Annotated in this window: 43 protein-coding genes, 3 rRNA genes and 4 riboswitches (2 of these 50 only partly in view); of the genes, 7 read left to right on the top strand and 39 right to left on the bottom strand. The window is 45.4% G+C overall.

Going from position 1 to position 57,671, the window contains the following annotated elements:
- The 15 genes from purH to MKY99_RS03275 all read right to left on the bottom strand — a co-directional run.
- Positions 1-169 carry the beginning of a bifunctional phosphoribosylaminoimidazolecarboxamide formyltransferase/IMP cyclohydrolase gene (purH, locus tag MKY99_RS03345; RefSeq protein WP_149647565.1) on the bottom strand. Its footprint begins 1,379 nt before the window's first position, so 169 of the gene's 1,548 nt are visible here — the first part of the coding sequence; it begins with the start codon at positions 167-169; its stop codon lies beyond the left edge, outside the window.
- A 161-nt stretch (positions 170-330) separates the two neighbouring features.
- On the bottom strand, positions 331-948 hold the full coding sequence (gene purN / locus MKY99_RS03340) for a phosphoribosylglycinamide formyltransferase (protein ID WP_076286942.1): 618 nt from the start codon (positions 946-948) through the stop codon (positions 331-333).
- Positions 948-1,988 (bottom strand): phosphoribosylformylglycinamidine cyclo-ligase, encoded by a 1,041-nt coding sequence (gene purM / locus MKY99_RS03335; protein WP_339268656.1) that lies wholly within the window; start codon positions 1,986-1,988, stop codon positions 948-950. Before purM ends, purN begins: the two co-directional genes overlap by 1 nt.
- 379 nt (positions 1,989-2,367) lie before the next feature.
- On the bottom strand, positions 2,368-3,864 hold the full coding sequence (gene purF / locus MKY99_RS03330) for an amidophosphoribosyltransferase (protein ID WP_339268654.1): 1,497 nt from the start codon (positions 3,862-3,864) through the stop codon (positions 2,368-2,370).
- Entirely contained in the window at positions 3,849-6,095 is a 2,247-nt protein-coding gene (gene purL, locus MKY99_RS03325; RefSeq protein WP_339268652.1) for a phosphoribosylformylglycinamidine synthase subunit PurL, read from the bottom strand. Before purL ends, purF begins: the two co-directional genes overlap by 16 nt.
- On the bottom strand, positions 6,073-6,762 hold the full coding sequence (purQ, locus tag MKY99_RS03320) for a phosphoribosylformylglycinamidine synthase subunit PurQ (RefSeq protein WP_042124034.1): 690 nt from the start codon (positions 6,760-6,762) through the stop codon (positions 6,073-6,075). The genes purL and purQ overlap by 23 nt, the downstream gene beginning before the upstream one ends.
- Positions 6,763-6,767: 5 nt before the next feature.
- The gene (purS, locus tag MKY99_RS03315; protein WP_036680912.1) at positions 6,768-7,013 is read right to left on the bottom strand and encodes a phosphoribosylformylglycinamidine synthase subunit PurS; all 246 of its coding nucleotides are present in this window, start codon (positions 7,011-7,013) and stop codon (positions 6,768-6,770) included.
- A 127-nt stretch (positions 7,014-7,140) separates the two neighbouring features.
- The gene (locus tag MKY99_RS03310; RefSeq protein ID WP_339268650.1) at positions 7,141-8,031 is read right to left on the bottom strand and encodes a phosphoribosylaminoimidazolesuccinocarboxamide synthase; all 891 of its coding nucleotides are present in this window, start codon (positions 8,029-8,031) and stop codon (positions 7,141-7,143) included.
- 248 nt (positions 8,032-8,279) lie between these two features.
- A complete protein-coding gene (gene purB, locus MKY99_RS03305) occupies positions 8,280-9,575 on the bottom strand; it encodes an adenylosuccinate lyase (protein ID WP_042124027.1) in 1,296 nt (431 codons plus the stop codon).
- A gap of 5 nt (positions 9,576-9,580) precedes the next feature.
- Positions 9,581-10,759 (bottom strand): 5-(carboxyamino)imidazole ribonucleotide synthase, encoded by a 1,179-nt coding sequence (gene purK, locus MKY99_RS03300; RefSeq protein ID WP_339271478.1) that lies wholly within the window; start codon positions 10,757-10,759, stop codon positions 9,581-9,583.
- Positions 10,760-10,812: 53 nt separating this feature from the next.
- A complete protein-coding gene (gene purE, locus MKY99_RS03295; protein ID WP_042184739.1) occupies positions 10,813-11,298 on the bottom strand; it encodes a 5-(carboxyamino)imidazole ribonucleotide mutase in 486 nt (161 codons plus the stop codon).
- 210 nt (positions 11,299-11,508) lie between these two features.
- Positions 11,509-11,610, bottom strand: a riboswitch (purine riboswitch).
- Positions 11,611-11,985: 375 nt separating this feature from the next.
- The gene (locus MKY99_RS03290; RefSeq protein ID WP_042184737.1) at positions 11,986-12,420 is read right to left on the bottom strand and encodes a universal stress protein; all 435 of its coding nucleotides are present in this window, start codon (positions 12,418-12,420) and stop codon (positions 11,986-11,988) included.
- 40 nt (positions 12,421-12,460) lie between these two features.
- Positions 12,461-12,724 carry a DUF1294 domain-containing protein gene (locus tag MKY99_RS03285; protein ID WP_042193264.1) on the bottom strand — a complete coding sequence of 88 codons (264 nt, stop codon included), beginning with the start codon at positions 12,722-12,724 and terminating at the stop codon, positions 12,461-12,463.
- A gap of 112 nt (positions 12,725-12,836) precedes the next feature.
- Entirely contained in the window at positions 12,837-14,042 is a 1,206-nt protein-coding gene (locus MKY99_RS03280) for an MFS transporter (protein WP_339268647.1), read from the bottom strand.
- A 137-nt stretch (positions 14,043-14,179) separates the two neighbouring features.
- Positions 14,180-16,315, bottom strand: coding sequence for a DNA topoisomerase 3 (locus MKY99_RS03275; protein ID WP_339268645.1), 2,136 nt, complete (start codon positions 16,313-16,315; stop codon positions 14,180-14,182).
- Between the two features lie 127 nt (positions 16,316-16,442).
- On the opposite strand from MKY99_RS03275, the gene tsaA reads away from it, so the two are divergent.
- Together tsaA and MKY99_RS03265 are read left to right on the top strand one after the other, a co-directional pair.
- On the top strand, positions 16,443-16,889 hold the full coding sequence (gene tsaA, locus MKY99_RS03270) for a tRNA (N6-threonylcarbamoyladenosine(37)-N6)-methyltransferase TrmO (RefSeq protein ID WP_339268643.1): 447 nt from the start codon (positions 16,443-16,445) through the stop codon (positions 16,887-16,889).
- A gap of 47 nt (positions 16,890-16,936) precedes the next feature.
- On the top strand, positions 16,937-17,854 hold the full coding sequence (locus tag MKY99_RS03265; protein WP_339268641.1) for an AraC family transcriptional regulator: 918 nt from the start codon (positions 16,937-16,939) through the stop codon (positions 17,852-17,854).
- A 106-nt stretch (positions 17,855-17,960) separates the two neighbouring features.
- On the opposite strand, the gene MKY99_RS03260 is transcribed toward MKY99_RS03265, so the two are convergent.
- From MKY99_RS03260 to MKY99_RS03185, 16 genes are all read right to left on the bottom strand, one after another.
- Positions 17,961-19,151, bottom strand: a complete 1,191-nt coding sequence (locus MKY99_RS03260; RefSeq protein ID WP_339268639.1) for a DUF4179 domain-containing protein — start codon at positions 19,149-19,151, stop codon at positions 17,961-17,963.
- A complete protein-coding gene (locus MKY99_RS03255; RefSeq protein ID WP_076286950.1) occupies positions 19,126-19,713 on the bottom strand; it encodes an RNA polymerase sigma factor in 588 nt (195 codons plus the stop codon). The genes MKY99_RS03260 and MKY99_RS03255 overlap by 26 nt, the downstream gene beginning before the upstream one ends.
- Before the next feature lie 183 nt (positions 19,714-19,896).
- Positions 19,897-20,652: an acyl-ACP thioesterase domain-containing protein gene (locus MKY99_RS03250; RefSeq protein WP_339268637.1), complete on the bottom strand. Its 756-nt coding sequence runs from the start codon at positions 20,650-20,652 to the stop codon at positions 19,897-19,899.
- A 238-nt stretch (positions 20,653-20,890) separates the two neighbouring features.
- A 5S ribosomal RNA gene (rrf, locus tag MKY99_RS03245) occupies positions 20,891-21,007 on the bottom strand.
- Positions 21,008-21,135: 128 nt separating this feature from the next.
- Positions 21,136-24,063, bottom strand: a 23S ribosomal RNA gene (locus tag MKY99_RS03240).
- A 259-nt stretch (positions 24,064-24,322) separates the two neighbouring features.
- Positions 24,323-25,879 (bottom strand): 16S ribosomal RNA (locus MKY99_RS03235).
- Together the 16S, 23S and 5S rRNA genes form the textbook arrangement of a ribosomal RNA operon.
- Positions 25,880-26,250: 371 nt before the next feature.
- The gene (locus MKY99_RS03230) at positions 26,251-27,060 is read right to left on the bottom strand and encodes a transglutaminase-like domain-containing protein (protein WP_081383096.1); all 810 of its coding nucleotides are present in this window, start codon (positions 27,058-27,060) and stop codon (positions 26,251-26,253) included.
- 13 nt (positions 27,061-27,073) lie between these two features.
- A riboswitch (cyclic di-GMP riboswitch) is annotated at positions 27,074-27,154 on the bottom strand.
- 108 nt (positions 27,155-27,262) lie between these two features.
- Positions 27,263-27,343: riboswitch (cyclic di-GMP riboswitch) on the bottom strand.
- Positions 27,344-27,467: 124 nt separating this feature from the next.
- Positions 27,468-28,118: a class D sortase gene (locus MKY99_RS03225; protein WP_339268635.1), complete on the bottom strand. Its 651-nt coding sequence runs from the start codon at positions 28,116-28,118 to the stop codon at positions 27,468-27,470.
- Positions 28,119-28,152: 34 nt separating this feature from the next.
- On the bottom strand, positions 28,153-28,557 hold the full coding sequence (locus MKY99_RS03220) for a GtrA family protein (protein WP_339268633.1): 405 nt from the start codon (positions 28,555-28,557) through the stop codon (positions 28,153-28,155).
- Positions 28,547-29,527, bottom strand: coding sequence for a glycosyltransferase family 2 protein (locus MKY99_RS03215; protein WP_076285851.1), 981 nt, complete (start codon positions 29,525-29,527; stop codon positions 28,547-28,549). Before MKY99_RS03215 ends, MKY99_RS03220 begins: the two co-directional genes overlap by 11 nt.
- 99 nt (positions 29,528-29,626) lie before the next feature.
- Positions 29,627-31,405, bottom strand: coding sequence for a phospholipid carrier-dependent glycosyltransferase (locus MKY99_RS03210; RefSeq protein ID WP_339268630.1), 1,779 nt, complete (start codon positions 31,403-31,405; stop codon positions 29,627-29,629).
- Positions 31,402-33,450: a glycosyltransferase 87 family protein gene (locus MKY99_RS03205; RefSeq protein ID WP_339268628.1), complete on the bottom strand. Its 2,049-nt coding sequence runs from the start codon at positions 33,448-33,450 to the stop codon at positions 31,402-31,404. Before MKY99_RS03205 ends, MKY99_RS03210 begins: the two co-directional genes overlap by 4 nt.
- Positions 33,447-35,426, bottom strand: coding sequence for a hypothetical protein (locus tag MKY99_RS03200; protein WP_339268626.1), 1,980 nt, complete (start codon positions 35,424-35,426; stop codon positions 33,447-33,449). The genes MKY99_RS03205 and MKY99_RS03200 overlap by 4 nt, the downstream gene beginning before the upstream one ends.
- 155 nt (positions 35,427-35,581) lie before the next feature.
- Positions 35,582-36,982, bottom strand: a complete 1,401-nt coding sequence (locus MKY99_RS03195) for an NCS2 family permease (RefSeq protein WP_042184716.1) — start codon at positions 36,980-36,982, stop codon at positions 35,582-35,584.
- A 124-nt stretch (positions 36,983-37,106) separates the two neighbouring features.
- Positions 37,107-37,206: riboswitch (purine riboswitch) on the bottom strand.
- A gap of 187 nt (positions 37,207-37,393) precedes the next feature.
- Positions 37,394-37,858, bottom strand: coding sequence for a hypothetical protein (locus MKY99_RS03190; protein ID WP_339268624.1), 465 nt, complete (start codon positions 37,856-37,858; stop codon positions 37,394-37,396).
- Positions 37,859-38,027: 169 nt separating this feature from the next.
- Positions 38,028-38,762 carry a CPBP family intramembrane glutamic endopeptidase gene (locus MKY99_RS03185; protein WP_339268622.1) on the bottom strand — a complete coding sequence of 245 codons (735 nt, stop codon included), beginning with the start codon at positions 38,760-38,762 and terminating at the stop codon, positions 38,028-38,030.
- 272 nt (positions 38,763-39,034) lie between these two features.
- On the opposite strand from MKY99_RS03185, the gene MKY99_RS03180 reads away from it, so the two are divergent.
- Positions 39,035-39,919 carry an Rgg family transcriptional regulator gene (locus MKY99_RS03180; protein ID WP_339268620.1) on the top strand — a complete coding sequence of 295 codons (885 nt, stop codon included), beginning with the start codon at positions 39,035-39,037 and terminating at the stop codon, positions 39,917-39,919.
- A 199-nt stretch (positions 39,920-40,118) separates the two neighbouring features.
- The gene (locus MKY99_RS03175; RefSeq protein ID WP_339268618.1) at positions 40,119-41,696 is read left to right on the top strand and encodes a carboxylesterase family protein; all 1,578 of its coding nucleotides are present in this window, start codon (positions 40,119-40,121) and stop codon (positions 41,694-41,696) included.
- Positions 41,697-41,799: 103 nt separating this feature from the next.
- Here the strand turns inward: MKY99_RS03175 and MKY99_RS03170 are convergent, their stop codons facing one another.
- The 7 genes from MKY99_RS03170 to MKY99_RS03140 form a co-directional block, all read right to left on the bottom strand.
- On the bottom strand, positions 41,800-42,543 hold the full coding sequence (locus tag MKY99_RS03170) for a GntR family transcriptional regulator (RefSeq protein ID WP_339268616.1): 744 nt from the start codon (positions 42,541-42,543) through the stop codon (positions 41,800-41,802).
- A gap of 128 nt (positions 42,544-42,671) precedes the next feature.
- Positions 42,672-43,850, bottom strand: a complete 1,179-nt coding sequence (gene deoB, locus MKY99_RS03165; protein WP_042184699.1) for a phosphopentomutase — start codon at positions 43,848-43,850, stop codon at positions 42,672-42,674.
- A gap of 129 nt (positions 43,851-43,979) precedes the next feature.
- Complete coding sequence (gene deoD / locus MKY99_RS03160) at positions 43,980-44,696, bottom strand: purine-nucleoside phosphorylase (protein WP_076285859.1); 717 nt, start codon at positions 44,694-44,696, stop codon at positions 43,980-43,982.
- A gap of 240 nt (positions 44,697-44,936) precedes the next feature.
- Entirely contained in the window at positions 44,937-46,475 is a 1,539-nt protein-coding gene (guaA, locus tag MKY99_RS03155; protein WP_339268613.1) for a glutamine-hydrolyzing GMP synthase, read from the bottom strand.
- A gap of 160 nt (positions 46,476-46,635) precedes the next feature.
- Positions 46,636-49,020, bottom strand: coding sequence for a transglutaminaseTgpA domain-containing protein (locus tag MKY99_RS03150; RefSeq protein ID WP_339268611.1), 2,385 nt, complete (start codon positions 49,018-49,020; stop codon positions 46,636-46,638).
- Complete coding sequence (locus MKY99_RS03145) at positions 48,989-50,404, bottom strand: DUF58 domain-containing protein (protein ID WP_339268609.1); 1,416 nt, start codon at positions 50,402-50,404, stop codon at positions 48,989-48,991. Before MKY99_RS03145 ends, MKY99_RS03150 begins: the two co-directional genes overlap by 32 nt.
- Positions 50,405-50,462: 58 nt before the next feature.
- Entirely contained in the window at positions 50,463-51,875 is a 1,413-nt protein-coding gene (locus MKY99_RS03140; RefSeq protein WP_339268608.1) for a polysaccharide deacetylase, read from the bottom strand.
- 107 nt (positions 51,876-51,982) lie between these two features.
- On the opposite strand from MKY99_RS03140, the gene MKY99_RS03135 reads away from it, so the two are divergent.
- The 3 genes from MKY99_RS03135 to MKY99_RS03125 all read left to right on the top strand — a co-directional run bounded on the left by MKY99_RS03135 (position 51,983) and on the right by MKY99_RS03125 (position 54,187).
- Positions 51,983-52,651, top strand: a complete 669-nt coding sequence (locus tag MKY99_RS03135; RefSeq protein ID WP_076285863.1) for a DedA family protein — start codon at positions 51,983-51,985, stop codon at positions 52,649-52,651.
- Between the two features lie 182 nt (positions 52,652-52,833).
- Positions 52,834-53,784: a YafY family protein gene (locus MKY99_RS03130; RefSeq protein WP_042184686.1), complete on the top strand. Its 951-nt coding sequence runs from the start codon at positions 52,834-52,836 to the stop codon at positions 53,782-53,784.
- A gap of 91 nt (positions 53,785-53,875) precedes the next feature.
- Complete coding sequence (locus MKY99_RS03125) at positions 53,876-54,187, top strand: zinc ribbon domain-containing protein (protein ID WP_231573377.1); 312 nt, start codon at positions 53,876-53,878, stop codon at positions 54,185-54,187.
- 81 nt (positions 54,188-54,268) lie between these two features.
- Here the strand turns inward: MKY99_RS03125 and MKY99_RS03120 are convergent, their stop codons facing one another.
- Positions 54,269-57,671: the 3' portion of an acyl-CoA dehydratase activase-related protein gene (locus MKY99_RS03120; RefSeq protein WP_339268606.1), read on the bottom strand. Its footprint extends 881 nt past the window's final position; the window shows 3,403 of its 4,284 coding nt (coding positions 882-4,284); its start codon lies beyond the right edge, outside the window; it ends in the stop codon at positions 54,269-54,271.

Raw genomic sequence — 57,671 nt, 5'->3', positions numbered from 1 at the left:
GGAATCCTGTCACATCGGAAATCCCGATAACTGGAACACCTTCTTTAGCCAAAAGCGTGCTTGTTCCACCTGTAGAGATAATTTCTACGCCTAATGCAGACAACTCGCGGCAAAAATCCACGATACCTTGTTTATCCGATACGCTGACTAGCGCTCTTTTGATACTCACTTTGAATAGTCCTCCTTCAGGTTGTACGTGCGATTTAATATGAAGAAAACCCACAACGCGACACATAACGCCGCTTATGCAATATTTCCCGAGAAATACCCTGAAACATCTCGGTCTGTCACCAAATGTCGATCCAAAACTTCGAATGGCTGCGGTGCAGCTTACTTTTCGCGGATAATCGTCTTTCTTCCACTCAGTTCCACTTTCCCGCTGGCAAAAGCGCCAACCACTTCGGGATACAGCTCATACTCAACCTTATGAATACGTTCTGCCAATGAATCGGCCGTGTCGTTATCCTGCAGGGCTACGCTGCGCTGAGCAATAACAGGCCCGGTATCCATACCTCCATCGACAAAATGCACAGTAACACCCGTCAGCTTCACGCCATAATCCAGCGCTTGTCCGATTGCATCTTTTCCTGCAAAAGCAGGCAGCAGCGATGGATGAATGTTAATAATTCGTCCAGCATACGGCGTTAAAAGCACTGGCGTAATAAGACGCATGTATCCTGCCAGCACAACCAGCCCGATTTCCCGCCGCTGAAGCTCTGCTACAATCTCTGCTTCGTAGAGTTCACGGCTGGCGAAGTCTTTTGGCCGCAGCAAGAGGGCGGGAATGCCCGCATCCTCCGCTCGCTTAGCTACAGGTGCCTCTGGCTTGTCGGATACAAGCAACTCAATATTGCCCTCACCAAGCAAGCCTGCTCTCTGTGCATCGATCAGTGCAGCAAAATTACTGCCTTGCCCAGAAGCAAAAACAGCGATTCGACTCCATTGCATCACACTTCAGCTCCAGTAAAGGTTACTTTGCGTTCCCCTTCTGTCACTTTACCAATGATAAAAGCCTCTTCTCCGCTCGATTTGAGCAGTTCAAGAGCACGTTCTCCATCAGCGCTACTTACTACCAGAACAAGTCCAATTCCCATATTAAAAGTAGTAAACATATCACGGTTGCTTACGTTTCCTTTGTTCTGCATCAATCCGAAGATCGGCAGAATCGGCCACGATCCGTAATTAATCTCCACATCTACACCGTCAGGCAATACGCGCGGGATATTCTCGATGAATCCGCCACCCGTAATATGTGCCATCCCTTTCACCGGAAGCTGCTCCAAGAGCGCCAGCAAAGGCTTCACATAAATCTTAGTTGGTGCAAGAAGTACATCCACAAGCGGAGCTCCAAGCTCCGGAAGCACATCATTCAGGCCATAGCCATCTTCCTCAAGCAAAAGCTTACGCACAAGTGAGAAGCCGTTGCTGTGCACGCCGCTAGAAGCTAAACCAATCACTGTGTCTCCAGCAGCGATGTTAGCGCCTGTTACCAGCTTCGCTTTGTCAGCAACGCCAACTGTGAATCCAGCGATATCATACTCACCCGCTGAATACATGCCCGGCATTTCAGCCGTTTCGCCGCCAATCAGCGCACAACCTGCTTGGTGACAGCCCTCTGCGATTCCTGCTACGATCGCTTCGATTTTCTCCGGTACGACTTTGTCGCAAGCCAGATAATCGAGGAAAAATAGCGGCTCCGCGCCTTGTACTACAATGTCGTTCACGCACATAGCTACAGCATCAATCCCAATCGTGTCATGGCGATCCGCAGCAAATGCGATCTTAAGCTTCGTGCCTACACCATCAGTTCCCGATACGAGCACTGGCTCTTCATATTTATCTTTATTGAGGCCAAACAGCGCTCCGAACCCACCAAGATCCGTCATTACTTCTGGACGGTAAGTACGTTTTACGTGCTTTTTCATGCGTTCTACCGCTTCATTACCAGCCGCAATATCCACTCCGGCGTTTTTATAAGCTTCCGACACTTGGGACACCTCATCTTTTAATAGTTTAGAGCGCGTTTGGGCGCATTCGGGACTAACTTCATTGGTGGTTATTGGAGTTATTACGAGGAATGTTTGGACTTCCGATCGCTGTTATGTTTGGATTTCCTGATTTAAACCGCTCATCGCGGTAGAAATCCAACCATAAAGGCGAACGCTAACGCTTCTACAGTTCCAAACTTCCTCTCCATAACTCCCTCTAACCACCAGGTTTCCCCTACTGCAAGCCGCAGTGCGCGCCTTGCACACGGACCTCAAGACCTCGGTGCATGAGCTGCGCCATGCACCTCCTTAAGCGAAGCGCCGATCTTGGCAAGCCAGTCTCGGCGGTGGCATGCAGACGGAGGGCTAAAACCCTACGTTAGCAGCTGCAGCCGTCTTTTTCTTCCCCGCCAAAATCAACCTGCGTCGGGTAATCATTATCGAAGCAAGAAAGGCATAGCCCGCCTTTGTAATCATCTTTGTTGTGGCCACCAATGGAAGTGATTAAGCCCTCCGGTGACAAGAATGCCAAGGAATCGGCATTAATCTCTTCGCACATTTCCGCAATGGACTTGTACGACGCGATGAGATCGCGGCGGTCTGGGGTATCAATGCCGTAGAAGCAAGGATTCTTGAAGGGTGGCGATGTAATCCGCACGTGAACCTCTACGGCTCCCGCTTCGCGGAGCAGATTGACGATCCGCCGTGAAGTTGTTCCACGCACGATGGAATCATCGATCATGACAACACGTTTGCCATCGACCACACTGCGCACGGCGCTTAACTTCATTTTCACACCTTGCTCACGCAGCTCTTGGCTCGGCTGGATGAAGGTCCGGCCTGTATACTTATTCTTGATGAGCCCAAGCTCATAAGGAATGCCTGTCTGCTCCGCAAATCCAATCGCTGCCGAGATACTAGAATCCGGTACACCAGTTACGAGGTCAGCATCTACGAAAGCTTCTAATGCCATTCGGCTACCCATCCGCTTACGGGCGGTGTGCAGGTTAGCGCCATTCATATCACTGTCTGGGCGAGAGAAGTAAATATACTCCATCGCGCATAGCGCTTTACGTTTTGGCTCGGTAAAACGGTCCTCTAACAGGCCATTTTTATCAAGCACGAGCAGTTCGCCAGGTTCGATATCGCGGACTAACTGTGCTCCGATAACTTCTAAGGCGCAAGATTCGGAAGCAAAAATATAGGCTTCGCCGATCCGTCCCATTACAAGCGGACGCAAACCATGGGAATCCGAAGCGACAATTAATTTGTCATTCGTCATAAGCAGAAAAGCAAATCCGCCAACCAGTTGTTTTAGCGCATCCTTAGCCGCTTCAACAAAATCCTTAGACGAACGCGCAATCAGATGCGCCAGCACTTCTGTATCACTTGTGGTTTGGAAGATCGATCCGCTTTGCTCAAGCTGTTTACGAATCAACGGTTCATTTACTATGTTACCGTTCGTAGCAATCGCCAAATCACCGTCACGATATTTGAATACGAGCGGCTGTGCATTAGTTAAGCGGCTGTCTCCGCTGGTGGAATAACGTACATGCCCGATGGACATGTCTCCAACCAGTGAGGCAATTTTGTCCTTGTCAAATACTTCTTTTACTAACCCCATCCCGCGGTGATAGTTGAAATCACGACCATCTGCTACGCAGATGCCCGCACTTTCTTCCCCACGGTGCTGTAAGGCGTGCAAGCCGTAATAAGACATGGACGCCGCTTCCGGGTGTCCGAAGACCCCGAAAACGCCGCATTCTTCTTTTAATGTGTCAAAAATATCTCCCGAGCCCGTTCCTTCATTGTAAAAGTCACCAGTCCACAGGATAGGAGTCTCCTGCTCTTTCCCGGTCTTTATTTCATAAGACATGGAATAGCATCCTCCCAAACGAATTTCAATTCTGCTACAGCTTCATCTAATACGGATGCACCGTCCAGATTTACGCGCAGTCTGTCTCCACCTACAGTTCCGATGATTTCCACTGGAACGCCGCTTGCAGCAATCGCTGCTTTCAGCTCTTCCGCACGTTCAGGTGCTGCCGTCAGCACGATACGTGATTGGCTCTCACTGAACAAAGCTACATCAGATCTAAGTCCATTAGCAGAAAGTTCAACGTTCGCACCAATACCACCACTGATACAGCTCTCTGCAAGTGCTACAGCAAGACCGCCTTCGGACAAGTCATGTGCTGAACGCACCAGACCGCCGCGAATCGAGGTAAGCACTGCGCTCAGCAGTGTTTTCTCAGTAGCCAAATCCAAAGCTGGAGGGCGGCCTTCGGTTACACCATGAACAGCATATTGAAATTCACTACCACCAAGCTCAGCTTTTGTTACGCCTAGCAGAAGAATGGAATCTCCTTCTTGTTTGAAGCCTTGAGTCGTAATATGATCCGTATCCGTTACTAAACCAACCATGCCGACAACCGGTGTTGGGTAGATGGATCCCGTCGTATTTTCGTTATAAAGACTGACATTCCCGCCGATAACCGGAGTATCCAGCACACGACAAGCTTCAGCCATACCATCAACCGCACGCTCCATTTGCCAGAACACATCAGGTTTCTCAGGGTTTCCGAAGTTTAGGTTATCGGTAATAGCAAGCGGTTCAGCACCCGAACAAACGATGTTACGAGCCGCTTCGCTGACTGCAATCCGTCCACCCACTTCAGGATCAAGATAAACATAACGCCCGTTACAGTCCGTGGTCATCGCAAGTCCTTTACGTGTACCATGAATGGTAACTACAGCCGCATCAGATCCAGGTCGAACAGCCGTACTAGTCCGAACCATGTAATCATATTGGTTGTATACCCAAGCTTTACTTGCTACGGTTGGTGATCCAAGAACAGTACGAAGTGCGCCGCCTAGATCTGTAACTTCCGCGTAACGAAGCGTATCTACCGATTCATTTTCTACATAATAAGCAGGAACCTCAGATGGTTTGTTATACACTGGACACTCATCCACAAGCGCTGTTACAGGCATGTCACCAACAACCTCACCGTGATGGTACAGCTTCAAGCGACCATCATCCGTTACTTTACCGACCTTACAGCAGATTACACCCCAGCGATCAAAAATCTCTTGCGCCTGAGCTTCATCCTTCGGTTCTACTACGAACAACATCCGTTCTTGCGATTCCGAAAGCATCATTTCATAAGGGGTCATGCCTTCTTCACGTTGTGGCACCTGATCAAGATACAGCTCCAGACCGTTGCCCGCTTTACTTGCCATCTCGGCACTAGAGCAGGTAAGTCCAGCCGCACCCATATCCTGAATCCCAATAACGATGCCGCTGTCGATTAACTCTAGACAAGATTCCATAACGAGCTTCTCCATAAATGGATCGCCTACTTGTACAGCTGTACGTTTAGCTTCGGACTCTTCACTTAGTTCAACGGATGCAAAAGTAGCCCCATGAATCCCATCACGTCCAGTAGGAGGACCTACGTAGAAGACTGGGTTCCCTACACCTTTAGCGACACCACGCTGGATTTTATCATGATCAATCAGACCGACACACATTGCGTTAACAAGCGGGTTACCGTCATAGCTATCATCGAACATGATTTCGCCGCCCACTGTTGGAATCCCGATACAGTTACCATAACCAGCAATACCCGACACCACATGCTCGAACAAATATTTCACGCGATCGCTTTCCAGCTTGCCGAAACGCAAGGAATTCAGCAGTGCGATAGGTCTTGAGCCCATAGAAAAAATATCACGAATAATACCACCTACGCCTGTTGCCGCACCTTGAAAAGGTTCTACTGCAGAGGGGTGGTTATGACTTTCGATTTTGAATACAACCGCTTGGTTGTCTCCGATATCTACAATCCCTGCGCCCTCGCCGGGTCCCATCAGGACACGTGGTCCAGTAACCGGGAAACGTTTCAACAATGGCTTAGAGTTCTTGTATGCACAGTGTTCGGACCACATTACGCTGAATACGCCAATTTCAGTATAGTTCGGCAAACGTCCCATAAAAGACTTGATGAGCTCATATTCGCTGTCCGACACACCGAATTGGCTGTAAATTTTCTGCTCTGCGATCTGTTCTGCGGTCGGTTCCTTAACGGATACTTGCTGCGTCATGACGATCCCTCCAAGTCTTCAGTATAGATGTGAACATTCGTTTGCCATCTTCAGATCCGAGCAAGCTGTTAGCTGCACGCTCAGGGTGAGGCATCATGCCGACTACATTACCCTGCACATTACTAACACCCGCAATATCAGCTACAGAGCCGTTAGGATTATCGCTATATGTGAACACAATCTGATTGTTAGCTTTCAGTTCTGCTAAAGTCTCTTCATCACAGTAGTAGTTTCCTTCGCCGTGAGCGATTGGGATGATGATTTCTTCATCCTTAGCATAATCAATAGTAAATGGGGTTTCGTTATTAACAACCTTAAGCACTGTATCATGACAACGGAACTTCATGGACATGTTACGACGCAGCGCGCCTGGCAACAAACCAGCCTCAGTAAGAATTTGGAACCCATTGCAAATGCCTAGCACGAATTTCCCTTGCTCTGCTGCTTTAGCAACTTCAGCCATTACAGGAGCAAATCTTGAAATCGCGCCGCAGCGCAGGTAATCACCATATGAGAATCCGCCTGGAACCAAAATGCAATCATACGCCGACAAATCTGTCGCTGTATGCCACACATAATCGACTGGTTCGCCGAGACTGTCCTCTACCGCCTTGTAGCAATCAATATCACAGTTAGAGCCTGGGAAGACAAGTACAGCAAATTTCATGTCGTTTAGTCCTCCAATTCGTAGCGGTAATCCTCGATCACCGTGTTGGCAAGTAGCTTTTCGCACATTTCCTTGAGACGCACTTCTGCTTCAGCACGGTTATCCGTATCCAAAGTCAGCTCCATATATTTCCCAATACGCAAACTTTCAACTTCTTGAAAACCTACCGAATGAAGTGCTCCTTGCACTGCTACACCTTGTGGATCGAGAACGCTCTTCTTAATGGTGACATATACCGTCGCTTTTAACATATGCTTGTAGTTCCTCCTAAATTTTTATGTGTATATACTTTCTGAAAGCTGAAACTCTACTAAAAGTAACTCTAGCTTTAAAAACATACACTTCATTTATTCCCATGAGTAAACACACAATGTTGAGCTATAAAGACTTGCCAGTAAGACGATGATAAATGTCCAGATAACGGCGCGTTGTTTCTTCAACTACTTCTAGTGGAAGTGGATCAGGTTTGCTATTTTTATCCCAGGAGGATGCAGATAGATACGTACGAACAGGTTCTTTATCCATACTATCAATTTCGATATCAAGAGTGTATTTGTCCTTAGCCCAGAAACGTGAAGCATCCGGCGTAAAAATCTCATCAATCAGAATCACCTTGCCATCCAGCAAGCCGAATTCAAATTTGCAATCTGCAAGAATGATTCCCCGCTCAGCACAATACTCTCTGGCAAAAGAGAACAATTGCAAGCTCTTCTCCTGCAGCTCGAGTGCCAGATCAGCACCGATTAGCTCCTGCATTGTTTCAAAAGGAATATCCTCATCATGACCTACATCGTTTTTAGCCGCAGGGGTAAAGATTGGCTGTGCCAGCAGCGCATTTTTGCGCAAGTTCTTAGGAAGCTCAATACCATTCACTTTGCCAGTTTCTTGATACTGTCTCCAGCCCCCACCGGTGATGCACCCACGCACAACACATTCGATATCGATGCGCTCCGCTTTGCGTACCACCATAACACGGTTTCTGAGAGCTTCCTTGTCCTTAACGATGTCTCCGAGCAGATCCACATCGATATGAACGACATGATTCTCCATTAGCTCTTTAGTCTTTCCGAACCAGAACGCACTCAGACGGTTAAGCACATTGCCCTTTTCAGGTACCGCTGGGTCCAGCACATAGTCAAAAGCAGATATCCGATCCGTGACGACGATCAGTACATTCTCCCCTAAATCGTATAGCTCACGAACCTTCCCTTTATAGAGCAGCGGCGCATTGATGAGTTCCACGGCTGTGGATACGGCCGACGATGTCATGACCTTTCCTCCCTTGAACTAATGATCTTGATTACTGCAACTGGTCTCAAAGGCGTAATTCCGAGGAATGTTTGGACTTCCGATCGCTGTTATGGTTGGATTTCCTGATTTAAACCGCTCTTCGCGGTAGAAATCCAACCATAAAGGCGAACGCTAACGCTTCTACAGTTCCAAACTTCCTCTCCATTACACCATTCGACCAATTTCCTTTATATCTAACTCCTTAGTTCACCACTAACCTATCTTTTTTAGATAAGCTCTAGCTTGCGGAAGATGGTGTCCACATGCTTAAGGTGCCAAGAAGGGTTAAATGCATCTTCAATTTCTTCTGGGGTAAGAACGTTAGTGATCTCAGGTGTAGCTTCCACGATATCGCGGAATTGTTTTTGCTCTTCCCACGCTTGCATAGCACGCGGTTGAACGGTATCGTACGCTTGCTCACGGCTAAGGCCTTTATCGATCAGTTTAGTCAAGATACGACCGGAGAAAGGAACACCGAACGTACGGTTCATGTTACGCTTCATGTTCTCTGGGAATACAGTCAGGTTCTTCACGATGTTACCGAAACGGTTCAGCATGTAGTTGAGCAACATTGTCGCATCCGGAAGGATGATACGTTCCACAGAGGAGTGCGAAATATCGCGTTCATGCCAGAGTGGCACGTTCTCGTAAGCTGTAACCATATGTCCGCGAATGACGCGGGACAGACCGGAAATGTTCTCGCAGCCGATCGGATTACGTTTGTGAGGCATAGCGGAGGAACCCTTTTGACCTTTGGCAAAAGCTTCTTCCACTTCACGAATCTCACTCTTTTGCAGAGCGCGGATTTCAGTAGCGAATTTGTCTAACGATGTCGCTACCAAAGCAAGAGCAGCCATGTATTCAGCATGACGGTCACGCTGTAACGTTTGTGTAGAAATTGGAGCTGGGCTTGTGCCGAGCTTGCGGCAAACGAATTCTTCTACGAAAGGATCGATGTTAGCGTACGTACCAACGGCACCGGAGATTTTTCCGAACTGTACACCGTTCGCAGCATGGCGGAAACGCTCCAGGTTACGTTTCATTTCTTCGTACCATAGAGCCATTTTCAGACCAAAGGTAGTTGGCTCGGCATGAACACCATGCGTACGGCCCATCATCGGTGTATCCTTGTAAGCAATAGCTTTATCTTTAAGGATCTCAATAAAGTTGATGATATCCTTCTCTAGAATTTCATTCGCTTGACGCAGCAAGTAACCTAGCGCTGTATCTACCACGTCAGTAGAAGTAAGACCGTAGTGAACCCATTTGCGTTCTGCGCCAAGACTCTCGGAGACCGCACGTGTAAATGCGATAACGTCATGGCGAGTCTCTTGTTCTATTTCATCAATGCGTGCGATGTCGAATTTAGCGTCTTTACGCAGTTTAGCTGCGTCTTCGTGCGGGATGACTCCGAGCTCAGCCCATGCTTCACAAGCGCAAATTTCAACTTCCAGCCACGCCTTGAATTTATTTTCCTCCGTCCAAATAGCTCGCATCTCAGGTCTGCTGTAACGTTCGATCATATTCTTTAGTTCCTCCAAAGTTTAGATTGCTCCACCCAGGACAAGCCGTCTCCGGTATCCTTGCAGAGCAGATTGATATGGCCCATCTTGCGGCCGGTCTTACTCTCAGTCTTGCCATATATATGAAGCTTAGGTACAACACCCAGCTTATTATCTTTTTCGTCCTGTGTACAGGTCGCTTTAATCGCGCCATCCAAATGCTGGCCTAGTACATTTACCATAACTACCGGTGTCAAAAGCGTTGTATCGCCTAGCGGCAGATTACAAATCGCCCGGACATGCTGCTCGAACTGTGAGGTCGCGCAAGCGTCCATGGTGTAATGCCCGGAGTTATGCGGCCTTGGTGCTAACTCATTGACGTACAATTGTCCGTCCTCTGTGACGAACATTTCTACTGCCAGCAGTCCAACCGCATCAAGTCCAGCGATTAATGTCTCTGCCAATTCGCATGCTCTCCGCTGAATGTCCTCTGCCACTCTTGCAGGCACAATGGACAGATGCAAAATATTATTCACATGAATATTTTCCGACGGTGGGAAGCTTTTAACCTCACCAGAAGCACTGCGTGCAGCAACAACGGATATTTCACACTTAAAAGCTACAAACTTCTCAAGCACCAGCTCCGGCACAACGGCTCCGGGTGCTACTTGCCGGAAGGCTTCTTCCAGCTCTTTTTCCTGACGGATCACGGCTTGTCCCTTGCCGTCATAACCGCCTGTGGCTGTCTTCAGCACACAAGGTAGTCCAAGTTCAGCCGCCGCCACTTTCAGCTCCGCAAGGCTATCCACCTTCCGGTACGGGGCGACGGGTACGCCTGCCGCCTCGATGGCGGCTTTTTCGCGCAGCCGATGCTGCGTCGTATACAGCAGCGCGCTGCCCTGCGGCACGTACGATTCCTCCGTCAGCAGCGCGGCAACGCCCGCGTCAACGTTCTCGAACTCGTACGTGATGACGTCCGAGCGGCGGGCTAGCTCCCGCGCCGCGTCCCGGTCGTTATACGCCGCTGTAATCTGCGGCGTGACTTGACCGCTAGGCGCATCCGGCGCAGGGTCCAGCGCCACGAAGCGGTACCCCATGGCGCTGCCAGCCAGCGCCATCATGCGCCCGAGCTGCCCGCCGCCGAGCACGCCGACGGTCGCGCCGGGCAGTAGCGTCCGGACGGTGTCCGTACCGGACGCATCCATAGCGGCTGGCGAAGTAGCGCCGCCAGCCTCCTGCAGCTTCAGCTCCTCCGGTCTCATAAGCTGTCGCTGCTTTCAAGGACTTCGTCGCGGATCGCATCCCGCCGCAGCTGCGCGCGCTGCTGCACTTCTGGATCGAATGCTCCGATAATCTGTGCAGCCAGGAGGCCTGCATTAATGGCCCCTGCCTTACCAATGGCTACCGTTGCCACTGGAATGCCTCCAGGCATCTGCACGATGGAGAGAAGCGAATCAAGTCCATTAAGCGCCTTCGACTGCACTGGCACTCCAATCACAGGCAGGATCGTCTTTGCTGCCACCATACCCGGCAAATGCGCTGCACCACCCGCTCCTGCAATAATGACGCGAATCCCCCGGCCCGCGGCTTCCTCCGCATAGCTGAACATCAAGTCCGGCGTCCGGTGCGCAGATACTACCTTCTTCTCATAAGATAATCCCAGCTCTTCAAGCACCGCACAAGCGTGCTCCATCGTATCCCAATCCGATTTACTGCCCATGATAACAGCTACCTGCACAGACATGATTCGACCTACCTTCCAGTCACTAGTATGGATATCTTTATCTTGTAAATTCGAATAAAAAAAGCCCGATGACCAGACGCATTTTGCTGCGGGAGGATCGGACTAGTAAAGAAATTAGGAAAAAATAATCCGCGTGCCTATCATTAGGCTCTATTAAGCGCGGAAAATGGCATAATGCATCATTCCGTTACCCGGACCGCATTGCCGCATTCTATCATCCTATTTCCTCGTAGTCCGGTAATTTACGGTTCCCGGGTAGAAACTTCCGGGCCATATCCCCGGTTTTATACGAGTTGCTCATGACATCAGTTTAACAATCCCCTACACAGGATGTCAACTCAAACACGAACATTGGTAAATTCCGATTAATAATCGTTCGCTTTTAGGCGTATTTAATTTCTCAATAACCACTTATTTTGATGATAAAGACTTCTTTCCGTACACTATTAGCTCTAACAACAGATGTTATATTAACTGTAGAATAGGCTTCATGGAAATACATATAATTCCTCTACTGGATATGAATTTAGTCATTTCGTTTCTTAATAATCAAGTATAAACGCCTTTGGCGTCCCTGTATGACGGTTAGCGTTTATGCGAGAAATATAAGGATAAAGTATAGTGTGAAACATATATTTTCTTATATTTGAAAAAAGGAACGCCATAAGCGTCCCTTTTAACTTTATATTATTTTACAACCAGCACTGGAATGCGGGCGCTTTGTACTACATTGTGGCTCACACTTCCCAGAACAAACTCACGTATTCCGCCAAGTCCGCGGCTGCCGATAACAATTACATCTATAGCATGTTCTTTAGCATATTTCAAAATCACTTCAGCGGGAGATCCTTGTAATAGCTCAACCTCAGCATTCAAGCCTTCAGCCTCAAGGCGTCCCTTCACCTCTTCAGTAGTCTGCACTGCTAAATCATAATATTCTTTATTTACTGAAGCCGGTAGTGGTGCTAGAGCTTCTCCGATAAAAAATCTTGGAAATTCAAATGCGTGTACGACATGCATCGTAGAGCCCGGAGTTACTTTTGCGAGTTCAATTGCGCGCTCCAATGCTTGATTAGAAGCCTTAGATCCATCATAGGCGAGTAAAATTTTAGAGAATAACATGTACGCCACCTCTTTTTCTAGTTTGTAATCATTAAGACTATCACCTTAAAAAATAGCTGTACAAAAAGATATTCAGCAACAGAAGTAACGGAATTCCGATCCTAAAGGACATATGTCGCGTCTTGTGGCGCTTACGATACATGGCAATCAGCACGCCTAGTGCCCCGCCCATAGCTGCCAGCAGAAAAAGTGTCTTCTCAGGTACACGTTCTCGCCGTTTACGGGCTTTGTTCTTGTCTTCGGACATCACTACATATCCGATAATATTAATTACCACAAACCACAACATTATAACCTTGACCATTCTCCCGGGCTCTCCTCCTTGCTTCCTATCTATCTCTATTATATTCCTCTTTTTCACAAAAAACCAATCATCCTTACACGCTCTGATAACTTCGCTACCTGCCTCTTTCTTTTCACTGCTTCGCATCCTTCATCCATATCCATGACAACACCGCAGCCAACGCCGCCGCAATTCCACCCAGCCAGAACCCTCCGGTCAAGCCATAAAGAGCGCTCATCCAGCCTGCCACGAACGGCCCAGCCGACATACCTATTGCATAAACCGCCTGATAGAAGCCCATAGCTGTTGCACGCTTATATGGATCTACTTCTGACACCGACTTGCCTAGCAACAATGGGAAAATAAGTCCCTGCATAAATCCGTTTCCTACCTGAGTCAGACAGAGCGTCGCTAGCGTCGGCATTGAAGGAATAAGAAGTGTAAACAATGCACTTCCCGCGAAGCCTAAGAGAAGCGTGCCCCGGTCTCCTAGCAGCCTACCAAATGTCCGTGAGCCATAGAGGGTCGCGACAGCATGCGGAATCATAAAAGCGAGCGTCAGCCAGCCCAAGCTTTCTTTACTTGCTCCGATATTCAGAGCTTGGTTTGGCGTATATCCGAACATCGTTATGAATAGCACACAGTGTGCCAACACTGACAGCAGAGAAACTCTTACCAGAAGCGGCTCCTTCATAACACCTGCTAAGTCCTTGATCTGGATCGCACTTTGCCGTTTCTCCTGTTTTTGTTCAGGCAGTCGCAGCGCAAGCAGCAGCGCCGCAATCGCTACAAATCCACCAATCAGAAACGGGGTATTCCAGCCCCAATGCTCCACCATATAGCCACTGATCATCATACTGGTTAATTGGGCGATTACCGTAGTGAATTGCAACATGCCCATTGCTTTTCCAGCTTCCTCTTTCGGGAAATATCCCGCGAACATCACAGTGTACACAACCCATGCCGAAGCCGCTATACCGGATACCGCTCGTGCTGCCAATGCCCACCCAGGCTGTGCTCCCCACATAAAAAGAAAGCAGCTGGCTCCGCTCGCAATCAGTCCCAGATAGATAAACGGACGCCGCCGATTCAAATAATCTGAACCGATGCCAATCGGCAGTCGGAACAGAATCTGCATTAGCCCATATACGCCAAGCACCATGCCCACCATAAAATACGATGCTCCCAAATGCTCCACATAAGGAGAAAGCACCGGAACATAAATATAAGAAGAGAACCAAAACATAAATACAATAACGAGAAAGAAAAACTTACTGCCTCCCTGCCCCTCTGGGCTACCTGCTGCTTTTAGTTGATCCACTTGTTGTTCAGCTGCCACCCTAATCACCTGCTCTATGTATTTGCTTAACATTCTAATTCAAAGCCTATCTGTAGACCACAAAAACTTACGTGGACAGAAAAAAGGGCTACTGAGTACACTCAGCAGCCTTTTTATTACGATACATGCGATCCTTTTTACTTATCCTTCTTTTGCCCTTCAAGCGCTGCTTTCAGCAGTTCCCCAAGGTTAGAACCAATGCTTTCTTGCTTACTGTATTGCTGTACCAGCTTTTGCTGTTCGCGTTTATTCACATGCTTATGATCCTTATCCAAGGTTTCTGTGATTCCACAGCCCAAACATTGTACGAACATGCCTGCTTTACCCTCTTTAAGCTCCATTTTCTTATGGCACTGTGGACAGCGGCGATTCGATAGTCTTTTCTCTCCGGCACGGGTATAACCACAGTTATCTGCAGGGCATACAAGCAGCTTGCCACGTTTGCTCTTTTTCTCCAGCAGTCTTGTACCGCATTCCGGACAGTTACTGTTCGAGACATTATGCGGTTTATATTCTGCTCCACTAGTTTTGACGCCAGTTACCAGCTCCTGTGCCATACTGCGGATGCCTTGCAAGAAGAGCTCCGGCTTGCCTTGACCACGCGCTATTTTCTCCAGCTCAGCTTCCCAGCGCGCGGTTAGATCTGGTGTCCGTAGCTGTGTGGATACCAACTCAATAAGCTGCTTGCCTTTACCAGTCGGATGCAGCAGATTCCCTTGGCGTTCAATGGTATCGGAGCTTACCAGCTTCTCGATAATATCCGCGCGGGTCGCCGGGGTTCCAAGGCCATGCTTCTCCATTTGCGTCAACAGCGAAGCTTCATTATAACGCTTCGGTGGCTGTGTTCGTCCAGGACGAACCATGCAGCGGCCAATCGTGACAGTTGCTCCTTCGCGCAGCTCAGGTAGCTTCACACTCCCAGCTGCTGGCTCGTCCGATGGTTCCTCGTCATCATCGTTACTCATATCTCCGCCGTACACTTCGCGCCAGCCGGCATCTTTTACCGTCGTCCCTTTGACATGGAAGCTTTCGCCTTCCACGTTGACGGTGACAGCTACCGCATCATAGCGAGCTGGTGGGTAGAACAAGCTGATAAAACGCCGCACGATCAAATCATACAGCTTACGTTCTTCAGTACTCAAACCATTTAACAATACGGTCTGCTCTGTCGGAATAATAGCATGGTGATCGCTTACTTTGCTATCATCCACGATTCGCTTCGTAATCGGCAGCGGTTTGCGAAGCAGTGGACGTGCCAAAGCTGCATATGGGCCGACAGCTACACTGTCTAATCTTTCCTTGAGTGTGCCCGTCATATCTGATGTTAAGTAACGACTGTCCGTACGCGGGTAAGTGACAAGCTTGTGCTGCTCATATAACCGCTGAAGCACACTGGAGGTCTGCTTCGCGGAGAAGCCGAACTTCCGGTTCGCATCACGCTGCAATTCAGTCAGATCATAAGCGAGTGGATGAGGTTCGCTCTTCTCACTCTTCTGTACCTTAATAATACGGCCGCTGCGTCCAGTAAGCTTATCCTTTAGACTTGCCGTCTTATCCTTTTCAAATATCCGACCATCGCCGTTACTGGCCCGCCATGCCGCTTGGAAATCTCCAAAATCAGCAGTCAGCGTCTCAAAATCAACGGAACGGAAACCCGTAATCTCCTGTTCACGATCCATGATCATCCCTAATGTCGGCGTTTGTACCCGCCCTGCGGAGAGCGGCGAACCGAACTTACATGTCAAAGCTCTCGTGACATTCAGTCCAATCATCCAATCCGCCTCTGCGCGGCACCGCGCAGATTCATACAGACGATCAAAATCGCGACCTGGGCGGAGCTTTGCGAATCCTTCTTTTATCGCTTTATCCGTCTGAGAAGATATCCAGAGCCGCCGGAATGGCTTTTTCCACCCCGCCATATTCATAATCCAACGTGCCAACAGCTCTCCTTCACGAGCAGCATCCGTAGCTACCACAAGCTCCTCAATATCCTGACGCTTCATTAGGTGCTGAACAGCTTTATATTGCTGGTTGGTCTCACGCAGCACCTTCAGCTTTGCCTTCTCCGGCAAAATCGGCAAATCCTCCAAAGCCCAAGTTGCAAACTTTTTATTATAATCTTCAGGCTCTGCCAGGCCGACTAAATGACCCAGTGCCCAGGTAACCACATATTTTGGACCTTCAATATAGCTCTTCTGTTTATTATTACATCCCATGACTCGTGCGATCTCGCGTGCAACAGACGGCTTCTCCGCCAATACTAATGTCTTCATAATGCTCCCCTTTCCACATCAAATTTCATTATAGCATTAAATGAATGTTAGCAAATATCGTCAGGCTTTACCGGGTCACTCCGTTATAAACTAAATAATATCTGATACCCGAAAGGAGTCATAGTCAATGAATGAACAAGAAAGCTATAATATAGTACCTATAGGTTGGGTTACAGGTGCGCCACGTAATTTACGACTGGAAATCAAACCGGAATTTAGCCCGGCGCTTAAAGGTTTATCTCAATTTAGTCATTGCCAAGTGCTTTGGTGGCTGCACGAGTTTGCAGATGATCAATTCCGCCAGACTACACAGATTCAACCACCTTATGACGAAACATTAACTGGAGTATTCGCTTCCCGTTCCCCTATTCGACCTAATCCAATTGGGCTTAGTGTAGCAGCAATCCTGTCTGTCGATGAAGCTTCTGGCATCGTAGAGGTGGCTGGACTTGATGCCTATCCTGGTACACCAATTCTAGACATCAAAGCTTATTTTCCTAGTGCCGATCGCGTAATGGAAGTGACCGTTCCCGATTGGGCTGCTAATTGGGGGGACTGGACAACAAATAATTGAAGTAATCGATTTGGACACCATTTCTAACTGTTATGGGAGGGCATCTCTTGAACAATCGCCAACTAATCATTCAAGCATTAGATCTCATTGAGGATCGCTTAAACACGCTTCTTCCTGTAGCTGTCCTTTCCAAAGAAATGGGATACTCACTTTATCATTTCACCCGCCTATTTCAAGCAGTCACTGGGATAGCACCCGGCGACTATATAGCCAGACGCAAAATCACTGAAGCAGCCTTGGACATTCACCGAATTCCAGAACGCTCACTCCAGGACATCTCATTAGACTATAACTTTAGTAACTATGAGACCTTTACTCGTGCCTTCAAAAGAATGCTGCACACGACTCCCTCTCTTGTTCGAAAAAGAATTAATAAAACGAAACTCCCTTTGTTGCCTAGACTATATGAACAGGATCTACTTCAAGTCCTTTCTGATAGCGATCTTTCCCCCCAGCTCGTTGATTTCGGGGAAATTATACTTCAAGGACCCGTAGTTAAAATAGACCATGATTTCTCCGTCATTTCTGATACTTGGCCTTTGCTTTTCAGTAAGGTAGATACTATATCTGATAGGATACAACCTGAAAAATATTATCAGCTTGGCTTCTGGCCAGACGACTATGAGAGTAACGGTTTTTCGATCATGTGTGCCTGCGAACTTAATCCTATAAATGCAGACCACAATCAGATTTTCTCCCTTCAGATCTTACCACCTATACGTTATCTTAAATTCATCCATAAAGGCCGCTCTTGTGATATCCCTTCTACATATAAATATATCTACGGAATCTGGCTGCCCAAAACAGAATACAGGATGTCCATTCCATTCGAATTGGAATTTTATGGTGAATTGTATCTTGGACCAGATAACGAAAACTCGGTGAGTGAAATCTACATTCCGTTAGAATTTTTACAAGAAGAGACTACGTTGTCGTCTTTTATAAATGACAACCGTTTCTCTTAGAAATATAAAGATATTATAGTTGTTTAGCTTATAAATTCTTATCTTTTAACAAAAAGCCCGTATCTGCTATACAGACACGGGCTTTTTTTGCTTATGGGATTAATAGTTACTCTTGCTCCACCTGAATCGTTTGTTCAAGCTCCGGATAATAATGTTTAACTTGTTTTCCTTCTTCATCTCTTAATGCTTTATGGCTCTCATCAATGGAGTAAGTAAACGGCTTAACTGTAATTGTTTTTGGTGTTTGTGGGAACGGACTGAAATCTTTGTCTACCATAGGATAGACTATAGCCGGCAAGTTGAATGACCCACTCGAAGAAAATGCATTGCCTAGTTCATCAACAATTTCATAGAACATTTCAGAGGTTGTGTATCCATCCTTTTCTTTCACAGTTGGCGCTTTACCTTCTTCGCTGAGCTGTAATCTGCTTGTGGCTGGAGTTAATTCCAGCTTGGTAATCGTATAACTGAATTCTTCTGCCTCTTTTGTTTGGTTCAGATCAAGCTTGATAATTCCTTCCGTTACTTTTTTCACCGGCACCTTGATTTCAAAAGGCTCTGCGATTTGTGTAACCGGCACAGTGATGCTTAATTCAAATTCATTCCCCAAAGCCTCTACATTATTTAGATTTCTATAATCGTATAAAATAGCATTCTTTTTACCCTCAACATCGCCAAAAGACGACATTTGGCTCTCCAAATTCTTTCCATTCGGCAATTTCACTTCTGCTGAACCCAACAACCCTTTTTCGGACTGGTTCATTGTCACTTTCGCATACTGCTGTTCTTTTACCGCTGGATCGAATTCAATCGGTTCAATAATCATTTCTGCCATCATCTTATCCTTATCAATGCCTTCCCGTTCAATCGCAAAAGCCAACCGCGAGCCGTCATAATAGGCATCGGTAACCTTCAAGGTCACTCCATCATGGGTAACGCTTTGGTTAGGCGCAGTAGATAATCCTTTTTCTTTAGCAGCATTTAGACCTTTATCGTCAATCCCCTTAAAAATACTTCCTACAACAGGAATCTGCTTTAACGTTTCAGCCATGACTGGGGATATAAATCCGCTACCGATTATTCCCGCACCCAACACTGCTGCTGCCGCGGCAGCCACCAATGATTTTTTCAGAAACTTATTCCCACTTTTTCTTGACGCTCGCTTTTCCATTCCCTCGTCTCCTATTCGCTTCATAATTGAATCGCTGAAACTGTCTACCGGCATTTCATGATTTTGGAATGTTTGACGAATGTGCTCCATCTTCTGACTTTCAGTTGGATCTTGCCATTTCTCCATGGGGGCTTCCTCCTTCATTCATTCTTTGCCGGACTAACTTTTTGCGTAGACGTTCGAATTTCTTGCGTAAAGTAGCTGAATTACAATCCATAATCTGACCCATTTCTTCAAAACTGTACTGCTCTACTACCTTAAGAATCAGAAGATTGCTCTCTTCAGCTGTCAGATCATCCATAAATAACTTCTGCAATGGCTCCTCATCGTTAGGATTATAATAGGCTTTCGGCTGCTGCTCTTTATATAGCGACAACAGACGGTTTCTTCGTTTGCGTTTGCGAACCTGATCCAAACAATGATGATAGGCCACTTTATACAGCCATGAATTAAAAGAGACTCGTTTCTCATAACGTCTGAGTTCCTGATACACTTTTACAAATATATCTTGCACAGCATCCTCTGCTTCTTCATGACTTCTCAAAATATAATAGCAATACGTATAAATCTTTCTTTCATAGACTTGTATTATAGTTCTATAGGCTTCGCGGTTACCCGCAAGAACCTGATCAATAGCCTCTTCAATTATTGTTTGATTCACTTGGACCCCGGGGCTGCGACGTTCCAAAGAATCACCTCCTTGTTATTGACTACAACTATATAACGATTGTGATCCCTGAAATTGTGACAGGCTCAAAATTTTTTCCAAATATGTTATAAACATCATCTGTTTTTCAATAAAAAAAGCGACTGCCCCGATTGATGCTCGGAGAAATCGCTTTTATAATAATATTCCATATTTATATACTTTTTACTTATTTATGTTTTTCAACTCAATACATGCTTCAAAAAATACAATATCACTATTCTGGCCACGGACATATATACCATCATCCGTTACAGCTGAGCGTAAAATAGTCAGTTCATCCCCAAACTTAGCTTCTTGTAGATAAGTAATCCGGAAGCGTGTGAACTCTGTATTATCCCATTCCGCTAAACTGAGTGCATCACAACATAAATCTCCGTATCGGGCATTATTCAGATGTCCGTTGCTATCCAGCCCACTATATCTTACCTGATACCGATAAGCTTCTTCCATAATAATATCAGTAGGGATCGTTACCTTAACAGGCATATCCCCTACTGAATCGCCATTATAGTGCTTAACCTGAACTGGAAGAGCGTTCGGTCTGAGTATCTTTCTCTTCTCAATATCTACTAAAGCCCATATAGAACGCGCTGTGGCAATCTCTATATGATCTGCATCAAAAATACGATAATCCCGTTGCCATAAAGCCCCTTTAGTACCTTTACACCAGGTATGTACGCTAAGCACATCATTTGGGCGAGGAATACGCTTAAAATCAAGATCTAACGTAATCATCATCCAGCCCATTCCTGCACTCAGAATTTCTTCCACACTTATCCCCAAATTACCCACTGCGAAGTCTGCCGCACATTGCATGATATCCAGAATAAAGGATAACTTACCCTGTGAACGATAATCCGTGTCGCTCGCATGTACAGAAAAATCTTCTATCCACACAAGATTACTACTGTTGTCCATTGTTTATCCTCCTGCCATGCAAAATATCCTTGCATTTACTTGAAGTATCCACATATACCAATGCTCTATCCACATAAATTGGGGACTACTTTCATTTTTGAATATATTTTATTATTTCATCCACATGTTAGTAACTTTTATTTTTTCGTCATTTCCCCATGACTTATCCACATTATTTAAATTAAGCGATAAAGGGAACAAAAAAGCCATTGTTGATAAATCAACAATGGCTTCGTGTGCTTGGCAACGTCCTACTCTCCCAGGACCCTTCGGTCCAAGTACCATCGGCGCTGGAGGGCTTAACGGTCGTGTTCGGGATGGGTACGCGTGGAACCCCTCCGCTATCGCCACCAAACATGCGTCTGTTTCACAGACGCTGCCGCGTGAAATTTCGTTCATCACCAGAAGTGAGAATGAATTTCTAAGCGTGTTACAGGCTTGATGCCTGAAAACTGAATCCGAATTGAATTTGCGTTCTAAGTATAGGATAAGCCCTCGACCGATTAGTATTGGTCAGCTCCATGCATTACTGCACTTCCACCTCCAACCTATCTACCTCGTCGTCTTCAAGGGGTCTTACTAATTGGGAAATCTCATCTTGAGGGGGCTTCACGCTTAGATGCTTTCAGCGCTTATCCCGTCCGTACGTAGCTACCCAGCCATGCTCCTGGCGGAACAACTGGTGCACCAGCGGTACGTCCATCCCGGTCCTCTCGTACTAAGGACAGCTCCTCTCAAATTTCCTGCGCCCACGACAGATAGGGACCGAACTGTCTCACGACGTTCTGAACCCAGCTCGCGTACCGCTTTAATGGGCGAACAGCCCAACCCTTGGGACCTACTTCAGCCCCAGGATGCGATGAGCCGACATCGAGGTGCCAAACCTCCCCGTCGATGTGGACTCTTGGGGGAGATAAGCCTGTTATCCCCAGGGTAGCTTTTATCCGTTGAGCGATGGCCCTTCCATGCGGTACCACCGGATCACTAAGTCCGACTTTCGTCCCTGCTCGACTTGTAGGTCTCGCAGTCAAGCTCCCTTATGCCTTTGCACTCTTCGAATGATTTCCAACCATTCTGAGGGAACCTTGGAACGCCTCCGTTACTCTTTAGGAGGCGACCGCCCCAGTCAAACTGCCCGCCTGACACGGTCCCCGTACCCGGTAAGGGTACTAGGTTAGAACCTAGATACGATCAGGGTGGTATCCCAACGGCGCCTCCACCGAAGCTTGCGCTCCGATTTCTACGGCTCCCACCTATCCTGTACAGATCGTACCCAAATTCAATATCAAGCTGCAGTAAAGCTCCATGGGGTCTTTCCGTCTTGTCGCGGGTAACCTGCATCTTCACAGGTATTAAAATTTCACCGGATCTCTCGTTGAGACAGCGCCCAAGTCGTTACGCCATTCGTGCGGGTCAGAATTTACCTGACAAGGAATTTCGCTACCTTAGGACCGTTATAGTTACGGCCGCCGTTTACTGGGGCTTCGGTTCATAGCTTCGGGTTACCCCTAACCACTCCCCTTAACCTTCCAGCACCGGGCAGGCGTCAGCCCGTATACTTCGCCTTGCGGCTTCGCACAGACCTGTGTTTTTGCTAAACAGTCGCTTGGGCCTTTTCACTGCGGCCCCCTCGTGCTATTCACACTACCGGGGCACCCCTTCTCCCGAAGTTACGGGGTCATTTTGCCGAGTTCCTTAACGAGAGTTCTTCCGCGCGCCTTAGAATTCTCTTCTCGCCTACCTGTGTCGGTTTGCGGTACGGGCACCTTCTCCTGGCTAGAGGCTTTTCTTGGCAGTGTGAGATCATGACCTTCGCTACTATAATTTTCGCTCCCCATCACAGCCCAGCCTTAATGATGTGCGGATTTGCCTACACATCAGCCTCACTGCTTAGACGGACATATCCATCAGTCCGCGTCACTACCCTCCTGCGTCACCCCATCGCTCATAGCGGATTACGGTGGTACAGTAATTTCAAACTGTTGTCCTTCGACTACGCCTTTCGGCCTCGCCTTAGGTCCCGACTTACCCTGAGCGGACGAGCCTTCCTCAGGAAACCTTGGGCTTTCGGCGGATCAGATTCTCACTGATCTTTTCGTTACTCATACCGGCATTCTCACTTGTATGCTGTCCAGCGCTCCTTACGGTACACCTTCAACCCACATACAACGCTCCCCTACCCCAGATACATACGTATCTAGCCATAGCTTCGGTGGTGTGTTTAGCCCCGTTACATTTTCGGCGCAGAGTCACTCGACCAGTGAGCTATTACGCACTCTTTCAATGGTGGCTGCTTCTAAGCCAACATCCTGGTTGTCTGTGCAACTCCACATCCTTTCCCACTTAACACACACTTGGGGACCTTAGCTGATGGTCTGGGCTGTTTCCCTTTTGACAATGGATCTTAGCACTCACTGTCTGACTCCCGGCAATAAGTATATGGCATTCGGAGTTTGACTGAGCTTGGTAATCCTTGCGGACCCCGCACCCAATCAGTGCTCTACCTCCACTACTCTTATACCGAGGCTAGCCCTAAAGCTATTTCGGGGAGAACCAGCTATCTCCGAGTTCGATTGGAATTTCTCCGCTACCCCCACCTCATCCCCGCATTTTTCAACATGCGTGGGTTCGGGCCTCCAGTGCGTGTTACCGCACCTTCACCCTGGACAGGGGTAGATCACACGGTTTCGGGTCTACGTCCACATACTCAATCGCCCTATTCAGACTCGCTTTCGCTGCGGCTCCGTCTTCTCGACTTAACCTTGCATGTTAAACGTAACTCGCCGGTTCATTCTACAAAAGGCACGCCATCACCCATAAATAGGGCTCTGACTTTTTGTAAGCACACGGTTTCAGGTTCTATTTCACTCCCCTTCCGGGGTGCTTTTCACCTTTCCCTCACGGTACTGTTTCACTATCGGTCGCCAGGTAGTATTTAGCCTTAGCAGATGGTCCTGCTGGATTCATACGGGGTTTCACGTGCCCCGCACTACTCGGGATCCGTCTCGGAGAGAACACAGTTTAGGTTACAGGGCTTTTACCTCTATCGCGGGCCTTTCCAGACCTCTTCACCTACCATATTCCTTTGTAACTCCATGTGAGACGTCCCACAACCCCTAAGAGCAAGCTCTTAGGTTTAGGCTGTTCCGCGTTCGCTCGCCGCTACTGACGGAATCACTATTGTTTTCTCTTCCTCAGGGTACTTAGATGTTTCAGTTCCCCTGGTCTGCCTCTACATCTCCTATGTGTTCAGAGATGAGTAACTGCGAATTACCACAGCTGGGTTTCCCCATTCGGACACCCCCGGATCAAAGCTTGCTTACAGCTCCCCGAGGCAGTTTCGTTGTTCGCCACGTCCTTCGTCGGCTCCTGGCGCCTAGGCATCCTCCGTGTGCTCTTATTAGCTTAACCTCGATTTTTCCGCAGGAAAATATCAAACGATATCTTCTTTGAAAAATCTCACTAATAACATTTACTTGTTTACACAAGTTGCTAAAAGATGTTCTAAAACGCAAATTCGTTTCGGTATCCAGTTTTCAAGGATCAAGTTTAAAGATGAGAGTTTAAACTCTCAAAACTGAGCAACGAGTGAGTAACAGGCCTAAACCTGAGTTGTGGAAGTTTAACTTCCGATTTGAATGTCTTCATTGCAGAAGACGATTCTCCATAGAAAGGAGGTGATCCAGCCGCACCTTCCGATACGGCTACCTTGTTACGACTTCACCCCAATCATCTACCCCACCTTCGGCGGCTGGCTCCCTTGCGGGTTACCCCACCGACTTCGGGTGTTGTAAACTCTCGTGGTGTGACGGGCGGTGTGTACAAGACCCGGGAACGTATTCACCGCGGCATGCTGATCCGCGATTACTAGCAATTCCGACTTCATGCAGGCGAGTTGCAGCCTGCAATCGAACTGAGACCGGCTTTGATGGGATTGGCTTCACCTCGCGGTTTCGCTTCCCGTTGTACCGGCCATTGTAGTACGTGTGTAGCCCAGGTCATAAGGGGCATGATGATTTGACGTCATCCCCACCTTCCTCCGGTTTGTCACCGGCAGTCACTCTAGAGTGCCCAACATTACTTGCTGGCAACTAAAGTTAAGGGTTGCGCTCGTTGCGGGACTTAACCCAACATCTCACGACACGAGCTGACGACAACCATGCACCACCTGTCTCCTCTGTCCCGAAGGCCGCCACTATCTCTAGTGGATTCAGAGGGATGTCAAGACCTGGTAAGGTTCTTCGCGTTGCTTCGAATTAAACCACATACTCCACTGCTTGTGCGGGTCCCCGTCAATTCCTTTGAGTTTCAGTCTTGCGACCGTACTCCCCAGGCGGAGTGCTTACTGTGTTAACTTCGGCACCAAGGGTATCGAAACCCCTAACACCTAGCACTCATCGTTTACGGCGTGGACTACCAGGGTATCTAATCCTGTTTGCTCCCCACGCTTTCGCGCCTCAGCGTCAGTTACAGCCCAGAAAGTCGCCTTCGCCACTGGTGTTCCTCCACATATCTACGCATTTCACCGCTACACGTGGAATTCCACTTTCCTCTTCTGTACTCAAGTCACCCAGTTTCCAGTGCGACCTTAGGTTGAGCCCAAGGTTTAAACACCAGACTTAAATGACCGCCTGCGCGCGCTTTACGCCCAATAATTCCGGACAACGCTTGCCCCCTACGTATTACCGCGGCTGCTGGCACGTAGTTAGCCGGGGCTTTCTTCTCAGGTACCGTCACTCCGATAGCAGTTACTCTACCGGACGTTCTTCCCTGGCAACAGAGCTTTACGATCCGAAAACCTTCATCACTCACGCGGCGTTGCTCCGTCAGACTTTCGTCCATTGCGGAAGATTCCCTACTGCTGCCTCCCGTAGGAGTCTGGGCCGTGTCTCAGTCCCAGTGTGGCCGTTCACCCTCTCAGGTCGGCTACGCATCGTCGCCTTGGTGGGCCATTACCCCACCAACTAGCTAATGCGCCGCAGGCCCATCCCTCAGTGACAGATTGCTCCGTCTTTCATTCTTTCTTCAGGAGAAAAAAGAAATTATCCGGTATTAGCTACCGTTTCCGGTAGTTATCCCAGTCTAAGGGGCAGGTTGCCTACGTGTTACTCACCCGTCCGCCGCTAAGTTATTTTGAAAGCAAGCTTTCAAAATAACTCCGCTCGACTTGCATGTATTAGGCACGCCGCCAGCGTTCGTCCTGAGCCAGGATCAAACTCTCCAATTAGTATTGAAAAGAGCGATATGCTCATTTTGAAACATCTGACGAGAAAATTAATTCTCTAATTTCGGATTTCACTTTCGTGATTTCCTACTCACTCGTTGTTCAGTTTTCAAAGATCAAGTTCTCGTTGGCGCCGTTTAATGTCTCAGCAGCAACTCTTATAATATATCATGTTGTTCTCAGTAATGCAAGCTTTATTTTTCGAAAGCCGTTTATATAACTCTCTCAAATATTGCCTGTACGCTGTCTAACAACGCTTAACTATAATAACCTATCTATTCATAGAAAAGCAACCCCTAATAGAAAAATAAACAACTAGCTTAATAATTAAGCTGGTTGTTTATTTAATAGAGTTATGAATCTAGCGATGCAAATTAATAGTATTTTGCTGCAGTATACTTACTTGAAGCCTTAATAAAATCCGTATTCTTCTTACTCTTCGCTGACGATGCATCTACCGTTGTATCAATAGTAACCCATTTCCCATCCATCAACACTTCATTCCATGCATGGTATTGCGTAACGTAGCTAGTATTCCCCATCACCAATTTAGCAGGCACATCTACACTACGCAGCATTGCGGCAAAAAGAGAAGCATAGTCATAGCAGATTCCTTTTTTAGTATTCAAAGTGTTGTTAATGTTCGGAATGTAATCTGTTGTTACGTTATTAGCAAGAGAATAATCGTATTGTACATTAGCAACTACATAGTTATAGATTGCCTTAACTTTCTCTTCATCTGTTGTTTTGCCTTTTGTAAGCTCTTTTGCCTTAAGGATCGCTTTATCAGAAGAACTCCATTTCACATTCTGTACGGAGCCCAAATATACGGAATTCGAGTCACTCATGGTTACGTCTACTACTTCGGAATATAACGCTTTGTATTTATTGCCGGTTGTGTTCTCAAGAACAGAAACCTTATAAGTACCATTACCTTGTTGTAAAGGGAAGTCCTCAGCTTGTCCAGAAGCATATAAGTTATATGTATAGCTGCTGTTGTCTTTAGTGATCATGAGTTTGATTCTTTTATCTTTCGGAATATCATAGTTAATTCCAATAACACCTTGAGCCACTTTCGATGTAATCAACCAGCTTGCATCTACACTTGCGGCTTGAGCTGTGCTTACCGGAACCGCAGTAATCAGTACGAACAGCGCCACCATCATAAAATAAACCTTTTTCACGGATAAAACCCCTTTCGGTAGCTGGCTGCCATCCTTTCGGGAAGGCCCTTTAGCTTTGCGTCCCTACCTTTCGATAGGTTTGCCGTTATCGTATAAGCTCTATCTGTTCTAATTTCACTAGACAAATTAACAGAATCAGTCCAAGTAGAAATATGAATCTAAGATTCTTATATATTTTATAAAAACAAAAAAAGCCTCTTCATTCGGTAACTGGCTGCCATCCTTACGGGAAGGCCCTTTAGCTTTGCGTCCCTACCTTTCGATAGGTTTGCCGTTTATCGTGTTTAGCTTTTATAGTCTTATACTACCATATTTATCCTCGTAAACAAGAACAAAATTGCTAGATTTACTATTATTTTATAGTTATTTCTCTGTATTTGAGTTTTCTTGTTATTTCTCGTCAACGATTAGGAAAGCTTGGCATGAACAATCAAACGATGTGTAGGATCTACTAGTGGGTCACACGTAATTAGAGTAAGAATTTTATCTTTGTTATTCCCGTCTAGAACAGACACATCACTAGGAAGTACAACAGAAATATCATAAACCTCGTAATTATAAGTCTGATCGCTAGTCTTCACCGTAATCGTATCCCCAATCACAACCTCATTCAATCTGTTAAACAATCTGCCCGTAGTTCTAGCTCTATGTGCAGCTATTGCGGCGTTCCCTATTTCTCCTATTGGAGTTGTTTCTTTCATATGGGCCGCGGCATGCTTCATATTCGCTTTAGTAGCCCCTTCTAATACAGGCAGCTTCAGATCGATCTTATCAATCTCAATTAATGCGATAACTTTGCCACCCACTTCAATTTCCGGTTCCGGCTTTTCTGTTTCTTGCGGCTGTGCTTGTGCATCTAGAGCTGATTCCTCCGCTAGTAGCTGAGTGACCTCGGCATATCTGCTCTTCAGATCAGGTGGTTGAGTACTTACACTGGTGCTCAGTTCAGCCGATTCTAATAGCTTATCCTGCTGCCAGTCGTTATACCATTCGTTAGCTTTTGGATAGAGCATGATAAGGATCCCCGCCAGTATGAGCACATACGAGAATTTACGCATGATTTTCACCTCCGTAGATTGGTTCTACTGAACTTTAGAATACCCATTTACGACTTCCGAAGAAGTTAATGATCACCGTCACAAACGTTACTAATACCTTAGAGATCAACACTTGAATGCCTACTTTGTCAGTCAACAGATGCATTAGCAACAGCGATATTCCGAGTACTACCAGATTCAGTACGATAAACTTCAGCAACTGCGTCTTATCAAAACCCTCTTTATTGCCACGGTCACGATCCTTGAAGGTTACTTTTTTATTCAAAATAAAGCTGTTCGCTGTCCCTGCACTATAAGAAATCACCTGTGCCAACGCATATACCATCCCAAGTGAGTTCAGTAATGTGAAGATTACGAAATCAATGAGGGTATTTACCAAACCTACAGCATTAAATTTGAGAAACTGTATGAAAGCAGTTCGAAAGTTCTTATCTGACATCTTTGTAATCCTTCCGGCGATCCACTTCTTCTTCGTTACGATATCCTATGGTCTCACTGACAATATACAACGGTCTATCCTTAGACTCGTCATAAATCCGTCCAATATACTCACCGATTACACCTAACAGCATCAGAACGATACCGTTAAAGAGCAAATTGACCCCTACAATTGAAGCCCAACCTGGAACCGTCCATGAGGTGAAAAAAATTCTTTGAAACAATACGAAGAATAAATAGAGAAAGCTCGAAAAGGAAAGAAAGAATCCGACATACGTAGCAATCTTAAGTGGCTTATGCGAAAAGGAAGTGATCCCATCCAGCGCAAAACGAATCATTTTCTTAAGAGGATACTTAGTTTCTCCTGCAAATCGTTCTTCCCGCTCATATTCCACCATCGTCTGCTTGAAGCCGACCCAGCTCACTAAACCTCTGACATACCGATTTTTTTCCTTGAGACCTCGCAAGACATCACATACCTTACGATCAATAAGACGGAAATCACCTGTGTCCGTAGGAATGTCTACACTTGTCATGCTGCTGAGTAATCGATAAAAGATCTTAGCCGTTACCTTTTTGAACATCGTTTCTCCACGGCGCTTCAGCCGCTTCGCATACACAACGTCATAACCCTCTTTCCACTTCTCGATCATTTGCAAAATGACCTCCGGTGGATCTTGAAGGTCAGCATCAATAACAACAACCGCTTGACCTTCGGCATAGTCCATGCCAGCTGTAATTGCTACCTGATGTCCGAAATTACGCGAGAAGTCAATTAGCTTGACGCATTCATCCCGATCACTGATCTCCCGAATCATCTGGGCCGAACGATCACGACTTCCGTCATTTACGAAGACTAGCTCATAAGTATCGCCGCATTCGTCCATTACTTTTTTCAAACGTTCATAAGTAACGCTAATTACTTGCTCCTCATTGAACATGGGTACAATTACACTATATCTGGCTTTCACCTTTATTCCTCCTAAAAGCTTTATGGAGCGTTACATCTTTCTGTACTTCATAATAACGCTGTAAGCATAAACTTATTATTATAGATATTATAAAAAATCTTAGAAAACCCAAGATGGGAACCAACGCAGCATACCCTTCACATAATCTCCGCTTACCTGCATCCCTGACAGGACAGGGTAGAACGCGACAAAGAGCAGTAAAGCAACAGCCACATAGACATAACTAACATAACGAGCCTCAGGATATTTACTATCTAGCAACTTCATTATATATACAATACCAAGAATCATAAAAGGCACCATAGCAAAATAATGGTAGATAAAGGTTTCCCTTGGGACAAGCATCCACGGAACATATTGTGAGAAAAAGGCGATCCAGATCATATAAAGGGTCTTATCTTTGCGTTTCAGTGTAATCCACAGCGTTGCCAGCATTGCGAAAATACCCGTCCACCAGATAAGCGGATTCCCCATAGTCACTATACTGCTGACCTGACCTTGCGGCAAACCCTCACTGCCACTGAAGAACCAGACGGGTCTCTTCATAAACGGCCATTGCCACCAGGAGGACGCAAAAGGATGTGTAGCTACAAGCTGACTGTGATAGTTGTACATGTTCTTTTGGGAATCAATCAAGCCTTTTATAGTAAAGCCCTCTGCGGATGCAGATAAACCCGGAACAAAAGATAAACTATAAATAATGACCGGTATGATTACGAAGAATGCAACACAACTAGCTAGCGTAATAATGGTATTCTTCCAGAACGAATTTACGGCTTCGCGACAGGTACCCAGCAGTTCCTTGTCTTTGATCTTCCCTTCCGCGAGCAACCGTCCCGATGCTTTATATTCTCTGTAGCGCTCGAAGAGCGAGATAGCTAGCATAATGGCCAGCCCAGCTCCTCCGTACAGTACAATCCACTTGGAGGCGACACCAATTCCGAAGAATAAACCGGACCAGAATAACGGAATTAGTGTTTTTCTTAAGGGCTGCCTGAAGAAATTCATAGTGTAATATCGCTGCATGAAATAAAACATTAACATGATGAAGAATACTCCGTATACATCGATCGTAGAGATTCTTGTTTGTGTGAAATGCATGAAATCCAGTGCGAACAATCCAGCTGCAAGTGCTGCGTATTTACTCTTTTTAAAGAGACGTAGTGCCATTACATAAATGAGAGGCAGCATGGCAATCCCGAACAATGTTCCGATAATACGCCAGCCGAAAGGATTGACTCCAAACAGTTCCATCCCTACTGCGATCAATAGCTTGCCTAGTGGTGGATGCGTGTTCTCATAAGGCACAATCCCGTGTGTATATTCATAAGCTGTCCGTGCATGGTAGATCTCGTCAAAATAAGTGCTATTCATAAAGTTAGAATATTCAGGGATGAGTGACTGCTCGTCAAAAAGATTGGCAGGCTCTCCTCTTTTAGCGACTGCACTAGCATCCGGTGTAACACCGGCTATAGGAAGAGGTACTCTTTCGCCTCCCTGCTCATAGAAGGCCATTTCATTTAAAGTGAATCCTGGAGAGGTGACTGTAAACTTCACGTATCTTGCTGCAACGTTCAGAGGTTGGCTTTTCCAGATGAAGACATTCCCAACATCCTCGCTTACATCCAGCGGACTACTCCAGACCTCAGGGGATTCACTGAATTCGAGCTTAAACTTCCCGGTACCTACGCCACCGAAGATATTCACGCGTTCCAATTGTTTACTCTGTCCTAGATCTACATAGAAGCTTTCACCGCTGGCAGCTGGCTCCCACAAGGTCTCTGGAGATTTAGTAGAACCTAAATTATATAAAGCAATTGCCGCGTAAACGGCAGTAATGGCAAGAATACATATCCAATCTATACGCTTAAACTTCATCGCTTAAGTCTCCCTCCCTTCTGGTGCGGTCTTATTTGCTCGACGACTTTAAGGTCTTCTTCATATTTTTCTTCAGGTGTTGGTGGTGCTGGAAGAGGCTTTACTCCCCCACGAACATACACGTCGTAACCGATGTAGAGCATGTATAGCAATAATGACAGGTTAGCAATAGAAGTGACCAAAACGATTCCATCTGCACCTGGATTTACACCTGCATTTAGATGGGTCAACGTATAAGCCACATTGATATACTGCGTTAAGCTGAATCCAAGGAATAGGGATAAAAACCTACGATCCCGACTCGCTATATAAGTGAACATACATAGAATAACTGCAGGGAACATATAACGTTCATGCATTTTGGTTCCAAGCACAAAGACTACTACAATGAGCGCCATACCGATAAAGTAGGATTTGGATAAATCCAAGCGATCTTTTTTGAAGGAATAAAACGTTGCTATGGCTACTGCCACTAAAATAAATATGAAGCCCCATACACGGTAAGTAATACCTAACCAAGTTAGGTCAAGAGATGACCACATCGGGTCAGTCAGTGCATATAGATTAAATGCATTCACAGAAGAATAGGGATAGGAAGATAACGTACTCTTATACAGATTAATAAGGCCAACTAAACCACCGTTATTCCAGAAAAATGGTGCCGCGAGCAATCCGAATATCCCTAATCCATACAAAGCTCCAAATCCAAGCTGCTTCCAAGCACGGTGATGATAGAAAGCAAACAATAATACCGGTGTGAATATTAACGATTGTGGTTTAATTAAAGTTGCTAATGCAAACAAAATCGCGGATTGAACAAACTTTTTGTTCGCAGCGCCATGGATACTGAGCAACAGGAAAATCAAAAAGAACGAATCCGCTTGTCCCCACGCCGCTGAATTAACAAGCACCGCCGGATTAAACAGAAATAATAGCGTTAAGCCAAAAGCGATCCCTGAGCCGAGTTTTTTGCGGGACATTTGATATATGAAGTAACCCAATACCAAATCAGAAATAATCGCTGGCAGTTTGAATAGCAGATTCTCTCCACCCGAACCATGCGCAAAGCCAAATACACCGCGAATAAGACTAAGCATGTACAAAATGTACAAATAACCAGGAGGATAATCGGCAAAATACCCTTCTTCATAAAACTTGCCTGGACCTAAATCAACCATACGCTGGCCCCAAGCTATAAAGGTATTCATGTCGTTCTGATAGCCTTGAGCAGTCAGACCGATCCAAATCCTTAGTATAAAGGCAATTCCGATGGCAATGCTCAGCCATTTGGAATAGACATTCTCAGGTTGCTTCATAAGCTTCTCACTGCGGAATGCCTTGGTATAAAGCACTGCAAAAAATACACTGAAAAGCGCTGAGATCAGCAGCATCTTGGTTGGAGATACCTTATGTGGGGTATCCGCTTTTTTACCACCAGCATCCTGACTAACTGCTGCACTATCCAGCGAAATGACGTTTGCCCCTTCGGGAGCAGCGTCTAATTTTTCTACAGACAAATCATCAAAATAAGCTTTACCTTGAATCAAGCTAGAGTAGCCTCCCAAACTTGCACCTATGCCGAATTCTTTCTGTTTAGGTCCTGTCTGGCCTATGTATTCAAGATATTGCCACTCTCCTGCCGTATCCGTTACGTTGGGATAACCCCCGCCTACTCCAACGGCAAGTATATTGGCGCCCATTCCCTCGCCTGCGGTACTTACTACTTTGATCCATCCAGAGATTTTATAATAGCTGTCCGGCGTTGCCTTAATCGTCTGCACCCATTTCAAATGATTGGGCTCGATATTCTCAATGACTGCCGCTTTACTACCGGAGTGAACCTCGTCCGATTGGATTGAAAGTATGCCCGAGTTGTCTCCAGAAATCCACATATCCTTAGTCCAGTTAGAAGGAGCGTCCTCTCCTCCCTCCTCAAATCCAGGGTTCTGCAATAGATTTCCGTCTGCATAAATGCTTGTTACAGGAAGCAAAAACAATAACAGCATCAATACAGTCATTGCGGCCGTACGTGTACTCTTGATCATCGTTCCAACCTCACCTCGTCTATATTAATCCAGCCTTTACCGCCTTTAATAAAAATTTCAGTTTGCTCATTCTGACCGATAGATACCATTGGAAGTGTAAGCTCTTGATAAACCTCACTAGCAGGTATTTCAGCCTCCGCCCGCACTACGCCATTAACTCGGACGCCAACCCTTCCTTCTTCTCCACCAGCACTAACCATTATACCAAGCTTATATTCTCCAGGTTCTGCTATTCTGATAGATTGTGTAATCGTTTTGTCAAATCCCGGATCAAGATAGGCCAAATAACTTCCATTATAGGGATTATTGGTTGCCACACCCGTACCGGATGAGAAGCTCCAGCCTGATATCCCCTCTTCAAATCCTCCATTTGTAAATTCCGAGATTCCCTCTACTACCCCAGTCTTAGCGGTCACAACAGTATAGTTGGCAAAACGTTTAACCGAATAATTTTCGCTTTCAGCAGGAGTGGGATCACCATTCCACAAGATATATGTCGCTGTCTCTCCCGGAACTATGCTTGAATATCCAAATCTATATCTCCCAAAGGAAGACACCTGCTGAAATGCACCTCCAGGATTAGAATAATTAACGGTTGCTAAGAAATCATGGGGATTGATCTGCTCATAAAAAAGCACATAAATATAAGGCATATTAACTTTATCAGTCACGTAGATGTTCCCAGCACTCTCTTCAGACGCATATTGTATAGCCTCACCGAAAGATTCATAGAAAGCCGGTCCTATCTCTTTAGGATAATCGCGGAAATAAACTGTAGTGAATAGAACAAAAAATAAGCTAAAGGTTACAGCCGACAGAATTGCTAATACTTTTACTTTCTTGCTTAACCACATAAACCCTGCAACAATCAGCAAAATGATTGGATAGAAAATTACATTCATCCGATTAATGTTTACGTTCGTAACAAAGGTCATCAAAACGGAAACAAACAACCAAAGTAAAATAACGAGCAGTCCCGTCCGCTCACGACCACGGTTCCGTATTGTCGTTAACATAAATATAAGTCCTATAAGTACAAAGGGTAACGCAATAGGATACGCGTATCCATAAGGTGAAATCGAATTCCAAGGCAAACCATCAGATCCGCTAATTAATATCTTCAAAAATTCCCGGAAATTGCTTAATGCTGTATGTAATAGTTGCCCTCCGAATATAGAAGTTACCTGTTCCACACGCGGTGTTGTCAATCTCGGAATTGAGAACAATGGGGTCAAAATCCCCTCTAGCGACAATCGATTGATCATAATAAATAGGAAGATTGGAAGTGACATTAATATAAACAGAGCACAGTTCCATAGAATGGTCCGAAGCTTTAGCGCTCTTGTATAGAATAGAAGAATTCCAGCACCTAAAGCAAATATCGGCACAAAAAAATAGGATGTTCCATAAGCATAAAGTGAAAGGGCAAGCATAATTGTAAATCCATAAGACCACTTCGGAATATGAAATGATTTAAGTAACATATAAACGGAGAACAGAATCAGGGTGGGAAATAAATTAGATTCCAGTGCCCATCTTGACATCATAATATGCCAAGGATTAATTGCGATAAAAAACATCGCCACAATACCAGCAGTTCTGGAAGTAAATAGCTCTTTGGAAAGAAGATAGAATACGAGCATACCCAGTAGACCCATGATTAAACTAACAGCACGTACAGACATTGGAGTGAGTCCGAACAATAATATGAAAGGCATTGATAAGTAAGCATAAAGTGCATTCTGTCCGCTTCCCCAAGCAATGAGGTGAATAGGTAAATGAATACCATTGCGGTCTATTCCATAATGAAGAATAGCGTAAGCATCATAACCTATAGATGCCTCATCCTGATTCAAGCCACCTGGAATCGAACCAAAGTAAAAAATGCGAATCACAGCCCCCAGCAAAAACAATAAGAGAGGCCAAGGATTACCTTTAAAATAAGAAGACCAATTGCTAAATCTTGTGGACAACATTCATCACCTCTTCAACAATATAATCTAAATATTGGATGATGGAAAGGAAGAACATCCAACAAGTTAAGTAGGAGAATACATTATCCAAAATAAAAAAAACGGCCCCTTCAGTAATGAAGGAGCCCGAGATGAATTTCAGAAATACTGTATATATGTTAGCCCTCGCTACCAAGGAATACATAACGGAGAACGATCAGAATCGCAAGTACCCACATCATCCAGTGAATATCGTATTTCTTCTTACCCGCAAGGTTAGCAACAGAAGCAAGGATTACATAAGTTACGATACCAAAGGAAATACCGTTAGCGATATTATAAGTGAAAGGCATGATAACAAGAGTTAGGAACGCTGGAATCGCAACAACCATATCTTGAAAATCGATTTGACGGATTGATTGTGCCATCAGCACACCTACGACGATCAATGCTGCGGCTGTAGCAGATCCAGGAATAAGAGCAACCACTGGAGCAAGGAACAATGCAAGCAAGAAACATACGCCAGTTGTTACAGCTGTAAGACCTGTACGTCCACCTTCAGCAACACCTGCCGCGCTTTCTACAAAAGCAGTAGTAGTCGAAGTACCCAGTGCCGCACCACCTGCTACAGCAACTGCATCGACAAACATTGCATTACCTACACGTCTATTACCTTCTTCAGGGTTATCCATAATACCAGCGCGTTGAGCCGTACCTACAAGTGTACCAAATGTATCAAACAACTCTACAAATGTGAAGGTTGCAATCGCTGAAACAATACCTGTGTGCAGGATACCATCCCAGTCAAATTGGAAGAAGTTCAATTGTGTGAAATCAGGAACCCAAGGCGTTGCCGGACTGGACAATGCGCTGAAATCAACTACGCCCATCAACATACCAGCGACAGTTGTTCCCAAGATACCGAATAAAATCGCACCTTTAACGTTCAATACCATCAGGATAGAGATTAGAAGAAGTCCGATAATTACCAATTGGACATTGGAATTCTCTAGGCTACCCATGTGAATGATAGTTTCAAAGGAAAGGACATCTGTGAAAGTGTTAGCAGGAATGTCTTTACCGGCTTCAACACCAATCGTCATGAGTCCACTATTCTTAAGACCAAGGATCGTAATGAACATCCCGATACCTACTGTAATCGCATGTTTCAAGCTGTCAGGAATTGCAGTTAGTAAGATCTGTCGAACTCGAGTTACAGTCAGCAAGATAAAGATCAAACCGGAAATAAATACGGCTGTCAGACCCATTTGCCAAGTGAATGGATGCTCTGATGTGGCGGAAGATAGAATTACGGAAGCAAAATATGCGTTAAGTCCCATACCAGGTGCCAATGCCACTGGAAAGTTTATGAACACGCCCATTGCGATAGTGAAAATACCTGCTGCCAGCGCCGTCGCTAGAAATACAGAGTACCAGCCCATATCAATACGGCCAAATGCTGTTAAAGTACTCGGATTAACCGACAAGATGTAAGCCATTGCCATGAACGTGGTCAAGCCCGCCATGATTTCTGTACGAACTGTGGTGCCGTTCTCTTTCAACTTGAAAAACCGATTCAAATTGTTCTCCCCCTAAGGTATGTTGTGTCTGACAGCAACAAAAAGCCGGTATCTGTTAGACACCGGCTCGAAAAAAAGAGTAGTCCCCCATGACCATAGTCCTAAATTAAGGACAATGCGGGGTTGCTCTGCTCTTCTTAATCGTAGCCAGGTCATTACGGTGACCTCGTAGAAACTTCCAGGCCAATTCCCGGAAATATACGAAAGAATTATGTTGTTGTGCTCTATCATTTTAGGTGGACATCATATAAGTTGTCAATGATAAAAAGCGAACATTTTCGACTTTATTTTTTCCATTGTTCGTAAATCATACATTTTCATGCTTGTATCTACTGTCAAATTCGTTCTTGCAATGCAGCTTATTAACTATCCAATCACTTTATATATGGGTATATTTCACTATGTTTCTAGTTATTGATCTTTAGTGTACTTATAACTATGCCAAGAATTAGCTAAATGTCCTATCGCTAAACAAACTACTGCAATACTCAGCCAAATAGATTTTCCCCAAATCGCTGCCAATCCGAATGCACATACTGGAAGAACTGCCATCGGGATCGGAATAAAAACTAAAGGGTCCCATAATAATTTAAATTGCTGCCCCTTAACTATATATCGAACCCATAGACCATAATAAATAGCAATAAACAAGACAATAAAGACAGCAATTACGCCAAGCTTTACCTGTTGAAAGTTATCCTGTGACATCGCAAGAATACCTATACAACCCAATTGTCCTGCTCTCTCCAAGAAGGTATAGATTGGTCCTGCATCTCGCAAACCCGAAGGTACATTTTCAGGTGGAAACTTAATCATTAGCAAACTTGGGACAAGAAGGATTAATGCCATTAGTGTGCCGAGAAGAGAAAATCCCATGTTAATTTCTCCCTATGATAGATTTTTCCCATTTTATCACATTCATATTGAGCAGCTATATAGCGTCTATCACATTTTTTTGAATACAAAAAAAACCTACAGCCCCTTGTTCAATAAGGAGTTGCAGGTGTTTGTTAAGACTCTATCGCAAAAAATCCTTTGAGAAAAATTAGCGAGTGGATGCCCAAAAGGCCAAAGCAAACATTGTCCAGTCATTCATCACGTGCACTATAAACGATGTCCATATATTTTTAGTCTTAAGATATGGATATAGCAGAACGATCCGTGCAATACCAATACCGAGAATAGCTTGGACAATATTCCAATTATACGTTGGTAAATGGTATGCCCCAAATAAAATAGCTGAAACTATGCAGGCTAAAATTATAGCAGACTTTCTACTCATCTTAAGTTTCTTAACTCCAAATGATAGCACGACCAAGAATGGAAGTATCGTGATTAATTCTTCACCAAACAGCATCGGGATCGTTCTCAAGAAGAACGGAATTGCATCAGCAAAATTACCATTGAAACTATCGGTTGCGGGATTAGCGCTCGTACTAAACAATTTTGTAATAAGGAAACCAACAATACCTGTCACAATCAAATTTACAACGTAAGTTCCAAGAATCAAAAGAATATCTTTAGCTACTAATTTTCTGAATAATGATGTCCATTGACTTCGTGCCACAAAGATTACTGCTGCTAAAGGAAAAATCACATTCATAAAGGGCTGTACATTGGGACCTCCAAACATAATAAGAAACAGAGCAAAACCAACCGCGACAGAAACTAGAAAAATGAGGCTGCTCTTCAAATTTAGACTAGGCGATGACAGTTCACTGTAGAACGGGAAATCATCATTTTTACGCTCAAATCTGAAAAAATCACTTTTATTATTCATAATAAATCAAATCCTTCCAAGGAAATATAAAACTTATGCTTCCATTAATCCATCTAACGTACTTACATCATAATTGCTTTTATGTCCCATTACGACAAAGGTCTTATAAATAGGACCTTAAATTGAAGAAATTTCCAACGGATTCGATTTATTTGATAATATTTCCAAGTAGCTCAAAAAACCACAATGAGTAGATTTTCAAATATCAAAATTTCGTAATCAAATTAGATTCTCTCTGAAATATAATAAAAGCTCACGATTTCAATAAGAGGGTGGCGAAAGAATTGAATACCTACGGTGAGGTTGTTCGAAATATACGGACCAATAAGGGATTAAGTCAAAAAGAAGTGTATTTAGATATTATCTCGAAATCATATGCCATTGAATTTGAAAAAGGAAACCATGAGATCACATTAAGACTGTTAGAACAAATTTTAAATCGACTTATGATGGGGATTGATGAGTTTTTCTACATTTATAGAGGTTATAAACTATCTAAACACGATACATTTACCAACAAATATTCCAAAGCCGGAAACAATAACGATCTCGAAGCATTAATTGAGATTTATCAAGAACTACATCAGAGAGAGGATCTGACCTCAAAAATTCATCTGGCAGAAGTCAGGTCTCGTATAAGATTATTGAAGCACTTTAACTTGACGGGTCAGTTTGAGAAGAATGTCATTTTGACAGAAGATATCGAGACGATCACTAACTATCTCAACAATCTCCAATCCTGGACCCTCCAAGAAATGCAGCTGTTCACAAATACTTTAAATTACATAGATTACGATCAAAGAGATATACTCTTTCAAACGCTTATTAAGTCTATGAAAAAATATGAAGCTCACGAACGCGGACGAGATGTCATATGTGTAATGCTAACCAATATGATTTACGAATTAATTATGATCAATCAAATAAGCTATGCAGAGATCTTACTAGAGAACTTAAATAATATTAGCAGTCCTCAATATCAAACGCTGTTCTTTAAGATTGTATATAAGTATTATAACGGTCTAATTAAAATTAAAAGAAACAGTAAAGAAGAAGGAACGAAGCTTGCTCAATCAGCAATCGATGTATTATATGAATTTGGCGAGCCCTATCAAGCAAAAACATTAGAGTCTATATTGTCACAGATCTTACAATAGAGTTTCTAGAGGGTGGTGATGATTTCTGTTGCATAAGGGATTCTTGACTTTTTTATCATGATTATTTTCTTATCCTGAGACCAGACCTGCTGACCTCCAGAAAAGAAGCAAAGAATAAGGATAAAGCAGATAAGTTTCCTATATTTTTCACTATCCTTCTTTTATTATAATGGGGCTATCTGATGTAAGGAGGATTTCCATGATGACAGCAAAAAATTTCGTATGTTCCTCAGCAGAACCCATTGTACAGACCAAAGCTGGAAAAATGAGAGGCTTTCAGGTCAACGGCACTTATACCTTTCACGGGATAAAGTACGCAGATGCCAAGCGCTTCCAGATGCCCACAGAGGTAGCGCCTTGGGAGGGAATTAAGGATGCACTCGCTTACGGTTACGTGTCTCCCATGTTAACCCAGGATCAGCCCGTCATGGAAGTGCTGGTTCCTCACCGTTACTGGCCTATGGATGAGAATTGTCAGTATATGAATATCTGGACTCAGAGCCTTGAACCGCAGGCCAAAAAACCTGTTATGGTATGGCTGCACGGGGGCGGTTTCGCAGCTGGCTCTTCTATTGAACAGGTAGCTTATGAAGGAGACAAGCTTAGCGAGTTCGGCGATGTGGTCGTAGTAACCTTAAATCACCGATTGAATATTCTGGGATACATGAACCTGTCTGCTTTTGGAGATAAATACGTCAATTCCGCTAATGCCGGAAATGCCGATATGGTAGCAGCTTTAAAATGGATTCAGGAGAACATTACAGCTTTCGGCGGCGATCCGGACAATGTGACCATCTTCGGACAGTCTGGTGGCGGTATGAAGGTATGGACACTAATGAATACTCCGGCAGCAGACGGCCTGTTCCATAAGGGCGTTATCCAGAGCGGATTAATTGATGGTTTTTTGGACAACCGCAAGACTGATAGCACCGCCATTGTAAAGGCACTGTTAGCAGAGCTTAATATGGGCGCGGACGAAGCAGAAAAATTGGAAGCGGTTCCTTATCCTCAGTTAGCTGCAGCTTATAATAAAGTTGCACCGGCGCTCGCAATGCAGGGGGAATACATTGGCGGCAATCCTATGCCTAATGAATTCTATGTAGGCGACCCTAGAGAGGTGGGCTTTACCGAGCATGCGAAGACCATTCCGGTATTGATTGGTAGCGTATTTGGTGAGTTCGCTTTTGGTCCCGGTGTTCCTAACAAGCAGGACGTGTCTGAGGATGCCACCATGGAGATGCTGACTCAAAAGTATGGCAATCATACGGAGAAGCTGGTCACACAATTTAAGGAAGCGTATCCGGATAAACACTTGTCCGACCTGCTATTCTTAGATACCTTCTTCCGTGTTCCAACCAAGGACTTTATCGAGAAGAAATCCGGACACGAGGAAGCTCCTACCTACTCCTACTTGTTTACTTATGAATTTCCTTTTGAGGGGGGCAAGACAGCATGGCACTGTGCTGAGATCCCTTTCGTGTTCCATAATACGGAACGCGTTCCCGTGTGCCTCATTCCGGGAGTTTCCGATCGGATGGAGGAGCGCATCTGTGGGGCATGGGTAAGCTTTGCACGCTATGGCAATCCTAACATCCCTTCCCTTCCCCAGTGGCCGGCATGTAAACCGGGAGATGAGGCTACCATGATTTTTGACCGCAACTGTGTAGTAAAGCATAATTTTGATCATGCATTGATGGATACTTTATTGAAAACGAACCCGAAGCTGCCTTTCCTGCCAAACAATGAGGCCGAAGAAGAAGGATTTATTTTGCATTAAGCAATCACCCCTCGAAAAACTCTTTGATTCGGGTCAAAAAAACTCCCTTCTGTCTGCTAAATGTCGCAGATAAAAGGGAGTTTTTCTAATCCATTATTATTGGTTAACCTTTAGACATATTTAATTTTAAATTTGAGAACTGCTGTGGGATATAAAATTTATTATACATTAACGGATAATCTGGCTCTGTTTTGTCGTAAAGGGTTTCTAGTAGCAAAAAGCACTCGTTCTGCCCCATTAATTTATCTTTCCGATCTGCTAAGTTAACGGTATGCGTATATTTTATTTCAATATTCCCATGGTTAGCGTCTACATAAGCCTGATTCTCTAGAAAATCCAGCATTCTCTCTTTACTATCAAGGTCCAAAGATAACCTCTCTACTGTTTGCATAGACATAAAAGTAAAAGCGTAAGCATGTAGCTCTCCTCCTACTCTATACAAACGTTCCAAAGCTACAACTGTAGCTGATTCTCTTCTTAATACTTGTTTGGTATGTTCCGTTTGCGGGTCCAGCCGATAATGTAGATCTACTTGGTCAAATGCGCTTATATGACATTTATGCATGGGGTTGCTCAGTTTCTCTAATTGAGTATCCTCTTGGTTAAAAGAAGATTCAAGTACAAAGTTCCCCTTACCACGAACATTTCTTACTAATCCATCATCTTGCAAAAGAACTAAAGCTTGCCGTAAAGTAGCGCGACTAACCCCTAGTTTTTTGGCTAAATCCGGTTCTGAAGGAAGCTGGCTACCTACGAGGTATTCTCCTTTGTTAATCTGAAGAAGAAGCTCATCATATACATTGATATAAAGCGGCCGTTTCAATTTATCTAGTTTATGCGTGTTCATTCATCTGATGTCCTTTTCTCCCCATTATGACACATCATTTTTCAAGCGACAAGGAATGTCATTCTCTGCTTCAATCGCAACGTAAAAACCTCCAAAAAGAAACTTTGGAGGTTTTTATGCGATATCAATTATTTAAGAAATGGCAGGAAAGACTCACCGTTGTCTGGCATATCAACATCAAAGTTATCTGCTATAGTCGCACCGATATCAGCAAAGGTATCATGCTCAGGTAATGCCCCACTGTCCTTTAATTGCTTGGAATAGACTAGGACAGGAATAAACTCACGAGTATGGTCTGTACCAGGGAAGGTTGGGTCATTTCCATGGTCAGCCGTAATGATTAACAAATCATCTTCTCGGATGGAATCGAATACCTCATCTAATCGTTTATCGAATTCTTCTAATGCTCTTCCATAGCCTTCCGGATCGCGACGATGACCGTATAAAGCATCGAAATCAACTAAATTCAAAAAGCTCATTCCAGTGAAATCTTTTTTAATTACATCAAGCAGTTTATCCATACCATCCATATTGTCTTTTGTACGAATGGATTCTGTAACGCCTTCACCATCGAAAATATCATTGATTTTACCAATGGCGATGACATCATAACCTCCGTCTTGCAAGCTATTCATAACCGTTTTATGAAATGGTTTCAAGGCATAGTCATGACGATTGGAGGTTCTCGTAAATTTCCCGGGTTGGCCTACATAAGGTCTGGCAATAATACGACCAATTAAATAGGCAGGGTCTTTGGTGATTTCCCGAACCTTTTCACAAATATCATATAACTCTTCTAATGGGATGATTTCTTCATGAGCTGCAATTTGCAGAACCGGGTCAGCAGAGGTATAAACGATCAGATCCCCTGTTTTCATTTGATGCTCGCCATATTCATCAAGAATAGCCGTTCCACTTGCAGGTTTATTCGCTACTACTTTTCGGCCAGTTATGTCCTCGATCTGTTTAATTAATTCGTCGGGGAATCCATTTGGATACACATTAAAAGGTTGATCAATATTTAAACCCATGATCTCCCAATGACCTGTCATTGTATCTTTCCCGACTGATTTTTCCTGTAATTTAGTATAATAAGCAAGTGGTTTCTCAGCTTTTGGTACACCCAAAATTTTTTCAATATTAGATAGACCCAATTTGGCCAGGTTGGGCAGATTTAATCCATTCATATGTTCTGCAATGTGTAATAGGGTATGGGAGCCAACATCGTTAAATTGATCCGCGTCTTTTCCTTCTCCAATGCCTACTGAATCCATGACGATTAAATGTACACGTTTAAATTTCTTCATTCTACTCTCATCCCTTATCTAGTAATTAAAAATAATATAACCGGAACGACTTTACATAATAGGCTTCCAATATCTCATGCTGTATAAACTTTATATCGTTTACATTAGTTTCACATAGAAGGAAAGCATTTATGCTAACTCTAATGCGATCTCCATCATTTTAGTAAATGCAGTTTGGCGTTCCTCCGACGTGGTCTGTGCTCCTGTAATAAGATGATCACTCACTGTTAGAATGCACAGCGCTTTTACACGTGCTTGGATAGCGTTCCAATAGAGGGCTACAGATTCCATTTCAACGCCCAAAATCCCTACATCCTGCCACTTTTTATTAGCCGCCTGATCCGCATTATAAAATATTTCACTGGATAAAATATTACCAATATGAACCTTTTGTCCTTGATCATCTGCTATTTTCTTAGCTTTCTCCAAAAGCTCAAAAGAAGCCGTTAGTGGATATTGTCCAGGTAAATTATATTGATGACCATAATTGGAATCCGTTGCAGCTCCCATACCAAAAATTACATCGTATAGCTCAATGTTTTCTTGCATTGCACCACAGGTACCAATTCTGATTAAATTCTTAACTCCAAATACATTGATTAATTCCCAAGAATAAATTCCCATGCTCGCTGGACCCATTCCCGTACCCATAACAGAGATTTTCTTCCCTTTGTAAGTACCGGTATATCCTAACATTCCTCTTACCTCGTTAAAGCACTGGTAATCTTCTAAAAAAGTTTCCGCAATGAACTTAGCTCTTAAAGGATCACCAGGCAACAGAATCGATTCAGCGATCTCTACCCCGTTCGGTTTAATATGAGGTGTCTCTTTGGAAATAGTCATCATTTTGATTGGCCCCTTTAGTAGAAAATGTACTTGTTTATCTTGTCTATTTTTTAGACAAGTACAATTTATCATAACTTTTCGAGGGTTGCAAGCCCTTTCAACAAAACGTGTTCATGAAAGATTTGTGAAAACGGCGTCTCCAGCACAACCCTTTACTTGAGAAATAAAAAAACTCTCTTTTATTTGCTAAATAACGCAAATAAAAGAAAGTTTTTTTTGAAATCTATAGTTGCACCGATCCTATTCCCACTCGATTGTTGCTGGTGGTTTCGAAGTAATGTCATACACTACGCGGTTTACGTTCTCAACTTCGTTAACGATACGTACGGAGATTTTCTCAAGGATATCCCATGGGATACGCGCCCAGTCAGCCGTCATGCCGTCGATGGAAGTTACTGCGCGCACACCTACTGTGTAGGAATAAGTACGAGCATCCCCCATAACACCAACACTCTTCATGTTAGGCAGGGCAGTGAAGTATTGCCAAATTTCACGGTCTAATCCCGCTTTAGCAATTTCCTCTTGCAGAATGTAGTCAGAGTCGCGAACGATAGTAAGCTTGTCCTCTGTTACTTCACCCAAGACACGGATAGCAAGACCTGGACCAGGGAAAGGTTGACGCCAAACGATAGCACGTGGCATTCCCAGCTCTTCACCCAGTTTACGAACCTCATCCTTAAACAAGGTATTTAGTGGCTCGATCAAGCTGAATTTCATGTCTTCCGGCAAACCGCCCACATTGTGGTGAGATTTAATCGTTTGTGCCGTAGCTGTTCCGCTCTCAACGATATCCGTATACAGTGTACCTTGTGCAAGGAATGCGAAATCTCCGAGCTTAGCCGACTCTTCGTCGAAGCAGTAGATAAACTCGTTACCGATGATTTTACGTTTTTGTTCAGGATCTTCAACACCTGCAAGCTTGCTCATGAAGCGATCGCGTGCATCGATTTTCACGACATGAATATCGAATTTACCTACGAAGGTCTCCATAACACTTTCAGCTTCACCTTTACGCAAAAGACCGTGATCAATAAACATACAAGTTAATTGGTCACCGATTGCACGGTGAATAAGCATTGCAACTACGGAAGAATCTACGCCACCGCTAAGTGCGCAGAGTACTTTTTTGTCTCCAACTTGGTTACGAATATCTTGAATAGCTTCATCAATAAACGATTCCATCGTCCATTTGCCGTCGCAGCCGCAAATTTGATACAAGAAGTTCGAGATCATCTCATTACCATGTACAGAGTGACGTACTTCTGGGTGGAATTGAACCGCGAACAATTTACGCTCGTCATTGCTCATTGCCGCGATTGGAGCACTTTCAGTTCCTGCATCCAGCTTGAATCCTGTTGGAAGTTCAACCACATGGTCACCATGGCTCATCCATACCGTCTGACGGCTCTCTAGCCCAGCAACGAGTGCAGTACCTTCTTCAAAATCAATATCGGCTTTACCGTATTCACGTTTAGCGGAGCGTTCCACTTTACCGTCAAGTTGGTGAGCCATTAGCTGCATACCATAGCAAATACCGAAGATCGGTACTCCTAAATCATAGATCGCTGGATCTACATGTGGAGCATCTTCAGCATATACACTGCTAGGCCCACCAGAGAAGACAATCCCTTTAGGTGCAAGTGCTTTGATCTTGTCTACTGGCGTATTGTACGGCAAAAGTTCGCTGTATACTCCCAGGTCCCGAATTCTGCGCGCGATAAGTTGGTTGTATTGTCCCCCAAAATCGAGAACGACGATAATTTCATTTGGCTTATTCATTACGAGCCTCCCTTGATTATTGGATTCATTATACTCATGGTTAATTCTCATCGTCAAGGAAAGGAGAACACACTTCTCATAATAGGAGAGAGTTAAACTTCATGAAGAACATTCCTTTCCATGGAAGGAATTGTATAGCAGCATCAGCTGTTCTGACCGATTAAGTTAACCGGAAGGTGATGATCAGGCATTCGCGCATAAACGCGGACGCATCATGAGTAGTAAGCTCGCTGATCTCTGCAGGTGATGCTGGCGCCGCAGACATTGCAGGGATTGCAGATATCATAGACCTTGCTGACATTCTAGACGTTGCAGGCATTTCATTCGCGGGATCGGCCGCGACGAAGGCTGAAGGCGCGGGCGCGTACGCCAGGGTCTCCCACTGGCGTACGAACTGCCGGACGGCTTCGCTTAGTCCGGCATCGTAGATCTGCAGGGAGTCCACATACTCCCTGCCAGTGACACCGGGCGGCGGCGGTCCATACCGCTCCGCCAGCCCGTGCCAAGCTAGAGAGGCAGCGCGCAGCTGCCTCTCGCGGCTCATGCTGCTGGCGCTGCGCGCGGCCAGCAGCAGAGCCAGGCTACGCCGCCAGCGCCAAGCGGCGGCGGGAAGCAGCGCCGCGGCAGCGAGCGGCGCGGCAGCGGTCCCGCCCGCCATCGGCAGGGCGGGCAAGCCCGCGTTTCGCGCAGCTTGCGGCGCGAGCGAGGCTGCCGCAGGCAGCGCCGGCGCAGCGAAGCCGGCGGCAAGGGCGGGGCCAGGCGTTGGGTCGAATGGGACCCAACCAGCACCGGCGAAATAGACCTCCACCCAAGCATGGGCATCGCCCTGGGTGACTAAATACTTCGCCGGCATAGTATCGTCCTGCAAGGTCCCAGGCCCAAAGCCTTGGACATAACGAGCAGGAATTCCTGCACTGCGCAGCAGTACGGTCATAGCTGTTGCAAAATGAACACAGTAGCCTTGTTTCGTCTCAAATAAAAAGTGATCCACAAAATCAGATCCGGATGGTGGAACCGTTGTGTTCAACGTATAGGAATATCCATGTTGTAAGTAATCCTTAATGGCAGTTACGGAGTCATAGCGGTTACCTGAAGAAGCTGTAAGCATCTCCCCCAGATCTCTCACTCGTACGGGTAACAAATCTGGCAATTGCAAATACTTGCCCATAATTTCCTGGGGATCGTTACTGTTTAAACCACGAAGCAGTACTGGATCGCTCTCAGGAAGTAAGGACTCCACTGAATATTCTGTGATCCGTGCAGAGCCTATTGAATCAGGCAGACGAAAACTCTCTCTGTCTATGTTGGACAGCACATATCCCAATTTACTTCCGCCCAAGAGTTCAACCGACTCAACATCAGTTATTATTCCCGCATTGAATAAAGGAATTCCCCCGGAAGAAGGGGTGGCAAATTGTATCCGCTGCTGAAGTGTTCGTTTCCTAGTTTCACCGCTTAGCATCAATGAAGGATTCTTTGGAATACCGGACAGATTAAGCGGCATAAACTCTTCGCCCCCCCTGATCCATCGGCGACCATCATAGTAAGCAATGCTCTCACCTCGCCAGTAAGTACGCTCGCTAGTTATAGCTGTAAAGACTGGTTCAGTATTTCGGGATAAAGGGGCACCGAGTTCACCGTCATTCGAACTATACCCTGTTGTTCCTGAAGCATTAGACGCCTTATCTTCTGGCAAATGGCCTGAAGCCCAAGTCTGCAGCTTCTGAAATGTCGATTGCAACGTAAGCTCGCTGGTTGGTCTTGCCCCGAGCAGCTGCCCACCAAACCATGCTGTTGCCATCACGACAATGGCTGTCGCCAAAGTCAGCCCTCCCCAACGCGCATAAGGCAGTGTAGTAGCTCCCTCACGTTCTTGAAGACGCAGGAGTCCACTCATCGCGTGCATCCAAAAAATAAGACCCATTGATATCACAATATCCATTGTGGTATTGACGTCAAAGCCCATATCCAAGATCAGCAAGTAAATGATTGTAACTGCTGTGAATAGTACTGTACTCCCTCGGAAGAGTGCAAGCTGCTGTACTGAGGATACCAATAGCCCCCAACCTACAATCAATATCAAAAGCCTGCTGATCTCGCTTAACTGAGAAACATGTCCAGAAAGAAGCAGAATAAGATCATTCGGAATTTCGTCCGCATAAATCCCTAACCACCCTATGCCTTCGCCCCCACTGCATAAGTAAAGCCATGCTGAAACAGTAATAAGAAATTGAATACTTAGCAGTAGCCACCCCGGAATCTGAAATATCCCCCATAACAGCAACACTGCCGCCAATACCATTAGAACTTGTAGCATCTTGGAGGTATCTTCTAATAAAGCAGACCTATATAAAGGGAGTAACCATTCAATAAATAGCCCCATAATGGCCAAAGAGAACAGCAAACGATAGTACAGAGGCACTTTTCTCTGCTTACCGGCATGTCTGTTCTCTGTTTGCCCCAAGTTGAACTGAAAGCCATTCATAGCCAGTTCTGTATCACCCGATTTTCCCTTACCGTAGTGTTGGTTTTCCGGATGATTCATGGAACTCTACCTCCCTGAATCTGAATGCTGGCAATGCATCATCCAGACAAAACATTCGTGCTCCAAGACGAGCCAAACTATCTCCGACAGTTCCCCTTCCAGGCTGGCGAGCCTCCCCTTGCTTCGGTGCTGATTGGTCCCAAGCATAATAAAGCTCCACCTTCACACCTTGCATCAAGAACTTGGCAATCACCTTGGCAGATTCCTCTTCTAGTCGTCCCGTGATAATGGCTACTGTCATCCCCGGAATCCAGCCTCGGGAAGCATCATCAAGCAGCAGCGACAGGTTTCTAGTGCCATCCAGGGAAATTTCAGTTAGAATATCCAGCACTCTCCCTGGGATTTTACCCAGCCCTTCATGTCTAGCCATACCTTCTGGCCAACCGCCGCTAAACAACTGAACATAAGCACCTGAACGCTCAGCGGAGAGCATCAGCCCCATCGCTGTCGACACCGCTTTCTCAAATGCCGGAGGCGAATCGTCTCTGCTCCCACGAGGTTTAAGCGCATCTGTAGGAACCTCGTAGCTGAGCGGGTCATTAGCCAATACGATACAGGTCATTCTTGCCTTTTCCCGTTCTGGAACTTTGCTCTGCAGCGCTCCCGTTCTTGCACTATTCTTCCAATGAATTCGGCTAAGTGGATCTCCTGGCTCATAATCCCTGGATTCCAAAGCCTCATCGCTGATGCTTCTTCCCCGTCTAGAATACAAGGTGTCACCCGTCATAAATCCGCTATCTGGTACAGTTCCACCAAAGTATAAAGGCGCTGGCAGCACCTTAAAACTCTGTCCTCCATCCGGCTCAGATCTTCCCGTGAACCAACCCGGAAAATCTCCCCAAGTTACTCTACAGCCCAGCAGATGATGATTGCCGCGAGATAAATTTTCAATCGTATATGTGTATGAAAAAGAACGTTTGAATCCAGGAAATAGCAGCTTCTGATGATGGCTATCACCCCAATAATCGGCAATGGTCATCCAAGGGAGAGGCAACCGAGAAGAGAAGCTCAGCTTTACCTTCACATGAAGTGTATTACCAGCCATCGGTCTCGCAGGAGTAATTGTACGAACTAGCTTAATCGTCCGTGGACCAGAGAGCTGAAGCATAAGTCCACCGAGCATAATAACTCCAACAACGATCAGGAGAAACAGCAAAGACGGACCTCCTCGCCAAACATATAAAGCACCTATAATTCCAGCCACAGTCAGCATCCTTAACCATTCCATCAGAGCACTTCGGCTACGCGGATAAGAAAAGCTTTTGACACTTCCGGCATCTTTCTTCAATTGATCAATTAGTGATGAAGAGGACAATGGGACACCCATCCTTTGGTCATAGACTTGTTCCCAGCTCAGGAACTTATTACTATCTATTCTTCCCATGAAAAAGGGTGCCCAGACATTTGTTTTTTCTTTTTACTAGACAGCCTCAGCTCTTCTTTCAGAATGTTTTTACCCGGCGTTCTACTTCAGTAACGCTTATATTAAGCGGAGGATGACCTGTTGTCTCCAGCAGTTCTCGTAGCGATACCCAGATCGATCCACCAATCATTTCTACCCTCGCATCGATTGTCTTTTGACCCTTATCAGGATGGTTTAGAATCAATTGTTTGTTCATTACATCGGCAATGACCGCTTTCCCGTTCCAATCTATTTCTCCACTTCGGCTATTCACATCCCAGCTAACTCGCCCTCCAAGCCGTTCAATTACAGCACGAAGCGGAACCATATACTGTCCATTTCGCACAGAATATTCCCCGGGATTCAGCTTCGTCTCCAGCTTTCCTACCTCCAGAATCAATGGCTTTCCAGGCGCAAAGAGCTCCGCATTTGGTGTGATATTTGAGGCGACCCAAGCTTCTGAAGGCTTTTTCCGCCCCAAATTAGTGGCTTTTGCAGAGACTCTAAATTGTACAGGTTCTACCGTTTCATCCAATAGGCCAAAGTCATATCCAGCCGCCTTATAGCGTGCAATAATCTCCGGCAGCGCTTTGACGCTCTCTTGATGACCGCCACCATCATGTAGCAGCAAAATAACCTGGGAAGACTTCATATCCATTGTGGATTCCTTCAAAATTTCTGAGGCTGGCACGCCTTTCCGTTTAGAATCGCCGCTATCCACCGTCCAATCCATCACCTTATAACCTGCTTGCTTCAATAAATTGAAATAGGTATTATCAAAATGATCATAGGTTCCACCTGGGGCGCGGATAAGCTGTGGCCGAACCCCTGTAATCCCCTGAACAATCTCTTCAGTCTGTTTAATTTGATTCCAAAATTCCGTGAATCCACTATATAAATCATGGTAATTATGATTATAGGTATGATTGCCAATCGCATGGCCCTGTTCCCATATGGAGTCGATGAGCTCAGGATGGCTTTTCGCTTGATTACCAAGAACAAAAAAGGTTGCCTTCACACCTTCCTGATGTAAAATTTCAAGTACATTGAAGGTGTTATCGCTAGGTCCGTCGTCAAATGTAATATAGACTGTTTTTTTAGATTTTTTGGCTGCTGTGATTGCAGAACTCGTTGTCGAAACCTTGGATATTTTCTCTACCCCATTAGCTTGAGGGAGTTGAGTCACAGTAAGGGCCGCACTTGATGAGGAGTGAACTTCCGGAGATGCAGAAGCGAGTGGTTCTACTGCAGATGGCAAATCTTGCATCGTCGCTGCGGTAAGCTTATTCTTAACAGATACAGACTCGGCGCTAGCGGGCTGCAAGGATCGGAGCTCCCATGAATTCAAGTTTTTCCCTATACTCCATCCGAGCATTACGATGAATATTACAACCATAACGAGCAATCCGCTTATCAACTTTCGGCGGCTGTGTGCGCTTTTATTACCCTTCATCTTCTCTACCTCCAGCATTCTATTGGCTTAAAAGCCATTTGGTAGATTGTATGAAGACAAGCTGTAAAATAGAATAAGGCAACTGCCTCTTGGAGAGTGACAATCTTATGGAAATGCTGAGTTTTATACAAGAATTATTCACTAAATATGGATATAGCGTATTATTCTTTGGATTACTTCTCGAGTTCGTTGCCCTGCCCTTTCCCGGAGAGACCACTATGGCGTTTGCCGGTTTCCTTTCCTATACTGGGAGACTTGATTTCTTTACGCTAATTGTAGTTGCTTTTGCAGGCACCACAGCTGGGATGACCCTCACCTATTTTGTCGGATTAAAAGCCGGTATGCCCTTTATCCAGCGATATGGCAAATGGTTTCTATTCTCACCTACTAAGCTAGAAAAAACACAGAAATGGTTTGAGAAATACGGAAGCTTTCTAATTTTTATCGGTTATTTCATTCCAGGGGTACGGCACTTTACAGGTTATTTTGCTGGTATTATCGCGCTTCCCTTCCGTAAATTCGCCCTATATGCTTATAGTGGAGCCGTATTCTGGGTAGTGCTGTTTCTTAGCATCGGAAAGGTGTTTGGTCCACAGTGGATGGGCATCTTCCATTTGTTCGAGTCCTATGCGCTTTGGATTATTTCTGGTGGTGCAGTAATAGCAGCTCTTGTGATCATTTACCGTTATCGCAAAAACATTGGTGCCCGCCTCTTCCCTGGCAAAGCTGCCACTCGGATTCAGGCACAGATTAAAAAACCTTCCAAGGAGCGGTGAATTCACCGCTCTTTTTACTACGTATCAACGCATACCCTGCCAACAGTATAGCAATTACAGAAAACCCTGCTCCCCAGCAAAACCCAACGTCCGAGGCTTCATCCATGCTTTATTTTCAAGAATTTGCTAAGATGTAGTACATCATTACATAACGAAATTATCCGAAAAGGAGGGCTCTATTTTTGAAAATTGATCGATTGCTCTCTATTGTCATTCTACTAATGAACCGCCGTCTCATTCAGGCGAAGGAGCTCGCCGACATGTTCGAAGTGTCCGTGCGTACCATTTACCGTGATATTGAAAGTATTAATGGGGCTGGAATTCCTATCGTCACCTATCAGGGATCAGGTGGTGGAATTGGTCTTATGGAAGGCTACCGGTTGGACCGCAATGTATTGACCGACCGCGAGCTGGCTGATATTTTTTCCGCTCTGCAAAGCGTCTCCTCTTATGGCGGAACTGAACACACTCTGCTCATGGAGAAGATCAGTAGCGTAATCCCGCCCTCACAGACCGCCGCTTTCCGAAGCAAAACGACCCAGCTTATCATCGATTTCTCTCCTTGGGGTCTTCAGCCTATCCTAGAAGAGAAGATTGCAACTCTAAAAGAGGCGCTGGAAGAAAACAGAACTGTGGCCTTTGATTATGTCAATGCCGAGGGGCAGTCCAGTCAGCGTTCTGTCGAGCCCTATACTTTAGTCTTAAAAGGACAAGCATGGTACTTGTATGGTTACTGTCTGCAACGCCAGGATTTCAGATTATTCAAGCTGCATCGTATGAAAGGACTCGTTAAAGAAAAACGGGAGTTCATTAGAGAAGATAGGGACATGCATGAGCTGCCCTGGAGCACTGATTATCAGCGAGTGACTTCAACCTCAGTAGTGTCGCCAATCCTTCTGCACTTCACAGCTGAAGGCAGACATCTAGCGGAAGATCGCTTTGACTCCACTGAGCTTCAACCGGACGGACATGGTGGATATAATGTGTCCATCCATTATCCCGAGGACGGATGGCTCTATGGTTTCTTGCTCAGCTTCGGAACGGCTTTAGAAGTGCTAGAGCCGGAACATATTCGTCAGAAGCTTGGAGAGTTGGCTCTTGGGGTTGCCAAAAAATATGCAACCTCGCTTTAAACCTGACGGTATGTCGTCAGATTCATAGTTCTATAATGTACTTAAAGCGAGTGCTCATAAGCTTCGCATACTTTTAAAAGGAGTGCTGGATATGAATCAAGAGCATGTAGGGCAAATGCAAGGCGAACCGAAATTTTGTCAAAGCTGTGGGATGCCTATGCCTACGGAAGATTTACTTGGAACGAACAAGGAAGGGCAAAAGATCGAAGATTATTGTGTATACTGCTACGAAGATGGAGCATTTAAACAGCCTGATATTACGCTGCAAGAAATGTCTGACATTTGTACAGGCTACTTGGTTCAAGAAGGAATGGATGAGGCTGTCGCCCGCAAATTACTCGCCGAACAGCTGCCTCATCTGAAACGGTGGAGAGGCGTAGCCAGCTCTCCTTCAACAAACTAATAATCAGCACAAAAAAGCGGACCAAGTGAATTCTTGGTCCGCTTTTTATAATCACTTCGTCTATATGTTACCTTTTTAAGATCAGGTCAAACTGTAGGAGCCTTCAAGTAGGGGCTGCTGCAGCGGTTTAAGTGATGGTTCTAAATCAGACACAGCATTCCCTTCCTGACTGCTGGCAATCGACATCATCAGCTTGATTCGATTCGCTTGGTTAACTACACTAACTCCAGCATCATAATCAATGGCGACGATATTCGCACCTGGATACAACTCCTTAAGGCCCTTAATCATCCCACGCCCGGTAATATGATTGGGCAAGCAGGCGAACGGTTGAATACAAGCAATATTATTCACACCATTATCCAGCAGATCCATCATTTCTGCAGTCAGGAACCATCCCTCACCCATCTGATTTCCTACGGATACCAGTCGGCTGGCCTTCTCAGCAAGACCATAAATATTTTCCCGTCCTTTAGCCAGTCCGGCATCCTCAAGAGCTACCTTTATCGGCTTGCGATAAATCTCCAGATAGGAGATCAACATCGGATTAATATATCCTAGCCGTTTACTTTTACCGAATTGCTCGGCTTTGTAGATCGGATTATACACGCAATAAAAGATGAAATCTAAGAAGTCTGGCATTACCGCTTCTCCGCCCTCCGCCTCAATCATCTCGATGATACGGTTGTTGGCGTCCGGGTGAAATTTAATCAGGATCTCTCCAACAATGCCTACTCTTGGTTTAGTAGCACCTGTAACGGGCAGCTTACAAAAATCGGCTACAATCTCACGAATCAGACGTTTATATTCTCGGAACGAGAAGTTGACTAGGCTGAACTTACAGCGCTCCATCCCCTTACGGAATAAACGCTCAGCACTCTCTGGAACGACCTCATACGGCCTAAAATGATTTAGCAACCGCATCATTAGATCACCATAGCAAGCCGCAGCGATCAGCCGATTTGCCAGCTTAAGACTGATTCGGAAGCCTGGCTGGTTCTCCATTCCAGAAGCATTCAGCGAAATCACAGGAATCTGTTCGAGATCTGAATCCTTTAAGGCTTTGCGGAGCAAAGAAATATAATTCGTCGCCCGGCAGCCACCGCCCGTCTGTGACATGATTACAGCGGTACGATTCGGATCATAGTCCCCGCTCTTCAGTGCCGACAGAATCTGCCCTATCGTTACAATAGCGGGATAACATGCATCATTGTTAACGTATCTAAGGCCCTCTTCCGTCTCTTCAGGTCCAGTGGTTTCAAGGATCTTGAGACGGTATCCCGCATCGCGGAAGACCTGTTCAAACAATTCAAAATGAATGGGCGACATCTGTGGCGCAAGGATCGTGTACGTTTCTTTCATTTCCTTCGTGAATGCTACATTAGCCTGTATTTTAGGCGGCTTCTGTGGCAGCACCTTTCCTTTTTCCCGTTCGCGCATCGCTGCCAGCAGTGAACGCAGCCGAATGCGCGCAGCGCCAAGGTTGCTAATCTCATCGATTTTGATCAGCGTATATACTTTGTTATGCCTTTCCATAATGTCTTGTACGGCATCACAGGTGATCGCATCAATCCCACAACCGAAGGAAGTCAATTGAACAAGCTCCAGGTCGGTTCGGACTGCGGCAAGGCGGGCTGCGCGGTACATTCGGGCATGATAGGTCCACTGATTAACTACCGCCACATCCCCTTCACTTCGGTCCAGATGGCAGACAGAATCTTCTGTCAGCACGGCGAGTCCCATACCGGTAATCATATCTGCAATGCCGTGATTAATTTCAGGATCCGCATGATAAGGGTGACCACAGAGAAGTATTCCCTTGTTCCCAGTGCTGGCAAGATACGCAAGCGTCTCTTCACCTTTGGTGCGCACATCACTTTTGGCGCGATCAGCTTCAGCAAGTCCTGCCTGCACAGCATTCGCAATCTCTTCTCTCGGAATCCCTGTAAATGTCTTCACGAGTCCCTTAGTCAGCGCAGATCTATCGTCAAAGGTCAGAAACGGGCTGACCAGCGTGATTCCATTATCCTTTAGCCCATCCATATTGTTGCGAATGACCTCAGGGTAAGAGGCGACCACCGGACAATTGAAATGATTATCCGCTGCTTCATCTTCCTTCTTCTCATACACTACGGCAGGATAAAAAATAAAATCGACGCCTTTACCGATCAAGCTCTGCACATGTCCGTGCGCCATCTTTGCAGGATAGCAGATCGATTCTGAAGGAATCGTATCCATCCCACTTTCGTAAAGCTTCTTGCTTGATTTAGGAGAGAGAATTACCCGGTAGCCAAGTTTGGTGAAAAAAGTGTGCCAGAACGGGTAATTCTCGAACATATTCATCGTACGTGGAATACCGACAGTGCCCCGTGCTGCACCTGCCTCAGGTAATGCTTCATAGTCAAAGAAACGTTCATACTTATACTGCATCAAATTTGGCAGTACATTCTTCTCTTTCCTGCCTCCTGCACCACGCTCGCAGCGATTGCCTGTAACGTAGAAGCTCTTGTCCGGGAACCGACTGATCGTTAACGCACAGTTATTTCCACAGCGACCACAGCGACCTGAAGATACCTCGTACTTAAAGTTGGCTATTTCCTCCGGTCCAAGCAGTGTACTTTTTCCGTCAGCCCCTGCTTGCTCACGGGCAATCAGTGCACAACCGTACGCTCCCATAACGCCAGCAATATCCGGTCTGACTACCGTTCTCCCCGTTAGGCGCTCAAAGGCCCGCAAAACGGCTTCGTTATAGAAGGTGCCGCCCTGAACAATAATATTCCGCCCTAAATCCTCAGGGTTGCGAATTTTAATTACTTTTTGCAGAGCATTCTTAATTACGGAATAGGCAAGACCTGCCGAAAGATCAGCCAGCGACGCACCTTCCTTCTGAACCTGCTTCACTTTAGAATTCATGAATACCGTACAGCGGGAACCCAAATTAACAGGTTTGACCGCTTCCAGCGCTGACTTGGCAAACTCCTCGATACCTAATCCGAGCGCAGAAGCAAAGCTCTCCAGAAAAGAGCCGCAGCCTGCCGAACAGGCTTCATTGAGCATTAGACTGTCGATAGCACCGCCGCGGATCTTGATGCACTTCATGTCCTGTCCGCCGATATCCAGAATAAAGTCTACCTCCGGCATGAACTTAGATGCGGCCTTGTAATGAGCAACCGTCTCCACTTCACCGCCGTCCGTCCATAAAGCGGCTTTGATTAACCCCTCTCCATAACCTGTTACATAAGAACCTGCAATATAACAGCCTTCCGGTAGAACCCGATACATTTCCTTCAGTGCCTCACTGACAGAATACAAGGGATTCCCCTTGTTGCTGCCATAAAAGGTATGTAGAATTTCGTCAGCAGAGCCGGTCAATACGAGTTTGGTTGTTGTTGACCCCGCATCGATCCCCAGATAACAAGGGCCACGATACACAGCCAGGTCTGATCTGGCAGCAGAAGCTTTACCATGGCGCTGACGGAACGCA

It is taken from the genome of Paenibacillus sp. FSL R5-0470, assembly GCF_037975205.1.
Lineage (GTDB): Bacteria > Bacillota > Bacilli > Paenibacillales > Paenibacillaceae > Paenibacillus_AQ.
Note: the sequence above shows the minus strand (reverse complement) of the source record. Positions and strands in the feature narration are given on the sequence as shown.

What these genes read in the sequence shown, in the direction of transcription:
- MKY99_RS03275 (WP_339268645.1), bottom strand. Translation starts at nt 16,315, where the DNA reads ATGAAGACATTAGTATTGGCGGAGAAGCCGTCTGTTGCACGCGAGATC.
- MKY99_RS03225 (WP_339268635.1), bottom strand. Translation starts at nt 28,118, where the DNA reads ATGCGTAAATTCTCGTATGTGCTCATACTGGCGGGGATCCTTATCATG.
- MKY99_RS03285 (WP_042193264.1), bottom strand. Translation starts at nt 12,724, where the DNA reads ATGGTCAAGGTTATAATGTTGTGGTTTGTGGTAATTAATATTATCGGA.
- guaA (WP_339268613.1), bottom strand. Translation starts at nt 46,475, where the DNA reads ATGAATAAGCCAAATGAAATTATCGTCGTTCTCGATTTTGGGGGACAA.
- MKY99_RS03250 (WP_339268637.1), bottom strand. Translation starts at nt 20,652, where the DNA reads ATGGACAACAGTAGTAATCTTGTGTGGATAGAAGATTTTTCTGTACAT.
- MKY99_RS03170 (WP_339268616.1), bottom strand. Translation starts at nt 42,543, where the DNA reads ATGAACACGCATAAACTAGATAAATTGAAACGGCCGCTTTATATCAAT.
- MKY99_RS03290 (WP_042184737.1), bottom strand. Translation starts at nt 12,420, where the DNA reads ATGTTATTCTCTAAAATTTTACTCGCCTATGATGGATCTAAGGCTTCT.
- MKY99_RS03150 (WP_339268611.1), bottom strand. Translation starts at nt 49,020, where the DNA reads ATGAATCATCCGGAAAACCAACACTACGGTAAGGGAAAATCGGGTGAT.
- purL (WP_339268652.1), bottom strand. Translation starts at nt 6,095, where the DNA reads ATGACGCAGCAAGTATCCGTTAAGGAACCGACCGCAGAACAGATCGCA.
- MKY99_RS03125 (WP_231573377.1), top strand. Translation starts at nt 53,876, where the DNA reads ATGAATCAAGAGCATGTAGGGCAAATGCAAGGCGAACCGAAATTTTGT.
- purF (WP_339268654.1), bottom strand. Translation starts at nt 3,864, where the DNA reads ATGTCTTATGAAATAAAGACCGGGAAAGAGCAGGAGACTCCTATCCTG.
- MKY99_RS03200 (WP_339268626.1), bottom strand. Translation starts at nt 35,426, where the DNA reads ATGTTGTCCACAAGATTTAGCAATTGGTCTTCTTATTTTAAAGGTAAT.
- MKY99_RS03205 (WP_339268628.1), bottom strand. Translation starts at nt 33,450, where the DNA reads ATGATCAAGAGTACACGTACGGCCGCAATGACTGTATTGATGCTGTTA.
- deoB (WP_042184699.1), bottom strand. Translation starts at nt 43,850, where the DNA reads ATGAAGAAATTTAAACGTGTACATTTAATCGTCATGGATTCAGTAGGC.
- MKY99_RS03135 (WP_076285863.1), top strand. Translation starts at nt 51,983, where the DNA reads ATGGAAATGCTGAGTTTTATACAAGAATTATTCACTAAATATGGATAT.
- purQ (WP_042124034.1), bottom strand. Translation starts at nt 6,762, where the DNA reads ATGAAATTTGCTGTACTTGTCTTCCCAGGCTCTAACTGTGATATTGAT.
- MKY99_RS03175 (WP_339268618.1), top strand. Translation starts at nt 40,119, where the DNA reads ATGATGACAGCAAAAAATTTCGTATGTTCCTCAGCAGAACCCATTGTA.
- deoD (WP_076285859.1), bottom strand. Translation starts at nt 44,696, where the DNA reads ATGATGACTATTTCCAAAGAGACACCTCATATTAAACCGAACGGGGTA.
- purE (WP_042184739.1), bottom strand. Translation starts at nt 11,298, where the DNA reads ATGTCTGTGCAGGTAGCTGTTATCATGGGCAGTAAATCGGATTGGGAT.
- MKY99_RS03260 (WP_339268639.1), bottom strand. Translation starts at nt 19,151, where the DNA reads ATGGAGAAATGGCAAGATCCAACTGAAAGTCAGAAGATGGAGCACATT.
- MKY99_RS03140 (WP_339268608.1), bottom strand. Translation starts at nt 51,875, where the DNA reads ATGAAGGGTAATAAAAGCGCACACAGCCGCCGAAAGTTGATAAGCGGA.
- tsaA (WP_339268643.1), top strand. Translation starts at nt 16,443, where the DNA reads ATGAATGAACAAGAAAGCTATAATATAGTACCTATAGGTTGGGTTACA.
- MKY99_RS03210 (WP_339268630.1), bottom strand. Translation starts at nt 31,405, where the DNA reads ATGAAGTTTAAGCGTATAGATTGGATATGTATTCTTGCCATTACTGCC.
- MKY99_RS03185 (WP_339268622.1), bottom strand. Translation starts at nt 38,762, where the DNA reads ATGAATAATAAAAGTGATTTTTTCAGATTTGAGCGTAAAAATGATGAT.
- purK (WP_339271478.1), bottom strand. Translation starts at nt 10,759, where the DNA reads ATGGATGCGTCCGGTACGGACACCGTCCGGACGCTACTGCCCGGCGCG.
- MKY99_RS03220 (WP_339268633.1), bottom strand. Translation starts at nt 28,557, where the DNA reads ATGTCAGATAAGAACTTTCGAACTGCTTTCATACAGTTTCTCAAATTT.
- purB (WP_042124027.1), bottom strand. Translation starts at nt 9,575, where the DNA reads ATGATCGAACGTTACAGCAGACCTGAGATGCGAGCTATTTGGACGGAG.
- purS (WP_036680912.1), bottom strand. Translation starts at nt 7,013, where the DNA reads ATGTTAAAAGCGACGGTATATGTCACCATTAAGAAGAGCGTTCTCGAT.
- MKY99_RS03190 (WP_339268624.1), bottom strand. Translation starts at nt 37,858, where the DNA reads ATGGGATTTTCTCTTCTCGGCACACTAATGGCATTAATCCTTCTTGTC.
- purN (WP_076286942.1), bottom strand. Translation starts at nt 948, where the DNA reads ATGCAATGGAGTCGAATCGCTGTTTTTGCTTCTGGGCAAGGCAGTAAT.
- MKY99_RS03310 (WP_339268650.1), bottom strand. Translation starts at nt 8,031, where the DNA reads ATGACATCGTCGGCCGTATCCACAGCCGTGGAACTCATCAATGCGCCG.
- MKY99_RS03145 (WP_339268609.1), bottom strand. Translation starts at nt 50,404, where the DNA reads ATGGGAAGAATAGATAGTAATAAGTTCCTGAGCTGGGAACAAGTCTAT.